This is a genomic window from Rathayibacter sp. KR2-224 (assembly GCF_049446075.1).
In the GTDB taxonomy this organism is placed as follows: Bacteria; Actinomycetota; Actinomycetes; order Actinomycetales; family Microbacteriaceae; genus Humibacter.
On record NZ_JBMSEB010000001.1, the window covers coordinates 1,827,535 to 1,883,878 of the forward strand.

Sequence of the window (56,344 nt, forward strand, 5' to 3'; positions counted from 1 at the left end):
GATCCACACGATGACGACCGCAAGCACGATCCACAGAATGGGGCCACGGAAGATCTTTTTCAGGTTCATGGTGCTGTCAGGCTACCGCCACGGCCCTGAGGGGCATCTGCATGTTCGCCGACGGCGTGCTATGCGCGCGTGGGCGAAGAAGCAGGCGCCCCGGGACTCACTCGTAGACGTGCGGCGCGAGGATGCCCACCGAGCGCAGGTTGCGATATCGCTCGGCGTAGTCGAGGCCGTACCCAACCACGAAGTCGTTCGGGATGTCGAAGCCCACGTACTTGACGTCGACCTGCACCTTCGCGGCATCCGGCTTGCGCAGCAGCGCACAGATCTCGACGGATGCCGGCCCGCGCGAGACGAGGTTCTCCCGCAGCCAGGAGAGCGTCACGCCCGAGTCGATGATGTCCTCGACGATGAGCACATGGCGGTCCGCCAGCTCTGAGTCGAGGTCTTTGAGGATGCGCACCACACCGCTCGACTTGGTGCTCGCTCCGTACGAGCTGACAGCCATCCAGTCCATGTTGATCGGAATGCTCAGCGCGCGTGCGAGGTCGGCCATCACCATCACCGCGCCCTTCAGCACACCGACGAGCAACACGTCTTTTCCTGCGTAGTCGACGTCGATCTGCTCGGCGAGCTCGTCGAGCCGTCTGTGGATCTGTTCCTCGGTGACGAGCACCTTCGTGAGGTCGCCCTCGATGTCTTCTGGCAGCATGCTCTCCCCTGATCCAGGTGCTCGACGTTCGGGTTCGTTCAGAGGTGGCGACGCTCCGCTCGGCTCTGCAAGGTCAGGCGCCGGACGAGGTGAACACGAGCATCCCACCGTCGCGTTTCACTTTAACGCCTGGCAGATCGAGCCGTTTCTGGCCGTGCCACTCGGTCACGAGGCGCGCCACGGCAAGCACGTGCACACGCTCGAGAGCGATGCCGAATTCGCTGAGAACGACGAAACGGATGATCCGGTTTCGCACCGCGGGCGGGTTCGCCTCGAGCGCGCCGACCGAGACCGCGATGCCTGCCTCGGCCGGCTCGCAGATGTCTTCGATGACCTCCTCGATCATCTCGTCGAACGCCCGGGCGTCTTCGCGCAGCTGCTCGGCCGTGCGGGCGAGCGCCTCGGCGACGCCCGGGCCGAGCTCGCGCTCGAGCACGGGAAGCACGTCGTGGCGCACACGAACGCGTGTGTACGAGCGGTCGAGATTGTGCGGGTCGTCCCACGGCTCCAGCCCGGCGTCGATGCACGCCTGCCGCGTCGCCTGCCGCCGAATGCCCAGCAAAGGCCGCAGCACGCTCCCCGACTCCGGCGCCATGCCCTGCAGGCTGGCGGCACCGGAGCCGCGCGCGAGCCCGAGGAGCACGGTCTCCGCTTGATCGTCCAGCGTGTGCGCGAGCAGCAGGTGGGATGCCCCGACGTCGGCGAGCACCTCGGCGAACGCCGCGTACCTGGCTTCGCGAGCAGCGTTCTCCGGACCTCCGGTTCCTGAGGGCGTCGCGACCTCGACGCGCTTGACGACGACGGGGTCCAGGCCGAGGGCGACCGCCTGCTCGCGGGCGCGGTCCGCCGTGGTGGCCGAGGCATCCTGCAGCCCGTGGTCGATGATCACGGCGCCGACACGGATGCCCGCGCGTAGCCCCTCGAAGGCGGCACCGGCCGCGAGCGCGAGCGAGTCCGCCCCGCCGGAGAGCCCAACGAGCACGAGGTCGCCGGCGCTCACGGCAGCGGATGCCAGGGCGTCACGCACTGCGCGGCGCACGTCTGCGATCGGCGGGGTGAGGCGCGGACGGCGCTGGGCATCGGTCACCCCTCAACGGTAGGCGCCCACCGCCGGTGCGCGGCGCTACTCAACCCACGGTGCGCGCCGCCACTCAACCCGCGGGGTGCGTGGGCGCCGGTAGATTGGCATGCGATCAGTCTTCCCAGGAATGGAGCACCGAATGGCCGAGTACGACGCCGTCATCGAGATTCCGCGCGGCAGCCGCAATAAGTACGAGGTGGACCACGAGTCCGGCCGGGTCTACCTCGACCGGGTTCTCTACACGAACTTCAGCTACCCCACGGACTATGGATTCTTCGAGAACACCCTCGGCGAAGACGGCGATCCGCTCGACGTGCTCGTGCTGCTCGACTACCCGCTGTTCCCTGGCGTGGGTGTGAAGGTGCGCCCCGTTGGCGTGCTCCACATGAGCGACGAGGCAGGCGGCGACGACAAGATCATCGCCGTGCAGTACAAGGACCCGCGCTGGACGCACATCCAAGACGTCGACGACATCCCGGAGTACACGAAGAAGGAGATCCAGCACTTCTTCGAGCACTACAAAGACCTCGAGCCCGGCAAGTGGGTCAAGGTCGATGCATGGGGTTCGGCGGAGGACGCCGACAGGCTCGTGCAGGAGGCCATCGCCCGGCTCGCCGAGCAGGGACACTGATCCGCTTCCGCTCGCCCCGCGTTCCGGCCGTTCACGGGCGCACGACGTGGGCGAAGACGGTTCTGGTGGTCGCCGCCCTTTCCGTGCTCGCCGGATGCTCCGCGCAGCCGGCCGCGCACGTCACCGTCGCCTCCACTCACGCTTCGATCGCCACGCAGACGACTCGGATCGTCGACGTCGCCGCCCTGAACTCGGCACTCGCGGCCCTGGAGAAGCAGTACGGCGCACGCGTGGGCATCCAGGCCGTCGACACAGGTGCGGGAACGACCTACGGCTATCGGGCGAGCGAACGCTTCGCGCTGGACTCCACCAGCAAGCTGTTCACCTCCGGCGCCGTGCTGCAGCACGCGACGGACGCCGACCTTGCCGCCGTCGTCCACTACGACGCATCGCAACTCCAGTCGTACTCTCCGGTGACGTCCCAGCACGTGAAGAGCGGAATGCCACTGTCCGACGTGATCACCGCAGCACTTCAGTACAGCGACAACACCGCCGCGAACCTGCTGTTCGAGCAACTAGGCGGCCCCGCCGCGGCGCAAACGCAGGTACGCACGTGGGGCGACCGGGTGACGAACCTCGATCGCACCGAACCGGACCTCAACACCGCGATCCCGGGCGACCCGCGCGACACATCCACTCCGCAGCAGGTCGCAGAGGACCTGAAGAGCCTGACGCTCGGGCACACGCTTCCGGCTGAACGGCGCCAGTTCCTCGTCGACACGATGCTCGGCAACACGACGGGAGGGCCGTACATTCGTGCTGGCGTCCCATCCTCGTGGCGCGTGGCGGACAAGACAGGCAGCGGAGGCTACGGCTCACGCAACGACGTCGCGGTGCTCTACCCGGCGGGGGCGAAGCCGATCGTGCTGGCCGTCTACACGACGCGGAGCACCCAGGATGCCGCGTCCGACGACGGCCTGATCGCCGCGGCCACGAAGCTGGTCGTCGCCGCGCTGAGCTGACAGCTGGCGTGATCTGCCACGTTGGCCCGGTGGCCGCGAGGCATCCGGCCCTCGAGTCCGCCGCGAGGTCAGCCAGTGGGGCGCGCCACGTAGGGATACGGCGTTCCCCACAGCGATTGCACCGCGAGCGGCTCCCCGTAGTCGCGCGCCGCGATGATCTGGTTGTTCCCCAGGTAGATGGCGTCGTGGTAGAAACCGCCGTCGTACCAGAAGATGATGTCGCCACGCTGCCGCTGGCTCAGCGGAACGATCTGACCCCGGCCTTGAGCCGTGTAGTACTGGTCGGAGACACTGTGCGAGCCGACGTAGATGCCGGCCGCCCGGTACGCCATCATCACGAGTCCGGAGCAGTCGTAATAGACAGGGCCTGCCCCGTCCAGGTCGTACGGTGCGCCGATGTGCTGGTACGCGTAGGCGATCGCGGTCTCGACCGCGCTCGTGTTCGGGGCGCTGACGCCGCCACCGGAGGATCCACCGCCAGCTGAGGGAGCGGTGGAGCCACCACTTGCAGATCCGCCGCCGGTGTTCGAGCCGCCACCTGCAGATCCGCCGCCCGCGTTCGAGCCACCCGATTGCCCGCCCTGCTGTACGGGAGGCGCGGGGGCCGCAGGAGGCACAGCGGCTTTCTGCTTTGCGAGCTGTCCGGCCGCATAGGACTGGGCGACCTCGACGGACGTGTTCTGCAGGGTCGCGAGCTGGGTGACCAGTTCGGTCTGCTTCGCCTGCTGGTCCGCGACGGCCGCTTGTGCGGCGGTCGCGGCATCCTTCGCCTTCTGCAACGCGCTTGAGGCGGCGTCAGTCAGACCTTTGCGCGTCTTCTCCGCGGCCGACGCCTGAGCTGCGAGCGACGTCGCGGCATTCTTGTCACGGATCGCCTGGTTGTAGATGGCGCTGGACTGCTCCGTGAGCTGGCTCATGGTGCCGAGCTGGTAGAGCAGGCGCTCCGAGGCATCCGCGTCGCCACCCGAGAGCAGGAGGTTGATCGAGGAGTCGCCGCCGGTCTTGGCGAGATGGGATGCCAGCAGCCCGGCACGCATGGCCGACGTCTTGGCGGTCTTCGCCGCCGTCTTCGCCTTCTCCTGCAGCTCGGCTGCCTTCGCCGTGGCGTCGTCGAGCTTGCCCTTGGTGATGAGGTAGGCCTCGGCCGCCTTGTCCGCGGCGATGCTCGCGGCATCGGCCTGGCTCTGCAGGTCGCCGATGAGTCCGGTGATCTTGTCGACCATCGCCTGCTCGTCGGCCACGTTCTGCTTGGCCTGCTGAACGTCATTGGCGCTCGGATAGTCGTCGGCGTGCGCCGGTGGGACGACGATGCCGATCGCGCCGGTCATGACGCCGACCACTGCCGCGCTCATCGACAGCGGAACGAGCGACGACGTGCGGTGCAAAGGATGCCTGCGCGGCTCGCTCTGCTCGGGGTCGGCGATCGGTCGCCCGGCCGGTCCCCACACGGAGGACCGCTCGCGCTTACGTCTCTCTGCGCGCAGCACTTCGGCGTCGCGTTGCATGAGTTCGTCGGCGCGCGTGGTCTCGTTCGGCGATTCCGTCGCCATGTCGCCCCCCGCGGTTTGTCAGCCGAGCGGGGCTCCCCGAGCGGCCATGAATGAAACGGGATCTCTTGCGCTCCCGTTGATCCGCACTTCGAAGTGCAGATGGCATCCTGTGGACTCTCCGGTCGAGCCGACCAAGGCAATCGGCTCCCCTGCTCCCACATGTTGGCCAGCGCCGACCAAGATGCCTCCGTTCACGATATGTCCGTATCGTGTGGAAATGCCACCCCCGTTGTCGACCATGACCAGGTTTCCGTAGCCGCCGTATGGCCCCGTGAAGGTCACGGTGCCATCGTGTGCGGCGTAAATCGTTGCGCGGCAGCCGGCTCCGATGTCGGCTCCCTCGTGATAACTGCTGCAGCCAGAACACGGCGCGACACGCGGCCCGAAGCCGTCGGTGATGGGCCCGTAGGCGGGAACCGCCCACCCCTGCGGGCCGACGTAACCGCCGGGCAGGCCTGCACCGGATTGCGCTGCAGCTGCAGCCGCAGCCTCTCTGGCAGCGACGCCCTGCTGGTATCCGGCGACGGTCTTCGCCGTCGTGTCCTGCAATGCAGCGAGCTGTGCCTGAAGTACAACGGACTGCGCCTGCTGTGCGGCGAGCGCGTCCTGCGCAGCCTGCGCGGCGGCGACCGCATTCTTGAGCGCGGCATCCGCGTCGGTGCGAAGCTGCTCGCGATCGGTGCGTGCGACGTTGGCCTGGTCGCTCGTCGCCTTGGCCGTGTTGCGCGCCTGCTCGGCCTGTTGGTAGATGCCGCTCGTGTTCTCGACCAGCTTCGAGGCCGATCCGAGGTGGTCGAGCAGCTTGTCGGCATCCTGCGAGTTCTTGCTGCCGCTCAGGAAGATGTTGGCCGTAAGGTTGCTACCGCCTGAGCGGTACAGCTCGGCCACGAGGCGCCCCGCCTGGGCAGTGGCGTCGTCGGCCTTCTTCTTCAGACCGGATGCCTGTTCCTCGAGCTTCTGCGCCCGCACGTCGGCGAGGTCGAACTTCTGCTGCGCCTCGGCGAGCTCGTTTCCGGCCTTCACCGACGCCGCCTGGGTCTGCTCCACCTGGGTCTGCAGGTTGGCGATGAGTCCCTGGATCCTCGTGACCTCGGCCTGCGCGGCAGCCTGATTGGCCTTGGCGTTCTGCACGTCCTGCCAGCTGGGGTAGTCGTCGGCGTGTGCCGGAGCGGCGATCCCACCCACGAGCGCGAGCGCGGCGATGGCGACAAGTGCTCGCAGGCCGATGCGGGCATCCCTGACGCGGAGCGCGCGCCAGAAGCGAACGCTTCGTCGCGTCCGGTGGTCTCGCGTCATGGCTCTCGTCCTCGTGTCCGGTCGCGGGGTCGCCGCCGGCGGGGTGTCTTGCGACTGTAACCCGGGTGTGGGTCGACACCCGGGTCATTCCGCGAGGGTTTCGGGAATCGGCCGATTGTCACTTCCTTTCGAGCGCTCGCTTCACTTCAGACCCGACTCTGCGATTCCTTGCACGAACTGCCGCTGGAAGATCAGGAACACGATGATCACCGGGATCATCGACAGCAACGTGACCGCCATGATCTGGTCCCAGGGATGCGAGTACGCGCCGTTCAACGAGTTCAGCCCGACAGACATCGTGAACTTGTCCGGCGTCTGCAGTGCCACGAGCGGCCAGATGAAGTCGTTCCACCGCCAGACGAACGTCAGGATGGTCAGCACGGCGATGAGCGGACCGCTCATGGGGAGCACGACGCGAAGGAAGATGCGGAACTCGCTCGCACCGTCCACTCGAGCAGCCTCGATCAGCTCGTCGGGAATCGCGATCAGGAACTGCCGGGCGATGAAGATGCAGATGCCCTGGGCGGCGCTGGGCAGGATGACCGACCAATAGGAGTTCACCAGCCCGAGCTTCGAGATGATCACGAACTCGGGTACGACGATGACCTGGATCGGAACCATGATCGTCAGCAGCATGAGCGCGAAGATCGCGTTCCGCCCGCGGAATCGATACTTCGCGAATGCGTACCCGGCGAGAAGGCTGATCGCCACAGAAAGAACCACGCTGGCGACCGACGTGATCGTGGAGTTGAGCATCCAGAGCCCTATGGGCTGGCTCTGAAACACCCGGGCGAAGACGCCAAAGTCGACGCGAGATGGCCACAGCGCGAACCCGGATCCTTCGGCCAGGCCGCCTGGGCTGATGGCGGTGACGAACACCCAATACACCGGGAAGAACATGATCAGCGCGCCTGCGACGAGCAGCGCCCACACGATCCATCGTCCGACCGCCCGCCGGGCCGTGCCCGGGCGGTTCGGGGTCTTCCCGATCCTCGTAGGGGCCGCTGTCTTCGATGCCGTGAACGACGTCATCACAGTTCCTCCGTTCGACGCGAGAGCCGGTTGCGCAGCAGCGTGAGAACGAGCAGGGCGACGACGAGGAAGACTCCGACCGCCGACGCGTATCCCATTCGTCCGTCTGTGAACGCGGACCGGAAGATGTACTGAATGAGAACGGTCGTGGAGAACCCGGGACCGCCGCCCGTCATCACGTAGATCACATCGAACGCCTGCAACGAGAACACGATGTTGAGCACGACGAGCATGTAGGTCGTCGGATTCAGCAGCGGCCACGTGATCGAGGTGAAACGGCGCCAGGTTCCGGCGCCATCGATCTGGGCCGCCTCGAGCAGCGAGGGGTTGATGCTCTGAAGCGCGGCCAGGTAGGTCACCATGCAGAACCCGATGCGTCCCCACACCACTGCCAGGATCACGGTCAGCATCGCCCAGCTGGGTGAGCTCAGCCACTCGATGCGCGGAAAACCCACCACCTCCAGGAACGCGTCGACTATGCCGTTGTCGCTGTTGAACATCCAGACCATCACGAGCGAGACCGCCACACCTGAAACGACCATCGGCAAGAAGTAGAGGCTTCGGATGATGCCCCTGCCCGGCAGCTTTCGGTTCAGCATCACGGCGAGCAGCAGGCCGATGGCCGTGCTGGTCGGCACCGTGCCCACCGTGAACACCACGGTGTTCCACACGCTGGTCCAGAACAACGGGGTGGTGAGCATGGTCTGGTAGTTCTGCGTGCCGACCCACGTTCCGTCGCCGAAGAGCTGAACGTCTTGAAAACTGAGCACCAGGGCCGCGACGATGGGCGCGAAGGCGAAGAGCGCGAACAGGATCAGGCTCGGACTGATGAACACCCACGGCGCGAGCCTCGCCTGACGTCGCCGATGGCCGCGATCGCTTGCTGAAGCGATCGTCCTGGCGCGCCCAGGCGGGGCAGGGCTGGCAGGGCGGGATAGCGCGCTGGTCATCACGCCGCGCTCTTGATTCCGTCTGAGATGTTCTTGGCCGTGTCCTTCGGCGTCTGGCTGCCGATGAAGCACAGGTCGAGCTGGTCGGCGAGCACCTGGTTGATCGAGGCGAAGTTCGGCAGCGTCTCCACCTTGGCCATGGCCGAAGGCACCGTCTTGGCCTGCTCGCTGAACAGGGACATCTGCTCGGAGTTCGATGCGAACTGGAGCTTCTCGTTCATCAGGGATGTGCGGACCGGCAGGAACAGATCGGTCTCGCAGAAGTACTTCATGTTCGCCTGATCGCACACGAACTGGATGAAGTCGGCTGCCACTGCCGGGTTCTTCGAGTTGCGCGAGACCGAGAGCAGGTTCCCGCCGAGGTCAGAGGCCGCGGAGACATCCTTCGGCATGTACGTGATGTTCCATTTGTCCTGCGGCAGGCCCTTTCCGATCTCGGTCATGATCCAGTCGCCGAAGATCATGAGCCCCACCTGGCCGCTCGTGAACGTGTTCTCGACGGCGGCTGTCGTGGATCCCTTGATGGTGTTCGACTTGGGGATGAGCCCCTCCGTGTACAGCTGCTGGAACCAGGCGATCGCCTCGACTCCCTCGGTGGAGTCGATCGCCGGCGTCTTGCCGTCGTCTTCCATCAGCTTTCCGCCGTGCATGTAGAGGAACGGAAGCCAGCGGTACGCCGTGTTCACGCCTTCGAAGCCGTACGCGACCGCGGCCTTGCCCGTCGCCTTCTTGACCTCGCGGGCGATGCTGAGGAACTCGTCCCAGCTCCACGCGGCATCCAGGCTGTCCGGGATCTTCGCGCCGATGGTCTGCAAGGTCTCGGTGCGGTAGTACGTGCCGAACGTGTCGGTGTGCTGCGGGATGCCGTGCACTTTTCCGTTCAGCTGCGCCGCGCTCCAGAACGTCTCGCCGAACCCCTTGCCGTAGTCCTTCTTCAGGTACTGGTCGAGGGGGATGAATCCGCCGTTCTTGGCCCAGCGACCGATCTGCTGCCAGGTGTTCCGGATGATGTCAGGAGCGTTGCCGCCCGCGAGCTGGGTGCTGAGGTACTGGTTGAAGTCGCCGTTGGGCGTCACCTGAACTTTGATGTTCACGCCGGGGTGCGTCTTCTTGTAGTCGGCAGCGAACTTCTTGTAGGCCACTATGTCGGCGGGGATGTTCCACGTCGTCATGACGAGGTCCGCCTTGGTGTCTGGGCCCACGTTGTTCGACCCGGATGAGGTGCCGGCCGAGGAGCACGAGGCGAGAGCGGGCACGAGCGCCATGCCGCCGAGTGCAGTGGCCGCGTACCGCAGGGCGGTGCGTCGCGAGATGAGGTTGCTGTCGTTCGATGCGAATTGCGATGGCATAACAAACTCCTTTGTTCATTGGTGGCACTTGGACGGACCGGATTAGCACTGGGCGGCCGAACTGCAGGGCAGGACGGCCGCCCCCTGCGCGGCACCGAACGGATCAGGCGGCTGTGTCGGCGGCGAGCGCGGATGCCTGCCGCGTGGCGCGCTCGGGCAGGCGTAGCGCCTCAGGGAGCAGTTCCTCGTGGGCGACCAGCAACTCGTCGGTCATTGCTCGGATCTCGTCGAGCGTCAGCAGAGCCGCCGTCAGCGGGTCGAGCGCCACCGCGTGATACACGTTCTCGCGGTCGCCCGTGAGGGCTGCTCTCACCGCGAGGTTCTGCACGCCGATGTTCGTGCGGTTCAGGGCGGCGAGCTGCGGAGGCAGGTCGCCGACCGAGGTCGGCTGCACGCCGTTCTTGTCGACGAGGCACGGGACCTCGACGCAGGCATCGTCGGGAAGGTTGCCGATCAGCGACTGGTTGGGCACGTTGCCGTAGATGACACTCGGTACACCGGTGACGAGCGAGTTGACGATCGTCGCTCCGTATTCGACCGACGGCGCAAGGTCATCCTTCAGCTTCTGAAGCTGCTGTTCGATGTCGCCTTCTTCGTCATGCGACGAACAGATCTCGAAGTAGTCCCACCTCTGCGGGATGAATTCGGAGACGAGGTCTGGATTCTTGCGGAAGTAGGGCAGGTACTCGGAGGCGTGGTGGCTGGACTCGGTCTGGAAGAAGCCGAAGGTGTCCATGATCGATGTGCGGACCTGTTCGTTGCCGCCCTCGTAGTTGCTTGCGGCTTCCGCCGCTTCGCTATGGTCACCGTCGTCTGCCAGCAGATCCTGCGCGCCGCGTCCACGAAGGTGCAGTCTCGTCATCGTTTCGCGCAGGCGCGGGTAGAGGTCCTCGCCGTTGTGCTCGAACTTCAAGATCCAGGCCTGGTGGTTGATGCCGGCCGAGACGAAGTTCACCTCCTCGTATGGCACCCCGAGCGTTCGTGCGAGCATGCGTGTCGTCCCTTGCACGCTGTGGCAGAGGCCGACCGTCCGAAGGCCCTTCGCGTTGAGGAAGCCCGTCGCCATGGCCATCGGGTTCGCGTAATTGATGAACTGGGCATCCGGGCAGAGCTCGAGGGCGTCTGCCGCGATGGCCTCGTATGCCCCGACCGACCTGAGGAATCGGAACACGCCCCCTGGGCCAACCGTGTCACCGACGGTCTGATCGACTCCGTACTTGCGGGGAATCTCGACATCGTGACGGTACGACTCGATGCCGCCCACCTGGAACGTGATGATGACGACGTCGGCGTCGCGGAGGGCTTCGCGACGATCGGTCGTCTCGTCGATCTGAATGTCGAAGCCATGGTGGGATGCCAGATCCCGCGCCGCACTCGCCACGCGCGACACGCGATCCGCATTGATGTCCATCAGACAGAGGTGACCCGACCGCAAGGCGGGAAAGCTCATCAGGTCGCCGATAAGGCGGAACGGGAACACGAAGCCGCCGGCTCCGATGATGGTGATCTTGGGCTTGGCTGCATTGTCAGGCATATCCGTACGGTATGAACCAACAGCACAGTGAAGCTTCCCGATTGCAAGGCAACCTTTCCAGGATCTTCAGGTGCGCCTATCGTGAGCACATGCGCCAACGACGGCCTCGAGCGGCTACCCCCGAGTCACAGGTGGTGGTGGAAGACCCGGCGATCTGGGCCCATCGCGGCTCCGCCCCGCACATGCGCATGTCGCACCGGCACGACGACCTCGAGCTGAACTACGTCGTGCACGGTCACCTGAAGTATCTGTTCGGCGGGGATCGGTTAGTCGTCGAAGCCGGACAGATCGCGATGTTCTGGGCCTCGACGCCGCACCGGCTGATCGACGACGAGAACCGGCCAGACGGGAAGAACTATTGGGTGCACATCCCGCTGTCGACGGTCTTCAGTTGGGGTTTGCCCGCCGAACACCTCCGCGAACTCCTCACCAGCCGGCCGATCGTGCTGCCCGTCGACGCCACAGGCAGACCCGTCGAACCGATGTTCGCCTCGTGGGTCACGGACCTGACCGGCGGGCCCACCGAGCAGTGCGCGCTCCTCGAGATCCAGGCCCTTGTGCAGCGGCTTCTGTTCTATTTCCTCGAGCACGGCAACGACGTGCCGGCAGAGGTCCGGCCGAGTCATCTGCATAACGACGGCATGCAGCACATCGTGGAGATGGCGCAGTTCACCGTGGCGAACTTCCGTTCCGACATCACCCCCGCCGACATCGCCAAGGCGACTCACCTCAACCCGAACTACGCGATGACGCTGTTTCGCGAGATCGTCGGCACGACTCTCGGCGGCTACCTCACGCGCTGCCGTATGGCGGAAGCACAGCGACTGCTGCTGACGACCACTATGACGACGAGCGAGATCGCGCACGCGGCCGGATTCGGATCGCAAAGCAGCTTCTACGCCCACTTCACCCGCTCCTGCAACGTGTCGCCAAGCGCGTACAGACACGGAGGTAGAGGCGACCAGGATGCCCGCGGTCTACGCAGCGAGACGCACCAGACCATCTGCATCCCCGACTCGATCCAGGCGGCGTCCTGACGACGGATGCGCAACAGCCAAGAGCGAGCCCAGCCGGTTTGGCAATCGGTCCGGCCTCCTCTAAGCTTGTCCATCGGTAGTCAACGCCGTGAGCGCGGACGGCCCCATCGTTTAGCGGCCTAGGACGCCGCCCTTTCACGGCGGTAGCACGGGTTCGAATCCCGTTGGGGTCACAGGCGATTGAGGTGAAACCGGAAGGCGTGCTTTCCGGTTTGACCGATTGAGCCTGGTGAGCGGCTCGGCCGCGAGTGCCACTACACTGATAACTGAAAATAACGAGGCCCTGTAGCGCAGTTGGTTAGCGTGCCGCCCTGTCACGGCGGAGGTCGCGGGTTCAAGTCCCGTCAGGGTCGCGCTGGAGAAGCCCTTCTTTATGGAGGGCTTCTTTTCCAGTAGGCGTCTTTCCTCGATGGATGCCTCGGCTCTGTAGCTCAGTTGGTAGAGCGTTCGACTGAAAATCGAAAGGTCACCGGATCGATGCCGGTCGGAGCCACCACCAAAACCCCCGGTCAACCGGGGGTTTTCTCGCTTCTAAGGAAGCTCCCGAATCCGGGAATGGCTACTTTGCCCACACTTTGCCCACATCTGCAGCGGCTGCTCCGGCATCGAGTGCGGTAGCCACTGATTCCAGGTCGTCATCGAACAGCTCAGCGTAGACATCCAGAGTCATGGCCGCTGACGCGTGGCCGAGCATCCGCTGCACGGCTTTCACGTTCGCGCCGGCCGAGATCGCCAAGCTCGCGGCGGTGTGCCGAAGGTCGTGAATGGTGAGCTGAGGGAACTCCGGATCCCGCTCACGACAGGCCTCAGCGGCGACCGCGAACTGACGGCGCCGGAAGTTTCCGCTGCGCAGCACGCCGCCGTCCGGCCCGACGAATAGCAGGTCATCGCGATTGCGTCCCTCGCACCTCTTCGCGATCGACGCGGCCAGGAAGCTTGGAAACGGCACGGAGCGACTGGCGTGGGACTTCGGCGTGCTCCATACGAGCTGCCCACGGGGCGAGCTGACGGCTTCGCTCACGTCGATGCGGCGTCGAAGCATGTCAACTCTCCCGACCTTCAATGCCGCCATCTCGCCCCACCGCAGCCCGGTGTAGGCGAGGAAGAGCACGATGTCCGAGTACTCAGGGCCGCATCCCATAGCGAGATCTCGAACCTGCTCATGGGTCAGATAGCCTCGAGCATGCCGTGTTACGCGCGGCAGGTGAACGCCCTCGCACGGGTTCCGTCCGAGCCGGCCATCGCGAATCGCATATTTCATCAGGCCGTTCAATACGAGATAGATCTGGCGGACGGTTGACGGGCTCAGCCTGGATGCGAGATCGCTGACCCAGGCCTGCACTTCGGCGTGACCTATCTCTTTAAGTTGGTACTTGCCCCACTTCGGCAGAACGTGCTTGTCGAGCCATTGCCGGTAACCCGACAGGGTCGTCTCCTTGAGCTGCAGCTGCGATGCGTACCAATGCGGCGCCCACTCGGCCACCGTCACCCGCGCGCGAGTTGGATCGACGAAGTCGCCGCGGATCTTCGACACTTCGATGGTTGCGAGGAACTCTTCCGCTGCGCGTTTGGTCTTGAACCCGCGCTTGTCCGTCTGTCGGTGGTCGGGCGTGCGGTACCGCACCCGATACCGTCGACCGCCGGCTGTCTCGTACGGCTCAATTGTCGCCATGATGTCCCCCTGCCCTATTGAACGCGCTACCCGCGACGGCCGCGATCAGATCACTTCGACTCGCGTGTGGTGGGAGCTGGCTAGCACACAGTTCGACATGGTCGGGATCCGCGAGGGTCCGGTAGGTGCCGGCCATCGCCTCTGCTGCTTTCCGAACAGCATTGGCCAAGGGTGAGGCTTCAGTCGTGGCCACGGTCCACCCCTCGTCGACCAGCCACACCGTCACCTCCATGGCTTTCAACCGCTCGTCCACGTCGGCCTCGGAGGTGATGAGCACCACCATGTCGTTCCGTGCCTGGTCACCAGGTTCACCAGTTCCGCCTTCATTACACCCTCTCCCCGTTGTCATGCCTGGCCAGATCGTTCTTCTGGCCGTTCCGGCGACAGAGATCAAGAGCGTGCGTAGGAGGCGAAGCGAGGGAAGGGAACGATTGCTAAGCGCAGGCCGCTCGCGGCCGGAGTCTGCAAATAGCGACTGCAGCGAGCGCGGCCGACGCAGCACGCTACGATCGAGCGCCGGATCGGAGAGAAGACACGGCAAACTCGGCACGCCGCGGGCGTCCCACACGACCGAGTGCAGCCCGCCCGGGGGCTTCGGGCAAATCATTCGAGCCGCCGACTGACTGTTGTTCTATCAAGACGTCGTCGTGACGCTCCTCGGTGGCGCCACGGGGAGCGTCAGTCCCGATGGCGACGCTTGCTCGGGCGTCCCTGAGTCACGCGGTCCACTATCAAATCCCAGTGAATGCATGGGCTTTGACTCCTAGACGACGGCTTTAGTCACGTTGATTTTCAGTCCATTCTGAGGCCCCGGAAATGCCGAGCATGAACCGCGAAAACCCCGTGATTTCGCGGATTTTGAGTGACAACGGGGTCGCTTGAAACCGTTGGGTTCGCATCGGTTGTAGTCAAAACGTACTCACGCCGCTCACTCGTTCACCTCGGGTAGCAGCCCACGGTCTACGGGTTGGATGCCGGTTCGCGCCGGACCGAGCAAGCTGCCCGTTTGCCACGGAGCCACGGTCGTGGCCGCCGGTGCGCGCTCACCGCGAAACCTGGCCGGCAGATGACCCGAACGGGTGATTCCCGGATAGACCTGAAACCGTGAATCGATACACGCGTTAGTTGCACGCTTCCCCCATTTCGCTGGCAGCCGAGGATACGGTCAGCGTGAAGGAGCGCGCAGTACCCAGTTCAAGTCACACCTGGCTGCTGGCTGAACTATCCCTTCGCGGGCGGCATTTGGCGGCTTGCCAACGCTTCGACTGGAACTCACCGGGGCACTGTGCGACTTCCTCGCCGCGCCTCCGCTCGCGAAGATCGGACAGACAACTCGGTTTCCGTCGCGTGAGCGCCGCGGCGCTGCTTCGGAAAGCGGCTTACGACGGATTCGCACCACCGTGACTACTCGCGCGACGCGCACTCGGCGCGGGGAGTGAGGCGACCGCGCCCGAGGTGCACGACTCCGGAGATGGGGATCCCCCGTGCTGACCAAGGACACTCTCCTTCTCTTGTCGGGTCAGGACAGCTAGGTGACTACGGCAAAGACCGTGGACCGGACTTCCGCGAGTATTCAGTCTGCGGGAGCGGACCTGCACGAAGGTGAAGGATCTCGCGCCATGACACCACGCGACGCGCACCTTTGGCCTCGCCGACGCGGCTGATGGCCCTAGGATCATCGCGTGACCAACCGGACGGCCGCGCTTCACATAGCTGCTTTAGTAACCAGAGTGAGCGACGACCGCAGGAAAGTGTCGTTTCGCGTCGACAACGGGACTACTACGACCTTGACGTCGGAGGATCCCACTGACTGGGAGGTCGGCGGATGGGCTCTCTGGTCGGTAGAAGATCAAGCGATATATCCATCTTCCATTGACCTTCAGTTTGATGCCATTCCTTTGCGCGTTGGTGTGGTGAAGAAGATCGAAGGTGGCCGGGCGGTCATAGCGGTTGGCGACCACAATTACACGACGCCAGCGCAGTCGAAGGTCAAGTTCAAGGTTGGAGCCCTGGTCGAGTTCAGGGCGGACGTAGCCGTAACTCGACGGCTTGCCAAGAAAGGGGGTTTACCCGGCCAGCTCGACGAGATCCTCAATGCGTCTGGGCTTGGAGTCAATGACGTGGCCGCCAGTAACGGATCCGGCGAGACGTTCGACGACTTTCTTGGGTACGAATCAGTGAAGCGACAGGTCATGGAAGTCGTTCAATCCGATGCCGCATTCCGGGGACGCCTGAGCACATTGAAGGAGCGGCCGCTGAATGGAATCCTCTTCACCGGTCCACCCGGCACGGGCAAGACGTTTATGGCGCGGATAGTCGCGCACGAATCCGGTGCCGCCTTCTACCCGCTTGCCGCAGCCGAGATCACCAGCCAGTGGGTGAACCGGAGCGAGGCGAATCTTCGGGAGCTGTTCGCGAAGGCCCGTTCGCAAGATCGCGCGATCATCTACTTTGACGAGATCGACAGCATCGCTTCAAAGCGAGGTCGAGACTCCGCTAATGATTCGCAAAAGCTCGTTGGCCAGCTCCTCGCAGAGATGGACGGCTTCGATCAGCGAGGGAACGTGACGGTCATAGCGGCCACAAACAATCCAGACGTCCTGGATCCCGCACTTCGGAGGGCTGGCAGGTTCGACTGGGAGATCGAGTTTCCGCTACCCGATCACGCGGACCGGTCCGCCATCTTGAACGGGCTAGCGGCCGTGCGTCCGCTGGCAGAACCAATCGACTTCGAGTCGATCGTCGATGCAACCGAAGGATGGACGCCAGCGCGTCTCCGCGCAATCTGGACGAATGCGGCCATGGTGGTGGCTGCGGAGGAGCGAGATGCCTACACGCGTGAGGACATCATGGAAGGCTTTGAAAGAGCGACAACGATGACCTGGAACGAGTCCGCTCAATGAGCTTCTTTCACCGAAAGGCGAAGCTTTCCGAATCTGCAGCCCTCTCGACTGAGCAAGCCGGTCCCGAGGGAGAACTGCGCGAATTCGTCTACTTGGACGAAGTGAGCGTACGAAGCCTTCGCGCCTCAAGGGTCGGCGCGTTGCCCTCCGAGCTCCGTGACATGCGATCGGCCGTACTCGCCGCCGAAATGAGCGGTACGGTAACCGCCACGGTGCCCGCCGTCGTTAAGGCCTCGATTCAGTCGACCCTGACGTCGACGAGGTCGGGCGGCGCTGAAATCCTCCGCAAGACAATCGTGCAGTCCGACTTCAAAGATCTTCGAGATGGTGAGTTGCATCGACTTCTCGTGGGGCCAGCGCGCCAAGCAGCTCCAGCGTTCGATGAACATCTTCTTGAAACTCACAACCAGTGGATCATGCGCGCAAAGGAGGTCGCGCGTTCTGGCTTGGTTGAGATGACGGTACGTCTAGGGGCGGCGGGGATCTTCAAAGTCGGCGCGGTCTTTGAGTCACTGACGACGCTGTTTTCGCAGTCAAGACTTGATCCGGCCACGGCCCGAACGCTGCAGGACATGGGTCCGATGAACGAGATGGTTCAAGAACTCCTGGCTGGTTTGGTCCCAATTGAGTGCATTGCCGTTGACTACCAGGTCGGCGAAATCGACGGCGAAGACTGGCTGGTTCATAACTCCATGATCAGTCACTTGCCTTCGCTCGTGAATATTCGTCCGCTCGTCCTAGTCGCGACGACGACGAGTTCGCTCTACTGGCAAGACCTTCGCCAAATACTCTTCTCGGATCTAGAGTTCGACGTCCTCGCTAGAGTCACGAGGCCCGGTGTGGCCAATGCTTGGTCACCGGTCAAACTCGCGGACGTTTTCCGAACGTTTTCACCAGCGACCGCGGATGCTGTCGATAATCTAGACTCCCTGGCTCGTCAACTTATGGCTGAACACGCCTCGAAAGAGTCACTCGCGCCCACCCCGATCGCGCTTGCTCCCATGACTGAACGGAAGTTGCTTGCGTTCGCAATCGCCGCAATCGGAAGTGCTGAGGCGGAAATCCCGGAGGGCGTCATCGAGGGCATTCGAGCAGTAGCGGTCAGATACCCGAATGCAGCCAAGGTGTCCGAAATGCACGCTGCGTACGACGAGGTCTGCGACCTGCTCTTCGAAACCGTTCAACTACAGGTTCCGCTTGTTGACCGTGCCCGTCTGAGGGCTGGGGCAAACGCGATCGCGAGCGATTCTACGGCGGCCGCGACTGCGACTAACGCTGCGCCCGACGTCGCGCGAGCCACGATCGAGGCAGAAGTCGTGGCGATCTACTGGTGACGACGAGTCGCGGGCGATGAGCAGCAAGCTTGCGCGCGGCGAGTCGCACCCACCAGCATCGGGCCGCCCGGCCAGGTTCGCATGAGGGTCGTCACGCGTGCACGACCTTCCCTAAGGTGAAGCTCGTAGAGGGCCGTTCGGGGCGGGAGACCGCCGCTATCGGAGGCGAACGATTAAGCAGGAGCACAGGTGAACGACCAAAGCACGAGGCTCGAACTCACGTGGCCGAACAAGAACAAGTTTCTTCTCCTCCCACGCGATGCCGACGGTAAGCCCGTTTGGGTCGAACGCGGCCACCCGGCCGCATCCGAGGTTCGCCTAACAGACTTCATCGGCGCCGTCGGCGAAGTGAACGACGAAGACCCATACGCTGACAACCTCCTCTTCATTGGAGACAGCCTTGACATGCTTCGCGTTCTCGCCGAAGTTCCCGAGTATCGCCGCGAGTACCGAGGAAAGGTCAAACTGGTCTACATAGACCCGCCTTTCAATACTGGGCAGGCCTTCGACCACTACGACGACTGGATGGAACACTCCACGTGGTTGTCCTTCATGCGCGATCGGCTACTGCTAATTGAGCAGTTGCTCGCGCCGGATGGGTCCATCTGGGTCCACCTCGACGACGCCGAGCAACATCGCATGCGGGCACTTATGGACGAGGTGTTCGGTGCCGGCAAATTCGTCGCGACCGTGGTCTGGCAGAAGAAGTATTCGCGAGACAACCGACCGGCCATCGGAACGGTCCACGACTACATCATCGTTTACGCGCAGTCCGGTGCATCCGAATGGAAGCTCGCCCGCAATCGCGTTCCGCGAATCGATTCAACTGCCTACCGCAACCCGAATCACGACCCGCGCGGTCCGTGGCGACCAATCCCTCTCGATGTTCAGGGCGGACACGCTACAGCCAGCCAGTTCTACGACGTGTTGACACCATCGGGCCGCACCGTACGCCCATCCAACGGCCGCGCCTGGAGTGTGTCAAAGCCCATCATGGACGCGATGATCGAACGCGGTGAGGTCTACTTTGGCGTGAAGGGCGACGGTATGCCCAACACGATTAGGTACCTCGCCGATGACGAGGGTCTGGTGCCTTGGACATGGTGGCCCCACGATGAAGTTGGCAACAACGATGACGCCAAGAAGGAGATCATCAGCCTCTTCGGGGAGGATGCCGTATTCGATACCCCAAAGCCCGAGCGCCTCATCGAGCGGATAATCCATATCGGTTCAAACCCCGGCGACATCGTTCTCGACGCATTCGCGGGATCCGGAACTACTGCGGCCGTTGCCCACAAGATGGGTCGCCGGTGGGTGACAAGCGACATCAGCGCATACAACGTCGAAACCTTTGTTGGTCCCCGACTGCAGGGAATTGTCGATGGAACCGACCGTGTCGGGATCAGCGTTCGCGAATCGACCTCGTTCGTGGACGACGCTCTCGATGGCTACGTCAAGCCCACTGACGCCAAGATCGCGCTTCGCGTCCTCCGTGCTGTCTTCGAGCATGTCGACCTCAACAGCTTGGCGCGGAGTGCAGCCGCGGACGTTCTCGAGGAACTCAAGCAGAAACTGAGGCCGAAGGACGAAAACACGGCTGTCGAGAGCGGCGGTGGCTTCCGCGTCGTAGTCCTCGCGCCGTCAATGTACGAGGTGACCGCGTTTGGAATGATGCTTGCCGAGTGGGCAACCAACGGCCGGTTCGCGCGAGCGGTTGCCGCGCAGCTGGGGTTCGAGTGGCAGCCTGACGCGTCCCCGTTCTGCGGCATCAGAGGCCGCATGCGTCTCGCTGTCTTCGATGGTGCTGTTGGCGCAGAGGAAGTACAGCTGGTAACTGCCGCACTCGGCGAGAAGGAACGCGCCACGATCGTTGCGAAGTCGGTTCTGCCAGAAGCTGAGCAAGTGCTGACGCAGCTCGCCAAAGGCTCCCATATTCGCAAGGCGCCGCGTGACCTGCTCACAGCTGCCGCGCAGCGGGCTCGGCGCATCACACATTCAGTTCAGGAGACAGCGTGACAAGCAATGCACCGCGCGTCCGGTTAGAGCTGAACTGGCCCGGCAAGGACCAATTCCTCCTCACGCCAGCCGACGAGACCGGCGCTCCCGTCTGGGTGAGCCGTGAGCACCCGGCCGCGCACGAGGTACGCCTCGCCGAACTGGGCAGCAGCCATGGCGAAGTCAACGAGCTACGGCCCTACCAAGACAACTTGCTCTTCACCGGCGACAGCCGCGACGTATTGCGAATCCTCGGACAAGTTCCGGAATTCCGGCGCGAATACCGAGGCAAGGTCCGACTCGTCTACATCGACCCACCATTCAACACCGGGCAGGCCTTCGACCACTATGACGACTGGATGGAACACTCGACATGGCTGTCGTTCATGTACGACCGGCTCACGGCCATCCTCGACCTGCTCACCGACGACGGGTCAGTCTGGGTGCACCTCGACGACGCTGAGGCCCACAGAATGCGGTCCTTGATGGACGAGGTGTTCGGCGCGGGAAACTTTATCGCGGACTTGACCGTCGAAATGAACCCCAAAGGCAGACAGCTCGACAAGTTCTTTGCCGGATCCAACGACCGGCTGCTCGTCTACGCCAAGGACCGCGCTAAGGTCAGACTCCAATGCGGCTCTAAGGACGACGTGAACATCGGGGACTTCCCGAAGATCGCCGACGACGGTCGCCGTTACCGCTACCTGCCATTGCGGAACACGAACAAGAAGTTCAATCCGACCACCGCTCGCACGATGTACTTTTCCATCCACGGAAACCCGCGAACTGGCAAGGTCGCGATGGAGCCGTTTGAGGACTCGGAACCCATCTGGCCAGTCTTCGGCGACCTCACACCGGCCGTTTGGCGGTGGTCGCCCCCGAAAGTGGTTGCCCAGGCCGAGGAACTGGAATGCCGCGACGTTCGCGGCGGCCAGGGAGTACGGGCCGACATCTTCCAGCGCGACTTCCTCCACGACGACCGCACGAAGAAGTTGAAGACCGTCTGGATGTCCCAGGACACAGGGTCTAGCGACGAAGGCAAGCGGGAGCTCAAGGCCCTCGGCCTGAATGGGTTCGACACTCCCAAGCCAGAGCGTCTCCTCAAGCGCATCATCGAGATCGCCACCGTACGTGGCGACATCGTGGTGGACGTCTTCGGTGGTTCCGGCAGTACCGCGGCCGTCGCACACAAGATCGGTCGGAGGTGGGTCACTGCCGAGATCAAGCGATCCATCGTCGACCAATTCATGCGACCGCGACTGACGAAGGTCGTTGATGGCATTGACGACGGCGGAGTAACTAAGATGGCTGGCTGGACCGGTGGCGGCGGATTCCGGACTGTATCGGTGGCCCCGTCAATGTACGCCGTCACTCCGATCGGGATCCTCTTGGACGACTGGGCGGTGAGCACCCGATTCGCCCGCGCGGTAGCCGGGCAGCTTGGCTTCGATTGGGATCCACATGAGCCGTTCTGCGGCCGAAGGGGCAGGATGCGGCTCGCCGTGTTCGATGGCACGGTCGGCCCCGAAGAGATCCAACAGACCGTCGGTAGGCTCGCCGATAACGAACGCGTGACTGTCGTCGCCCGAGCCGTACTCCCCGGTACTAACGAGTCGCTCGCCGGCCTCGCAAAGGGATCGCGTCTCCTGAAGGCTCCACGCGACCTCCTGACCCCCTCGACCCGACGAAGCACTCGAAACGCGAATCGTCACATGACGACCCGCCCGTACGATCTGAACTCCAATGAGCCTCGAGGAGCCCTCACGTGAGCATCCCCTACGATGAAGCCCTCGTCGAGCGGATCGGTCACACGCTCGACCTCCGCGAGCCCAATCAGAAGGCCCTTGACCGACTTGCCCAGGCGCTCGATGATGCGGGGCACGGCGAAGAGTTTGTGGCTGACCTCGCCACCGGTGTCGGCAAGACCTACATTGCCGGTGGCCTCCTCGACTACCTGTATGAGTCGGGAATTCGCAACGTCGTGATTGTGACCCCTGGGTCCACCATCCAGACCAAGACGATCAACAACCTCACACCCGGACACCGCAAGTATCTGCGAGGCCTGCAGTGCAATCCGCTGGTCATCACTCTTGACACCGTCGAGCGTGGTGAGGTCGCAGCCGCGCTGGCCGACGAAAACCGCTTCAAGGTCTTCGTCTTCACTGTTCAGTCCCTACTCGGTTCTGGTAAGGGCGGAAAGGACGCCATCCGGCGCGCCCACAAGGCCCACGAGACTCTTGGGCAGGCGCTCTACGAGTACCTTGCCAACTCCGACGACCTCGTAATCATCGCCGACGAGCACCACGTCTACTATTCGACAACGGCGAAGAAGTTCCAGTCCGCGATCGATGACCTGCACCCGTCGGCACTCATTGGGCTCACTGCGACCCCGCATCCGTCCACGAAAGACCGGGTCGTTTACGAGTACAAGTTGTCCGAAGCTATTGCCGACGGTTACGTAAAGATCCCTGTTCTCGTGTCGCGACGGGATGGAATCAAGGACAAGGCCACCCAATTGGCCGACGGGCTCACCCTGCTCGACGCCAAGCGTGCCACCATGCGTGCGTACTGCGAGCAGACCAAGAAGCCGTACGTCGAACCGATCATGTTTCTCGTTGCCTCGACCATCGACGAGGCGAACGAGTATAAAGACCTGCTCGCCGGACCCAACATGCTCGGCGACCCTGATCAGATCCTCTTGGTCACCTCTGAGGAGCCCGACACAACTTTGGCCCTGCTCGACACACTTGAGAGCCCCGGATCGAAAATCCGTGCCGTCGTTTCGGTCTCGATGCTTAAGGAAGGCTGGGACGTTCGCAACATCTACGTCATCGCTTCCGTGCGATCTATGGAGTCGCAACTCCTCACCGAGCAGATCCTCGGTCGCGGCCTACGGCTCCCATTCGGGGAACGCACCGGCAACCCGATGCTGGACACCGTCGAAGTCCTCTCCCATGACTCCTTCGCAACCTTGCTCAAGCAGGCACGTGTGCTGCTCGAAGAGACGCTCGGAGAGCGCGCTGACGCCGCCACCGCCGTCATCAATCCCGCGACCGGCCGGAACGTCCCAGGCGTCGCACTCGCGCCAAGCGGCGCCGTTCCGGCCGCCGTCGCGCCGGCAACCGGCGTAGTTGAGTTCCATCTACCCGGAGTCGCGGCCGCCGACCCGGATCAATTGACCCTCTTCGAGGCTGACGATGAAGCGCTCGGCTCGGGAGAGCCGGCACCGACACACGTAGGATTCGGGATGGCGACCGTCGACGCGCGACTCAAGGCCGCCGCCGAAGACCAGCAGATCCTTACCCGAACCTTCGAGCCACGCACGCCCGACGGCATCAAGATCCCGCTGTATCTACCCAGCGTCGCCACCAAGTGGGTTCGCGATCCGTTCTCGCTGACTTCCATCAACAACACCGACGTGGAGGCATTGGGGCGACAGTTCGCCAAGGACAACGCACCCACGCTTGTGCGTAAGGCACTCGACTCAAAGCGTGACGAGAGCGGAGAGGCACACGTCGTCATCAGCGACCTCTCCGACTCGGTGATCGCCTCGCAGGTAGCCATTCCTTACGGCAACATCGAAACCGATCTCGTCGCACGGCTCATGGCGACCAACGGAATCACCGCCACTGTCGGAGAGGCGAACGCCGCCCTTGAGATCGCCAAGGCGTTCCTTACTGGCGCCGACGTAACTATCGACACACCATGGCGTGCGGAGCACGGCAGACTCGCCACCGCCCGTCTCGCCGAGTGGATTAACACGAAGCAGACGTCTTCCCCGGTTCGCGAGGTCAAGGAGGTCCACTACGTCAGGTGGCCCGAGCCGCCTATCCGTAATGAGTCCAGGCCTCCCGCAAACCGGCACGTCATAGCGCGGGCCAGCGAGTTCACACGAGGGTACCCGTACGAGGGCTGGAACAAGTCGATCTACGAGATCAACGCCTTTGACGCGTACTCGACCGAGTTCTGCCTCGCGGCGCTGTTCGAGTCCTCGCCGGATGTAGCTGCATGGGTCCGGATCAACGAGACTGTCCCGCTGCGCGTTGCTTACCTTCTTGGCGCGGTGCAGAAGCAGTACGAACCAGACTTCATCGTCATCGACACTGCGGGCACTTACTGGATCGTCGAAGGCAAAGCGGACTCAGAGATGACCTCGCCAATCGTTACCGCCAAGCGCGACGCTGCTTTCGCATGGGTAAGCACTGTTAATACAAGCGATGCCGTCCACGGCAAGTGGGGGTATCTCCTTGCTTCTGAATCAGTGGTCGCCGCAGCGTCCAGCTGGACTGGGCTAAAGGCAGGTGGGCAGATGTACCAATGACCGGGAACCAAGACGCCCTCCAGCCAGTGGCTTCGCGGCCAGGGTCAGCTCCAGCCAAATCGCGAGGAGATGTAGCGCGGTGTCTAGGCTCGGGAGGATTCTCGAGGTGTGTCTGATCTTGCACAGCGCCCGAGGCCACGTCCTGTTGGCTCATCTCACTGGGCGGCGGTTGAGTTCTGCCGCGAGTGGATGGTCTATCTCGGCGAGGAGGACACTGTCGTCGCTCAGGGTGCAACGGGAGCGATCTGCGAGCTCTACAGCTCCCGATATGTCGCGCTGGTCGAGAACCGGACCGGGAACATCGAAGTTCCGCTTGTACAGCGAGCGGTCGTGCTCGCCACGTCCGACGGACGTCGAGCCGTGGTGTTCCATTCCGGGGGCTGCTTTGGTGACGCTGCGGAGCTCGCCGACGCTTACGGTATTGCCTTGATCACGTACATGGCACGGGCTGGCGATATTGCCGCCGCCAATCGGGTGGCGGTTCCGATCTGCCGTTCTTATCGTCTGCCGTAAAGGCCCGGCCCCCGTGCGGCGGTTCTGACCGTCTCCGGTTTCTCGGTGGGGCTCGGGACGGCGGCCCGGTTCAGTTCTTCGCGTGCGGCATCCCGCGAAGACCGGATGGTGGGCTCAATAGTGCCGCGTTGCATCATCTCTCTCAGCTCGACTGCGGCTCCTCGCGGGGTGGGTACGGTGAGGATGATGTTGTTGCTGAGTCGTCCGCGGGTGAGTCCGACGTAGAGGCCGGCGGCATCGACGCCCGGGCCGACGATCGACCGGTCGGTGGTCTCGCCTTGCGCCCCGTACGCGGTGCTGGCATATCCCAGGTGCATGTGGCAGGCGGCGTATTCGTGGCTGACTTTCCGGAACTGTGTTGAGTCGCTCACGCTAGTCAGCACGAGATCATCGTCCGTGATCTGGTGAAGGATCCAGTTCTGCCGGTTCTCGACTCCTGAGCGACCGTTGTTGCGACGGGTCTGAACGATGTCGCCTTCCAGCAGTCTCTGGCCGCCCTGCCCGAGAGCAACGCGGCGGGTGGAGAGTGCGCCGGTTTGGATGCGTCGGGCTTGGATCGACTCGCTCACGGCCTGGGCCTCAGTGTGGGTTGCGGTGACGAGGGAGATCGTTTCTCGCCGGTTCGTCGCTTCGAACCACGCATCCGTCATCGCCGATTCGACTCCGCTTGTGTCGTTGGCGAGCTCGACGTGCCCGGTCTCAACGAGTCGTCTCGCCAGGATGCGCCGGTCATCGGCCGTCTCAGCGCGCCTCAGCTCGAGCGTGAAGCGTCCCCACTCCGGATCCTTGAACCGATGAACATCCACTAACTCGACCTTCTCCGCGCTGCTACGCCAGATGAGCTCCATAGCACCGGAGTGACCGACTGGGAGCGACTGGTTGGGATCACCGACGGCCGCGATCCCAGCTCCGGTTTCGAGGGCGAGTTGTAGGAGAGCGTTTGCGGCATCGAGGTCGAGCATGCCGGCTTCGTCGACCACGATCCGGTCACCCGGGCGCAGCGGCTGACCGTTAACTCCTTCGAACGGGTGCTGCGTGGTGGGGTCGATCTCGCCGACGGTGAGGCGTGACCAGACGGTGCGTCCCCTTGCGTCTTCATGCCATCGCCATCCGAATGCGTGAAGAAGCTGATGGAGGGAGGACGAATCACTGCCGATCTCCCGGCCGGCTACGTTGGCTGCCTTCTTCGTCGGCGCGACGACGATCATCCGATGGTGCTGTACCTTCAGCGCTGCGGCGGCCACCTTCAGCATCGTCGTCTTGCCCGTGCCGGCCGCACCGATGACCGTCACAAGCTTGGCGGTGCCAGCAATCACACCCGCGCCATTCACCTGCCCGTTGTCCAATGTGCGGTCCGGTTCAATCGCCGCCGCGATCTGCACGATCACCGCATCCGGCACGCGAACACAGCCCTCGGGGAGGAGTTCAAGTTTGTTGGCCAGCGAATACTTTGCCACGACCGTTTCAGTGGCCACGAGGTGCTTCACGTGATCAGGCACGACGTCCCTGTCGAGGAGATGTACCGTGTGCGCCGCCACAGCCTTGACCACCAGTTCGTCGACCAGCGATGTTAGGTTGTCGCGTTCGGTGAGCAGGCCCGTGGCGGACAAGGCACGGAGGATTCCGGCGCGGACATCGAACACCGAGAAGCGGCCACCAGTTCCGGCGGAGCGGCCATCCGCATCCACCACGGCCCTGGCGGCCACCAAGTCCAGGTCAACGTCCGTAAGCGTGGCTCCGGTTGCCGCTGCCACTGGCCGTGCGGTCACCGTCGGGTCGGCGGTGCGGATCTCGTCCCGGATAACGGCCGCCCAGGTGTCTCCGTCTAGACTCTTCGGCTTGTCGGGCCGGCCGGCGGCCCACGCCCACCTGTCGATCTGGTTCAGCACGTTTCGGGACGGTTCCTCACCTGGATGCTGGCCTCGCCACCACTCCAACCGGGCCGACCGGTTGGTCTGGATCTGCGCTGATCGCTTCGACAACGGCCGCACCAAATGCTGCAGCTGCTCAATCTCGCCATCCGCGTTGAGCGTGAAACCCTTGGCCGCAAGTGCGTGGATCCAGTCCGGGTCGGTGCGGGCGGCGAGGTCGCCTTCGGCGTTCACCACGTTCTGGAACCGCAACGCCACCCGGGTGTCCAAGTTCGACCACTTGCCGTCCTGACCTTGGACTTTGACGTTCAGCCAGAGGTGGCGATGCTTGTGCGGGTCCAATGACCGGGACCGTTCGTGCTTCAGCTCGACCACTTCAACCCGGGCCAGGTCTTCCCGGATGAGACCGCCGGCACCACGGCGGGCGTTGAGTTCGGTCTGCCAGAGGTGGATGATCCGGTCCCGCAACCGGTCCTGCAGATCCTCATACGCCGCATTCAACTCAGGATCCAGGAGCGCGGCGATCGAGAACGACTTAGGTGCGTTCACCGTCGCATCAAGAACCAGATCCGCCACCGGCGACTCCAGATCACGGCCACGCCGCTCCCCGGTGAGCGGGTCGAACCCGTCCACCCACGCCCGCAACTGATTCCGGCTGAGGAGGTCGTCACGGATGACACCGTCTTCGCAGATGTACCGGGTCATCACCGCATCCGCGTAATCCGCGGCAGCGATCACCCCAGCAGCATCTTTCGCCGTCAGGGTGGCATCACAGACCCCGCCGAAGGCGTACGCGACCGCTTGCTTCACTCCTTGCGAAGCTTTGCCTCGCTTCCATCGCGCGATTCCTGTCGACGACGCTCGAAAAGTAGGCCATAGCGACGGTTGAAAAGTAGGCCACCCAGACAGATTGGATGGGTGATCTCCTTGGAGGATTGGGCGTTGATCAGGCGGCTGGTCGCGGAAGGGATTCCGCAGCGCCAGGTCGCGAGGGAGCTGGGCGTCGCACGCAAAACGGTCGCGGCCGCGGTGGCGTCTGAGCGGCCGCCGAAGTACGAGCGGAAAACGGGGCCGACGTCGTTCACGCCGTTCGAGTCGCGGGTGCGGGCGCTGCTTGAGGAGCACCCGGATATGCCGGCCACGGTGATCGCCGAGCGGGTCGAGTGGACGGGGTCGATCAGCTGGTTTCGTCAAAACGTGCAACGGCTGCGCCCTGAGCATCGCCTGGTCGATCCGGCGGATCGGCTTTCGTGGGCGCCGGGCGATGCGGCGCAGTGCGATCTGTGGTTCCCGCCGGGGCGCATCCCGCTCGAGGACGGCACGAGTGCGCTGCTGCCGGTGCTGGTGATCGTGGCCGCCCACTCCCGGTTCCTCACCGCCCGGATGATCCCGACGCGGAAGACCGAGGACCTGCTGCTGGGCTCGTGGGAGTTGATCCGCCAGCTCGGGGCGGTGCCGCGCCGGCTGATCTGGGACAACGAGTCCGGCATCGGGCAGCGGGGCCGTCTGGCAGAGGGCGTCTCCTCGTTCGCCGGAACGCTCGCGACGAAGATCGTGCAGCTGAAACCGTACGATCCGGAGTCCAAAGGGATCGTGGAGCGGCACAACGGGTTCTTCGAGACCTCGTTCATGCCCGGCCGCTCCTTCTCCTCGCCGCAGGACTTCAACACCCAGCTGGCCGAATGGCTCCAGCGGGCGAACACCCGCATGGTGCGCACCATCAGGGCGCGCCCGGCGGATCTGATCGAGCATGACCGCTCCCGGATGCTGCCGCTGCCGCCGATCCCGCTGCAGCTCGGCTGGAGGCAACGAGTGCGGCTGGGACGCGACTACTACGTGCGCCTGGACGCGAGTGACTACTCCGTTGATCCGCACGCGATCGGGCGGATGGTCGATGTGGCTGCCGATCTCGACCGGGTGCGAGTGCGCTTGGATGGGCGGATCATCGCCGACCACGCAAGGGCCTGGGCGCGCGGGGCCACGATCACAGACCCGGCCCACGTGGCCGCAGCAAAGGGTCTGAGGCAGCAGTTCCAACAGCCGAAGCCGGCGGCCGACGATGGCCTCGCCCGCGACCTGGCCGACTACGACCGGGCCTTCGGGCTCACCGGAGAGGTGGCCTGATGAGCGGCAAGCCGACCGAAGCGGTCAAGCAGATCACCTACCTCTCCGCGGCGCTGAAAGCGCCCAGGATCACCGAGGCCGCAGGTCGTCTGGCCGAGCAGGCCCGTGATGCCGGCTGGTCGTTTGAGGACTACCTGGCCGCCGTTCTCGAGCGGGAAGTGAGCGCCCGCAACGCCTCCGGCGCCGAGCTGCGCATCCGCGGCGCCGGATTCCCCGCCCGCAAGACCCTCGAGGACTTCGACTGGGACGCCCAACCGGCCAGTCGGCAGCAAGTCGCGGCTCTCGCCTCCGGCGGGTTCCTCACCGAAGCGCGCAACGTCGTGCTCCTCGGACCGCCCGGCACCGGGAAGACCCATCTGGCCACCGCCCTCGGGATCATCGCCGCCCGGCACGGGCACCGGGTCCTGTTCGCCACCGCGACCGACTGGGTCACACGCCTGACCGATGCGCATCGACAGGGCCGGCTCCCGCAAGAACTCGCCCGGCTGAAGCGCTACGGGCTGATCATCGTGGACGAAGTCGGCTACCTGCCCTTCGAGCAGGACGCCGCGAACCTGTTCTTCCAGCTCGTCTCATCCCGCTACGAGCACGCCTCGCTGATCCTCACCTCGAACCTGCCGTTCTCCGGCTGGGGCGGCGTGTTCGGCGACCAAGCCGTAGCCGCCGCGATGATCGACCGCATCGTGCACCACGCCGACGTCCTCACCCTCAAAGGCGCCAGCTACCGCCTCCGCGGACGCGGCATCGACAGCCTCCCCAGCATCAAAACCCAAGACGCGGCAGACTAAGCAAACAATGAACCGGTGGCCTACTTTTCGGCCGTCGCATTGGCCCACAATTCAAGCGTCGTCGACACGATTCCACCCCTCACACTTGTTCTTCGTCGAAACCGCCGATTTTGGCGCGCACATCACAGAAAGTGCCTGCGTGCATTGCCAATTTTCGACCCTCCAGTTTTCGATAATCCCTGCCATCACTCGTAGCCATAGGTCTCCCTCCCTCGAACTCGTCTCACTTTGTCTGCCTCTCCCGTTTCGGTCCCTCGTCCCTCCTTCGAGAAGCACTTCACCGACCGAGCCCCGAGCAACATCTCGAGCCGAGAGAAGGCACTGCATTTGACACACCGTGCGGGCATCGTCAACGGGCGGGCTAAACGGGCATCCCCGCACAACGCGCGGCACGCCACAAAGCGACGACAGCGGTCAGGTGCGGTGGAGGACCGACCGGCTTGCGTGCAGGCATCGAATCCTGAGCAGCGGCGGAGTCGCGGCCTTGAAGGTGCTAGCGTTCGGCGATTGACCTTTCGCACTGACGAGTCCGACTTCGAGGGTGACCGGCTGCGACGCCCGGCGCCACTCGGCAACCACGGACTCTTCCTTGATGCCGCGATCCTGTTTTTCTTCCCCGGGTTGCGTCCGCATGGTGAGTCACACGCGCGATCACTGCGTGTGTGGCCGGGGCGATTGACTCAAGGTTCGGGAAGGGCCGTGCGGGTGCTGTCTATCCGGAGATCGGCCGTGGGTCGGCAACTTGTGGTGAAGTACAGATATGGCTCTCAGGACTGACCTCACCGTGGACCTCGCATCGAGTCACGTTCCGCCCGATGAAGCGGATATTCGTCACTGGGCGTCTCAGCAATCGGTCTTCGTGTCGAGTCTCATTGGCGACATGCGGGATGAGCGTGCGGCGGTTCGTGCGGTGATCACATCCTTCGGTGCGCGTCCCGTGATGTTCGAGCATGACCTCGGCGGGCAGGAGGTGCCCCCGGACCGCGCGTACCTCGACGGTCTCGTTGGATCAACCATCTACCTTGGCATCTACGGCCCCCGCTACGGTCAGCCGCTGGGCAACGGCTACTCTGCAACTCACGACGAGTATCGGAACGCCGACATCGCGAACATGCGAATGGCGCTTTTCGTCCGGGACCCGTTCGGCGGGGCCGATGGTCCGCAGCAGGACTTCGTCGGCGGGATCCGGGCGCGATACACGACAGCTTCATACGCAGATGCTGCCCAGCTTGGTCGGCGCGTCGAGGAGCGGTTGAGGGTTATGGCGGCAGAATCTCTCACGCCGTGGGTGGTTCTGGGAGATACGGCATTCCGAGCGAGTTCTACCCGGACCTCGGGCGAGATGGTCGTCGTACGAGCCACCATCCGCAGTAGTAGAGTCGCAGAACTCGTCAAGGGCTTTCCGGACGCACGCGGTGATCTCGCATACGCCGGTGCTCACGATTCCGCTGTGGTGCAGGTGACAGACGTGTCGAGCGAAGCGACGTCTGCTGGCAGTCAGACTCTCGAGATCACCATGAGGAGGACCCGTCAGCAGCAGCACCCGTCTCCGATGTCTATCAACGGCATGAGCGCGGACGATGTCTTCGAGACGGCCCTGCGCGGCGCCCTGTTCGGCGAGCCCGTCCAGAACTCGTTCTGGGGCATCGCAAACATGGAGGACCCTCTCGAGATCCTTAGAGGGCGCAATCTCCCCGATCCGGTTGTGCGCTCGCTTGCCCACGTACTGACGGATGAAGCGCTCCGGCACCAGGAGATCAAAGGCGGCACTTCGAAGTTCACGCTGGGGCCGCCAAAGGCGGAAGGCAGGTTGCTCGAGGTGTCGTGGTTCCCTCCGCGCCGCTACGTCAACGAGCCGACACCGGCCGAGCGCACAGTCACCGGCACTGTCGCCCCGATCTGAGGACGGGTTCAACAGTGACCGAAAACGCGGGAGATGCTAGGACTCTCCAGGGACGGCAGCGTGCTCGTGCCGACTGGCTTGCGGAGAAGTGGGACGAGATTAGACCGCAATACCGGGACGACCCCGACTGGTTGCGCCAGCTCGCGACTCAGCTGGAACTATGGGTCGGCGACGAGCTCGGCGAGCCGTTGTATCTGGAGGTCAGTTACGGCCCTGTGCCCGACGAGGCGGCGGGCGAGTCGGGCGCCTCCGTGCCGTGGAATGCGCTCAACTCAGACACTCTCTATCTGCGGGCGCTGACCAAGACTCAGTTCGTGGCCGTCGATGTTCGAAAGGCCAGCGGCCAGGTGGCCGTTGCTTCGGTGTCGTTGGTCGTCGTCCCGAGGTCTCATCTTGAATCGCTTCAAGCAGAAGACATGACTTCGATGGGACCACGGCCCGACACGATACGGCGGGGGTGCCTCAATCGTTCCTGATTCCGCACGCGGATGACCACGGCGACAGTGATAAGTGGCGCACCGGCAACGACTTTCGAGTGTTCAGCGCGTTACGCGACGATCTCAGGACTCCGCCCGCGATCACTGGCCAGCCTGTCATCGCCATAGCCTGAGGGCATCGTCGATCCATGCTTTGATGCTGGCCTCGTGCCAGCGACTGAGAGATTCCGCGTCCTCACGTGGATCGTCGTACGTACCACGGCCATCCTCTTTAGCAGGGGCATTATCGGGTGCGCTTACTGCGGTGCGGCCGTGCCGCCCTTGTCGGCATCGTCGGCGCGGCTCACGCTCTCCTCGAACGGGGAGATCGCCTCGAGGACGTGCTTCACGCCCACTGTCTCCTCGTCGTCGTTGGTTAGCGGCGTGTCGATCCGGATCCGTGCCGTGACGAAGCTCTCGCTTCCCACCGTGAAGCCGTTCGCCTCGGCCGTCGCCTCGTCGGTCATTGCACCGTTGTACCGGTCGCCCGTGGCGGCGTCGACGATCTCAAAGTGCTGCGTTCGTAGCACGAGGCCTGTCAGCACACCGCGACGCACATCGGCGTACCTCGTCTCCGGCGGCATCATCTCGATCAGGTCGACCGCCGCACGCACGAAGACGGGCGGCGCCGAGACTGCCTGAACCTCGTGCGTGTGAGCGATCGACGTTGAGAGCGTGATGCCGCTACCGACCGCAGCGAGCGGGCGAAGCATGTCGAGGAGACGATTGCGCGTCTTCGACGAGTGGCGCTTCAGCTCGGAGAGAACTGTGGGCCCCTCGCCGGTCGCGACCGCCTCGACGAACGACGAGAGCCGGGAGAACACGTCGGACGTGAGTTCGGTCGCCTCGACCATGCCCACCGAGTCGATAGCCATCACTATGACGAACGACGCCGCCTGCAACTCGACAACGGACACGCTCAGCTCGCGCGCGACGGGCGACTGACTCTTGCCGACATACTCACGGGCAAGAGAAACGATCGCGCCGTCGATCGCCACCTGGAGTTCACCGGCGTTCCGCGCCGGGAACTCGGTGCTGTGCTTTCCCTCGTGCTCGATCTCCACAGCGAACAGCGTCCGCGACTGTGCATGAGACAGCGCGACGAGCTTCGACGGCTCGTACGCCTCAACGGTAGCCGTCGGCAGCGACAGGCGCGCGCTCTCGGTTGGCAACCAACTCGGCGGGAGGTCAGCGCCGCTCGTCGGCGTGATCGTCGGCACGGCCTCGTCGTCGTCGTTCCACGTCCAGTCGATACGGAACAGCGAACCACGCGGTGCGCCCGCGAAAACCTCGCGGAATGGCACGATTCCCGAGCGCATCGCCCTGAAGCGAGCGCCGTTGAGAGCGACGCCGAGCGTCACGAGGTCGCCCGTCTCTTCGTCCTCGTTCACCGTGTTCACGACGTAGTACAGGTCGGGCCAATCGATGGAACGCATGGCGAACGTACGGCGGCCGTCGTAGTAGACGTACGTTTCGACATGCTCGAAGGGGGTGCCGACGAGATCAAGCGACTCGAAGTCCATCAGGCCGCCTCCTCCCGCGCTTCGAGGATGACGACGCCTACCGGCGCGAGGTCGTAGGGGTTCGTCCACCAGTCGTGGTGGCTCTTGCCGATCTCGACCGGAGTGTGAAGCAGGTCGCCGTCGGATTCGCCGATCGTAATCTCGGCCACCGACTTCGAGCGCACCCAGGAGGAGAACTCAGCGGCGGCGTGCACGTCGTCGAGGTTCGCGAACATCGACAGGCCGTGTGCCTCGGGCAGTTCGAGCCTTCTGTAAAGCGGGCCGCCACGCGTCTCGTAAGGACGCATCCACGACGCCGCGGTCGTCTCGTCGCCCGACCTAAGGGTGCGCTGAGCAAGCCGATAATACGTCCCCGGCTTTGGGGCGGCTTCGACTGGCGGGCACTTTGGCGGGAACTCAACCGGCATCCCGTGAAGTAAACCACGCGGGCGAAGTCATCCGGGAGGTTTGCGAGCCAGGCGAGTTCCTCAACGTCGTTGTGCCACCGGTTCGACACCGGCCGCAGGATTCCCTCACTACTCGACGGGGCCGGGCGATCCCGTCGTGCCGGCACGCGGCCGAGGTCGTTCGCGCATTGCCCGATTGTGGAGTCCAGTCGCGTACGCCTTAACGCTCGCAGGCGACCCGCCTCTCGCCAGTAGTGCCCGGATATGGGTCCGCTTGCGCGCCGCGCCGATGTCGGCTATTCCGAGTGGTGGTCGGGGTGTGCGCACCAAACAGTTGCCGGACCGTCTTGTGAGGATGGAGTGTCAGTGCGTGCTGCTGGAATAGTCTGTTTCGTCGTCGGACCCGTGATCTTCGTCGTCGGATCGTTGGCCTACGCACTCGAAGGTTCGCGCCCCAACTCGTTCCTGCTCGCAGCGATCTCAGTTCCGGTCGTCATGCTTGGATCCTTCTTGACCCTGAGGGCTGCCAGCATTCGCCATGGCACGGATTCTCGTGATCCGAGAGATGGGAGCTGAGATAATTCCTTGGGCGGCACGGACGGCAATCTCGAATGCGCATGCAGCGGGATCGGCTTCCCCGACTCAGCCTTCTCCTGATCCCATGAGGGACCGGCATTCGGTCCACGATCCGGCCCCTGATGCTCACGCCATGTGGATATCGCAAACCTTAGACTTGGCGCCGGAGGGTGACGGTGACTGCAGGTGTGACTAGTGGGCTGACCGTGACCGTTATCGCGGTCATGGTGCTCATCATTCTGGACGTCTGGGTCTACCTCGACGCGCGTTCGCATACTCGCCAGAATGAGCCGGTTGCTGTGCAGCTCGGGGGCTTCACGATTGACGCACCGCGAGTCTGGGTCGCGTTCTGCGTTGTTCTGTTCGTGATCTTCTTTCCGCTGTACTTGGTGGCTCGCCGCGCATCACAATGACGCCCGCGAGCGGATCCTCAATTGAAGCGTTTGTCGCGCCAGCACGGGCACGACAAGGTGCGACCGTGCAAACGGCGGGCGTCTCGCCTTACACTCGTGGCATGACTGCGAAGCTTGCCGAGTACATCGAGGCGGGGAAGTCGCTCGACACCACCGAGCGCCTCGAAGCTGCTCGCCAGCTTCTGCTCAGCGTAGATTTCGACGACGCCGAACAAGGTGAGATGGACCAGGCATGGGACGAGGTCATCGACCGACGGGTGAGCGAAGTCGTGAGTGGAACGGCGAGGCTGGTCGACGGACGCACGGCACACGCGCAGATCCGCGCTGAGATCGCAGCACGTCGCAAGTGACGCGCGGCTGGCGCGAACACGCCGAAGCGTTCGACGAGTACCGGGCAGCCGCGCTTTGTATGACGATCGCAACGAAGGCCTGGGCGACGCTTTCATGGATGCCGCCGATGCTGCAGTAGAGAGCATCCTCGATCCCGCCATCAAGTGGGGCTTCTATAGAGGTCGGAAATACTCACCGCAGATCTACTCGCGCAGCGTCGCCGGGTTCCCCTTCGACGTGATCTACGTCGATCTCGGTGAAGAGATAGTCATCATCGCCTACGCCCATGAGAAGCGCCGACCGGGCTATTGGACCGGGCGCCTCAAGGACTGACGCACGCCGCCCGGCGGTCACGCCGTGTCGCGTTTGCCCACATTTTGCCCACACTCCAGCGAAAACGAACGCGATCGCAGTGATAGCACGACATTCAAAATCCGCGTAATTCCGCGGAAGTTGGCCCAATTGCGCGACCCGGTAGGGCCACTGGAGCCGACTGAAAATCGAAAGGTCAGCGGATTGATGCCGTCGAACCCACCATCAAGACTCCCGACCCCACTGGCGGGTTATCAGTGAGACGTTAGTTGCTCCCCGCGCCGGTGATAAGGCAGTGCCTCATACGAGCGTCTAGATAGGATCGACGCGTACCTCGAGGGGAAGACAATCGCATGGGCAGACGACCTTGGGCCGCAGGTGGGGCCAATCCCGGGGTAGGAATCACCCGAGTCGACCAGTTCACCCGTATCCGGTGAGCCCAGCTGCCGGCCGGCGGGCGGTCGTCATTGAAGACGACGACGATCTCCGCGACATGATCTCCACGGTGCTCGAACGCGCCGGTCTCTCCGTGGTGACAGCACCAAACGGGCTCGACGGCCTCGCGGCGGTGCGCGCCACCGATCCGGTAGTCATCACCGTCGACCTTAAGATGCCCGGCATCAGCGGGCTCGAGACCATCACACGGATTCGCGACATCAGTGATGCGCTGATTGTGGTGCTGTCCGCGATGACGGCCCAGAACGACGAGGACGAGAGCCTGCAAGCCGGAGCCGACGTCTTCATCCTCAAGCCATTCCACACGCGGCAGCTCCAGGAACGCGTCGACCAACGACTCAGCGACCTGGACCAGGACTGACCCGGAACCCGTAAGGATCGGGCTCGAATATCCCGCTACGCCCTGCCGCTCTTGGCCGCACTCAAGCGGGCTAGGCTCGCCCACACCATGGGTACGTATAGGTTCGCCGGCCGCGACGGCGTGGAATTGGCGTGGACCGAGATCGGCGCCGGCCGAACGCTCGTTTTCCTGCCCGGCTTCGGCGGGGCAGGCTCGCGTCTGCTTGAGTACGACCCGGTTCTCACCCTTGCCGAGCATGGGTACCGCGTCGTTGTTCCGGACTCGCGTGGCTGCGGAAGCAGCGGCAAACCGGATGGTCCTTCCGGGTATCCGTCAGACGTGCTTGCCGACGATGGCTTCGCCCTCATCGAACATCTCGGACTCGGCGATCGAGACTATGACCTCGCCGGATATTCACTCGGTGCACGCATCGTCGTCAGGATGCTCGCACGGGGCGCGCAGCCCGGGCACGCCATCGTGGCTGGACAGGGATTGGCGAAGGTGACCGGCCCGCAACAGAGTGGGACGAATCACCGAGTCCTCACCGCCCTTGCCAGGGGAGTCGCGATCGAGCCCGGGTCGACGGATGCGCGGATAGCCGAGGCGCTCTCGCGCGGCGGCACGGAGCCCCGGACGCTGCTGTACCTGTTGAATTCACTGGTCTCGACCCCTGAGGCCGCCCTGGCACAGATTGCTGTCCCGACGCGTGTCGCGATCGGTGATCGGGACGAACGCTCCGAAGCCGATCAGCTGGCGTCGCTCTTGCAGAACGGGCGGTACGTCTCCGTTCCGGGCGATCACGGCAGCGCTCTGGTATCGCCCGAACTGGCCAACGCAATCGTCGAGTTCCTCGCCGCGCGCTGACATCCGGGTGCCAAAACCGCACGTGAACCGATCCGATTACGTCCCTAGCGCTGACGGAAACCGCCGCCCTCACACCACGGGCGTGTCACCTACGGCTGTTGCCTGCTGCGCCAGAACATCGGCGAGTACCCGTGCGTGGATCTCTTCGGTGAGGGTGTGGATCAGCCGAGTGAGCTCGGTGTTCTCCTTGAGCAGCGATCCCTGCTCCTGATAATCGCGGTCGGCCTTTGCCTGTTGGAAGGCCGCCTGACGGTTTTGTCCGATCATCACGAACGTTGATAGGAAGATCGCCTCCAGCGAGACGATGAGGGTCAACGTGGGCCACGGCGACTTCTCGAGCACGAGCATCCATACCGCGAACAACAGAATGTGCAGATAGACGAACCACATCGAGCCGGCGAAGGCCGTGATCGCGTCGGCGACGCGCAGCTGGATGCTTGCGGCGCGACGTTCCGCCTCGGCCCGCACAGTCGGATGGAGTGACCCGAGATCGGACTTCTTCAGCAGGATCCTTGGGCGCAAGTGCGGCACCGGATGCTTGGGGGCGACAGTGGTGGCGTCGGCAGCGTTGGTCATGTGATTTCTCCGAGGTTAGAGGCCGGCCGATCCAGCCGGATTAGGACTGAGACTAGAGTCCGCCCTCAAGCGCGACGATCAAACTGAGATGGTGCTCAGACTCCCCGGGCGGCTCCTGCCCGACCGCCAGACTCGCCACGGTCGACTCGACGATGAACGCCGGACCGCTGGTCCACGTTGAGCGTGAGGAGTCTTAGAAGTCGACTGGCGTATGTGTCCACGGTCTTGAGCCGTGGTTGGCATTTGCCAGCGTTTCAAGGGTCACGTTCACGTCGTGATCACCGGCGCGTTGGCGCCACTCTTGAACGAGGTCCGAAAGGATCTCGCCGGACATGGCGAGCATTCGAAGTCCCTTTGCGGATGGTGTGACGATTTGTTCACGACGATCGTTCGGGTTCCGGATTCGCTTGGCGAAGTCGGCTGCTTCAAGGCCCTGGATGGTTCTGGCTGCCGCCTGTTTGGACACGCCGAGGCGCTGAGCGAGCTCTATGCCGGTACATCCTTCACCCATCGCCTGCATCGCCAGCCCCTGCGCGGCTGTGACGTTGGAAAAGCCGACCGCGGCCAGACGGCGGTGTAGTTCATCAACCATTCCACGAAAGGTCGCGAGCAGGAGGAACGGAGCCGCATTGTCTGGAACACTGCTCGCCACGTCACCCAGACTACCAAACAGTCAACATGATTGACCGAGGTCGGTATCGTCTCCTATAGTCAACATCGTTGACCGATAGGAGATCTCATGATCCGAACGTCCGCGGAATCCGCCGATTCATTCACCGCGCACGACGTGGTTTTCCACTCGCACGTGCGCTCACAGCTGGGCTCGCGTCAGCTCGCCGCATGGCGCGCGGACTTCGTTCCCAACACGGCAGGGCGACCGCACCGCATGTCAGCAGAGGAGGTCTTCCACGTTCTCGCGGGAGAAATCACCACAGAGGTCGATGGGTACACGGCGCTACTCAGGGCAGGCGAGACAATCGCAGTACCGGCAGGATCGCTCTTCTGCGCGAGCAATCTATCGGGCAGGCCGGCTTCTGCATGGGTGGTGACTCCTGTGGGAATGACGGTGACGATGGAAGACGACTCGTCCTTCATGGCTCCACCGTGGGCCCAGTAGAAGCCACGACTCGGGACGAGCGAAAGCGACGATCGGTCTCAGGTCTATCTGTCCTGGAGGTGCAGCCGGCCCCTGTCGCTGGCGACGCTTACCATGCCGGTGTGGCGGAACCGGTGGATCAGTGGTGGGCGAGGCGCCAGTTCTCGCGCGGCACCGACGTGCCCTATCCGGTCGGAACGTATCGGGAGGCGTGGGCTTCGTTTCCTGCGTTGATCAGGCAGTATCATCCTGACCTGAACCAGGGGTTCACTCTCTCGCAGATCCCGCCCGCGGCAGAGGTTCTGCTGCAGTGGCAGTGCGAGGCTGGCCACATCTTCGTGGCGACGCCTGCGGAGCAGCGCGAGCGGCCCGGGCAGCGGCGCAGGCGTTCGGCGTGGTGTCCCGAATGCACACGGCTGGCGCTCTCGCGCCCCAATCCACGGCTGAGCGTGGTTGAGGATGGGCCACGACCTGCGCGACCACCCCGGCCGGCGCGGAGGATCTGCGACAAGACGCCGGCGCTGCCCGTCGGAACCGCGTTCCTAAGTGTGTGCGCTCCGAAGCCGGCATCCGCGGTCGAGGCGGAGCTGCGTGCGGGGCTCGAATCGCGACTCGCCTTCACGGCGGGGCTGAACGCCATCCGCATCGGCCGCCCGTTCTTCGACCACCTCGAGGTGTGGCCCGACATCTTGCTGCCCGAACTGCAGGTCGCGGTGGAATACGACAGCACCGGACGGCACGGGCTCGAGCATGTCGGCAAACGACAGAGGGTCGACGAGCGCAAGGACCGCGCAGTGCGCTCGACCGGCTGGGAGGTGGTGCGCATCCGAACCGGCCGACTTCCTGCCCTTGGACCGCATGACATCGTCGCGTCGGGTCTGACGAAGAAGACGTACGAGCGGATCATCGACGAACTCCGCGAGATCCGCGGCCAGCTGTTCGTCGACGCCTACCTGCGTTGACGCGACGGTCACTCGTGTTCTGGCAGCAGCGGCGCGGACAAGCCAGGATCACGACCGAGTTGCGCGGCCCGGGACACCGAGGCCGCGCCGAAACGGTCCCGCACAGCGTCGACCGCCGCGTCGAGTCGAGATCCCTCACCCCAGTCGATCGGCAGCTCGGGCTGGATGCTGTCCGTGCGGCCCAGCTGCGACAAGGAGATCCCGATGAGGGTGATGCCGTGTTCCGCGATCTTCGGCTCAGCGACGGCGAGCAGGCCTTGCGCGATGGCGAGCAGCACCGCCGTGCGGTCGGTCGGGCACCGGAGCGTGCGCGAACGGGTGGCTTTCGTGTAATCGCCGTAGCGGAGGCGCAGCACGACGGTGCGGCACGTGCGGTCCTTGTCGCGAAGCCTACGAGCGAGACGATCGATGATCTGGGTGAGGATGAGGTCGAGTTCCTCGACCGTTCTCGGGCGCGAGCCGAGCGCGCGCTGGGACCCGATGGATCCGCGCCGCCGCGTGGTGTCTACGGGCCGGGGATCCCGCAACCTGGCCAACGCGTGCACATGCGCACCGACCGCCTTGCCCAGGGCCTTTTGCGCCGTCCCCTCTTCCAGCTCGGCCAGCTGCCCGACGGTACGGATGCCCAACCGATGCAGCTTCTCGGCCGTCACGGCACCGACTCCCCACAATCGCTCCACCGGGAGCGGGAGCAGGAACTCCTCTTCCCGTGCGGGTTCGACGACAAGGAGTCCGTCGGGCTTGCTCACCGCGCTGGCCACCTTGGCGAGGAACTTGGTACGCGCAACCCCGACCGAGATCGCGAGACCCACTTCCGCGCGCACCCGCGCCCGCAACCGCACCGCGATCTCTTCGGGTGTGCCCGCGATGCGTCGAAGACCGCCAACTTCGAGGAACGCCTCATCGATGGAAAGCCCCTCGACCAGAGGCGTCGTGTCGCGGAAGATCGCGAACACGTCCTTGCTCGCCGCGGAGTAGGCATCCATGCGCGGGGGAACGACGACGGCATCCGGGCACAGCTCGCGTGCCTGATGCCCGCCCATCGCGGTGCGGACGCCTCGAGCCTTCGCCTCGTAGCTCGCCGCCAGCACGACGCCACCGCCCACGATGACGGGCCTGCCCCGCAACTGCGGAGCGTCGCGCTGCTCGACCGAGGCGTAGAAGGCGTCGAGATCGGCGTGCAGCACCGTTGCTTCGCCACGCATGCCAGCCTCCGCGATTCGAACCTATGTACGAATGATGGCACGGGCGGCTGACATCAAGCGAGTATCAACCGACCTTTTCTGCCACCCTGTCGGGCTCAACTGCATGCGACTCCGAAGCATCCTGCTCGAAGCGCTTCCCTCGCGAGCGGTAGTAGTCCCGCCACACGAGCCGATGCACCGGGATCCACTTCGGAATGGTCCGCAACCCGGGGATGAACGGGATGAGCGCCAGCAGAACCGTGAGGATACCCATGATGAGCACGACCAGCAGGTCGGCGTTCGGCGCCGATGCGAAAGGCTCCACCTGGTAGAAGAACGAGAACAGCCACAGCCACGACTGGCCCGGATAGTTGCCGGTCTCGTTCATCATTCCCCACTGGTCGCCGGTCAGATGCTGAGCCGTAGCCAGGTTCTGGAAGTAGGCACCGTCGCCGAGGAACAGGATCGCCTTGGTGTAGTCCTGGTTGTAGAAGCCGTTCTGTCCGGCGAGTGCGCCGTCGAGCGCACCGCTTCGCGCCATCCCGGTGAGCGAAGTGATAAGAGCCGGGACCGGTCCGTAGGCGGTGCGAGCAGTCGGAAGCGCGGACGACTTGTTGGCGGCGAGCGCCTTGCCGTAGTTCGTCGTCCATCGTGCCTGATCGGCCGCTGACGCCCCTGTCCATGTGTCGACGGCCGCCGGCATGTGCGGCAAGGTCTTCAACGGCGCGATCACGAACGCGTTCGCCGTATCGATCGGGATGCGGACGCCGGACATGCTCTGCAGGTCTAGTGGCCCGATGGTCTGGGTCGCGTCCGGCGTGTGGTCATAAGGAGGACCGTAAGTGGCGGTGTCGCTCGTTCTGCCGAGCTCGGCCGTCGCCGTGGTCGCGAAGTCGATGGGCTGCGCTTTCGACCAGGCTGCGAACGTCACGCTCGGCTCGTCGGGGGATCCGAGAATGGCGACGAGCCCGAGTGTGAGCAGGGAGACGACCACGAATCCGACGGCGACCTCTTTGACCAGGTCGTAATCACGGACGCGTCCACGCCAGGGCCGGCTGACCAGGTCGTCGCCCGAACGCCAGGACATGCGCGGTTTCGAACTCATCGTCCTACCTCCGACTCATTGCCCGGCCTGACGACCTGGTCGTCTGTTTCGTCCGCGTCGATCGGCGGCACGACCCCGTGCATCCGAACGAGGAGAACGTGAAGAACCACGATCGCGGCAACCGCGATCGGGAGCAGAACGATGTGCCAGGTGAACATCTGCCCGAGATTGGCAACATTGAACCAGGCGCCTACCCCGACCGCGTTCAGTGCGTCCTTGCCCTCGAAGGCGATCCATTGCGAGTCGAAGTTCGTTTGCAAGAGGTAACCGGTGAACCCGGCGACGATCGACACGGCAAACGCGATCACGCCGGTGATCCAAGTCAGCACGCGTCCGCCCCGCCACGCGGCCATCCAGTACTTGCCCCAGAGGTGCACCACCATGAAGAGGAAGAACAGTTCGACGCTCCACAGGTGCACACCGTTGGTGAAGTGCCCGACCGACGACACGTGGTACCAGGCGGGACCGTTCAGGCTGAGCACCAGGCCCGAGATGACGACGACGGCGAGCGCAGCGAGCGCGGCCATGCCGAACACGTAAATCCAGGATGCAACATAGCTGGGCTGATCCTGCGGCAGCAGCTTGTCCGGTGGGAGGCGTTTCAGAAGCCACCGGCGGATCCGACCCGTCCAGGTATAGACCTCGTCGTCGCTCATTTCCGGCGCCGCGCTCTCGGGAACGGCACGATCAGCGCCAGAACGAAGAGGGCGAGCATGATCGCGATGACGATCAGGTTGCCCAGCTGAACGACGAAAGCACCGAAGCCGATGTAGATCCCAGGTGTCGCACTTTCGATGATCCCCATCACGTGCTCCCTTATTTCCGACTTCTGCGTATTGCTCTGAGCGTGCGGCGCACGGCTACGAGGGCATAGGGCCGAAGGTCCTTCAGGTGTTCTCTTACGCCTGGCCGGCGTTGGCGTCTGGAATGCGCGCGTTCATGGCCCGAGCCCGATCGCCAACAGCTCCCTTCGAAGGGACCGAGGGCCCTTTCAGATGCACCGCCGATGTCGCGGGACTTTCTGCCCTGCCGCTGCGCGCACGACATGGCTTGGCTCGTACTGCGCCGACCGGTATCCGACGGCGCACCGCATACGACCGGAGGACTGTGAAATGAAGGCTCTCGTGTACAACGGCCCGGGCGAGAAGAGCTGGACCGAGGTGCCGGACCGCGTGATCCAGCGTCCGACCGACATCATCGTGAAGATGGTGGCCACGACCATCTGCGGCACCGACTTGCACATCCTCAAGGGCGATGTGCCAGAAGTGGCGAAAGGCCGCATTCTGGGGCACGAGGGCATCGGTGTTATCACCGAGATCGGATCGGGGATCACCCAACTCGCCATCGGCGACCGTGTGATCCTTGCCTGCATCAGTTCGTGCGGAGTGTGCTCGAACTGTCGCAAGGGCCTGTACAGCCACTGTCTGAGCCCAGAGGGGACGCCCGGGATCGGGTGGATCTTCGGGTACATGATCGACGGCACGCAAGCGGAATACGTCCGCGTCCCGTTCGCTGAGAACTCCGTGTACAAGGTGCCGGATGGAGTGACCGACGCCGAAGGCATCCTGCTCTCGGACATCCTCCCGACCGGTTTCGAGATCGGGGTGCAGTACGGGCACGTCCAGCCCGGCGACGTTGTCGCAGTCGTCGGCTCAGGGCCGGTCGGACTCGCGGCGGTGATGACGGCACGGTTGTACGGCCCGTCGAAAGTCATCGCCATCGACCTCGACGACGCTCGACTCGCTCGTGCACGAGACTTCGGCGCCACGGACATCGTCAACTCAGGGCAGACGGACTGGAAGGACCAGGTTCTGGCCCTCACCGACGGCGACGGCGTCGACGTGGCGATCGAGGCAGTCGGCGTGCCTCAAACGTTCACGATGGCCGTGGATATCGTGCGGCCAGGCGGGCACGTCGCCAACATCGGAGTGCACGGCAAGCCCGTCGAGCTGGCGCTCAACAAACTCTGGATCCGCAACATCGACATCTCCACAGGGCTGGTGAACACCAACACCCTTGGCATGCTGCTGAAGCTGGTGAGCCAGCACCGCCTCCCAGCGGACAGGTTCGTGACGCACCGTTTCAACTTCGATCAGCTGATGGATGCCTACGAAGTCTTCGGGAACGCAGCCGAATACAACGCGCTCAAAGTCCTGATCCAGGCCTGAGGCCTCGTGCTTGGGCCCGGCCTTCCTGCCCCGCTGCAGTGTGGACGGGACGCTTGAGGTCAGAGAGCCGCCGCGCCCAGCTCGGCTTCAAGACGTTCGACGTCAGCCCTGTGGCACAATTCGGTCGCGGGGGTCGTCACAGCAGCCGCGCCTGCGGCCACGGCCGCGCGGAATGCATCCTCGACGGAGCGTTCCTGCGCAAGCCTCAGCACGAACGCCGCGAGGAAGCAGTCACCTGCACCTACGGTGCTCACTACGTCTACGGACGGTGCGCGCAATCGCACGACTCCCGCCTTCGACGCCAGAACAGCACCGGCGTCTCCCAGCGTCAGTGCGACGTACTCCGCCGATCCATCTGCGATCAGGGCGGACGCGGCTTCCAGCTGACTGCGCTCGCTGTCCAGCGTCACGCCGAAATGTGCTCCTAGTTCGCGGCGGCTTGGCGTAACCAGAAACACTCCCTCGGCGAGCGCCTCGGTCAGCGCAGGCCCGGTGGAGTCGACCACGCAACGAGCCCCGCTGTCGCGAGCGAGGCGGACCACTCGTGCGTAGAAGTCGTCGGGAACCCCGGGTGGCAGGCTCCCGCTCGCCACCAGGTACCCTCCGGGCTCGATCGCCTGGCTCACGAAGTCCAGACAGGCACCCCACTCCTCCTCGCTCAGCGTCGGGCCTTCGAGGACGAAGCGGTACTGAGCACCGCTGGAGTTCTCATCCACAGTGAAGCTTTCGCGCGTGCTGCCTTCAATGGGAACTACCACGCTCGGCAGGCGTTCGGTTTCGATGAGGCGGCGATAGGCCTCCCCGACAGGTCCCCCTGCCGTATACACCGCAAGCGTGCGGCCCCCTAACCGCCTCACGACCCTCGACACGTTGACCCCGCCACCACCTGGATCCAAGCGGCTCGTGGTGCACCGCAGCTTGTGGTTGCCGACCACCTGCTCAGTGGACGTACTGATGTCCAGGGCCGGGTTGACCGTCAGAGTCAGGATCGGTCCGCCCCGGAGCTGTGTGGCTTCCACGCGGCCAAGCATAGGCCGGGAGGGCGCTGTGGCTCGTGACGTGGGTGCCCCCGCACGGGGCCGAGTGCAGAGCGATGATATGTAGAACGGATGCTCGTTGGCGTAGTTCTCTTAGGCCACCGGCACATCCAGCCCAATGGCGTCAGATGAGGCGCTAGCCGGCTGCCTCCTGAACCGTTCGCAGCAGGAGACAGAACTCGTTGCCCTCTGGATCGGCGAGCACCACCCAGGTCGCGTCGGCTGGCTGTCCGACATCGATCTTGGTCGCCCCCAGCGCCAGCAGTCGCTGCAATTCCTCACTCTGACTGGTGCCGTCGGCCCGGAGGTCTAGGTGGATGCGGTTCTTCACGGTCTTTCCATCGAGAACCCGTCCGATCTCGATTCGCGGCCCCGACCCATCGGCCGGGCCGATGTCGGCTCCCGTGGCATCGGACAGCAGAAGTTCCCACCCGAGCACGGATCGCCAGAACTCGGCGACCCGCTGGGGATCGAGAGCAACCATCGAGATAGCGGCGATGCGACTGGTCATTCGGGAAGCCTACGAGCGGCTGCGAGAAGAGAACAAGGCATAGCGCGCGGAATCTGTGCTGCCGTCTCTCCCGGCTTGCTGGATGCCGCCCGTGAGTAATTGCAACTCACCGCCGCGTGCAGACAACAGGCATAGCGTTGACCGCTATTGCCGACGAACAGAGGCCTCATGCAGATCAACAAAGTTCGCGTCGATGGGCAGATGTTCATCCTGCAGCCTGAACAAGACGTCGACGCACTCCAAAGCGAGATCGTCGATGCTGCTCGTGCCGGCGGTGATTTCGTAAGCTTCAACACCGTTGGCCGATACAGCATGTCGGTGCTCATCACCGCGGGTGTCGTTGTGCGGTTCGAAGTGATCGACATGCCGGAGGAACAAGTCAACGAGTGGGAAGAGCGACCCCCGAACATTGAGCCGAACGAGGAGCAGTATGACGAACTCCTCACCTGGGAGTATTAGTTCCGCGTCGCACGGCGCCAGCTTGCATCCTCACGCCTCGCGACGGTGCCGGAGTGCTCGACTTGGAAGACAGGCGGGAGCTAGAGCATGGCGATGAAGCTGGTCATCGAGACAGACATCTTCGACGACGTCGACGACGTGGGAGCACTGGCGTTGGCACATGCGCTGGCCGATGAGGGCCGCGCCGAGATCACCGCGGTCTTCGTGAACACGCCGAGCCGCTGGGGACACCTCGCAGTCAAGGTGGTCAACCGCGCTTTCGGGCGGCCCGAGATCCCCGTGGGCCTGCGCCTTCCAGTGGACGACAACATCGCCGAGAACGACTACGCGAAGCAACTCGTCGCCCGCTTTGGGTCACCCGCCGACTCTGAGGACGTGCATGACGCGGTGGCATTGTGGCGCGACGTTCTCGACTCGGCGGACGAACAATCTCTGGTTCTCGTCTCACTCGGGTTCTACGACAATCTCGTCGCACTGCTCGACACCGTCGATGGTGAATTGATTCGTCGAAAGATCAGCCACGGCGCTGTCATGGGCGGCCGCTTTCCGAACGGCGTGGAATTCAACTTTGCAAAGGCGCCCGCACTTACGCAGCGCTTCCTCCGCGAGTGGCCGACGCCACTGGACTTCCTCGGATGGGAAATGGGCACCGACGTCGAGAGCGGGCGCAGCCTGACGGCTTCGAGCCGGCTCGACCCGGTCTCGTCCGCCTATCGACTCTTCTGCGGCCCCGATGGCGGACGCCCCAGCTGGGATCCGATGGCCGTCGCTCTGGCCGTCGACGCTGAGGACTGGGGCCTCACGCTCAGCGAACCCGGGAGCGTGTCGGTTGACGACGATGGACACAACGTCTGGCGCCCCGACCGCAATGGGACGATGCGCTACGTATCAGCAACCCCACCGGCCGCCGTCGTCGGAAACCGCATCGACACTCTGGTGGTATCCGCCGTCGACAAGCGCGTCGTCAGCGCGCCACCGCCCGGGTGAGAGACTGAACTCCTGGAGGACGCCATGGCAGATGCAGCAGCAACTGAGGGCAACGTTCAAAGCTGATGGACCTGGCCGAAAATCCGAGCGTGGCGTTCGAGGGGTCGGCGTTTCGCGAGACCGAAGCATCGGAAGAAGTCTGACGACTGACGCTGATCTCGTCCTTGGGGTCGCTTTGGGCTGATCACGGCGAGGTCCGGCGCAGGTTGCTGTCGTCCGGAGTGCGCCGCCGTGGTCACCGGCATCCGCTAGCTTTGCCGTCATGCTGATACCCGTTGCCGGCCTCCCTGAGCTGTCCTGGACCCACAAGCCGGGCGCGGCGTCGTACGACGCCTCCGCGGGCGAGCTCACACTCACGGCGGCTGGCGGGGTGGACTGGTCGAACGATGCGCTCGGCGGCCCTTCGCAACACGAGGCGACGAGCCTTGGGTTCGATGCGCCCGGGGACGACTTCACCCTCTCGGCCCGTACTCGCGTCACCAGCGCACGCACAACATTCGACGCAGCGGTGCTGGCCCTGCACAGCGACGACGATCATTGGGCGAAGCTCTGCTTCGAGTACTCGCCGGCCGGCCAGGCGATGGTTGTCACCGTGGTCACCGACCGCTTCTCCGATGACTGCAACAGCGCCGTCGTTACCGGCACCGATGTTCATCTGCGAATCGCACGCCTCGGGGATGCCTGGGCCTTCCACTCCTCGACGGACGGCGTTCGCTGGGATTTCGGCAGACTGTTCCACCTGGTCCCCGGTGGCGCTCGATGGAAGGTCGGATTCATGGCTCAGGCGCCGATGGGCGACTCGTGCACCGCGGTATTCGACCGGATCGCGCTGCGCCACGAGCGCCTCAGCGATCTCAGGAACGGCGCCTGATCCCTACGCGACTGGAATGAGCATCCGAGGCGGATGCCGCATGCGAGCGGCCGCAGCATCTCGAGACCGAGAGCTGCGGCCGCTTTCACGCGCCTTGGATCAGGCGGCCGCCGGTTCCCGCAGCTGCGCGAGACCCTCCGCCAGGGTGGTCGTCGGACGGCCGATAAGCTCGCCGAGCGTCGGCGACGCTTGGCCAAGCGCACCGTCGCGGATGTTGCCGTCAAGCGCGGCGACGAATACGGCCGTTCCCTCGTCGAGGCCCGCGTCGGTGAGGATGCGAACGTGCTCCTCGGGTGCGACGGAGCGGTAGACGACATCGCGCCCAAGGAGCGTGCTCGCCTCGCGGGCGAACTCCTCGAAGGTCCAGGCGCGGTCTCCACTCAGCTCGTAGATTGCGCCGTCGTGACCCGGTGTGGTGAGGACGACGGCGGTCGCTTCCGCATACTCCGCACGCGTCGCGCTCGCCACTCGACCGTCGCCAGCGCTTCCGACGATCTCACCGGTCGCGGCGGCCACGTCGAGGGTTCCCGCGTAGTTCTCGGTGTACCAGTTGTTTCGCAGAACTGTCACGGTGAGGCCGGAGTCGGCGAGAAGCCGCTCAGTCTCGGCGTGCTCGGGCGCGAGCACCAACTCGGAGGTGGTCGCGTAGGGCGCACTCGTGTAGACGACGCGCCCGACGCCTGTTCGCACGGCCGCATCGATCGCGTTGCGGTGCTGCGGCACGCGCTTCCCCGTCTCGGATCCCGAAACGAGCAGCAACACGTCTGCGCCGTCGAAGGCGCCGTCGAGCGTCTCAGGCTGCTCGAAATCGATGACGGCGGTCTCGACTCCGCGCTCGGCGAGAGGTGCGAGGCGCTCCGCGCTGCGTCCGAGGGCACGAATGGTGCCGGCAGGTACGCCGCGCTCCAGGAGGGACTCGACGACGAGACGGCCGAGCTGGCCGGTGGCACCGGTGACGACGATGGTCATGGGGGATCCTTTCGATGGGTTCGTCATGGTCAACCCGCGGAAGGTAACCAAACTTCCCAAACGGCGGTACCCACCTTTTGGTAAGTTACTTACGTGGATACCGGAATTGAGTCGTTGAACGGCTTCGGCTTCACCGATGGCGTTCTTCCATCGGAATGCCCGAGCCGCATCGTGCTGAATCACATCACGAGTACGTGGGGTGTGCTCATCCTGGTCGCCCTATCGCGGAGCGACCTGCGATGGGGCGAGTTGCGCCGAACGGTGCAGGGCATCAGCGAGAAGATGCTTGCGCAGACGTTGCGCATCCTCGAGAAGGACGGGTTCGTGCTGCGTACCGCCCAGCCGACCGTGCCGCCGCGCGTTGACTACAGCCTGACGCCGCGCGGTCGTGAGGTGACGGAGCGACTGCTGCCCCTGATGGGTTGGATCGCCGAGAATGCCGACGAGATCGTCGCCTGAACCTCGCGGGCAGACGGCGGAAGCCCGGACGCGCTAGTCGAACAGCACCACGACCTTGTCCGCGGCTCCCGGTGTGGTCGCGTTTGCGACGAGGCGGTCAGGCGACGCTGACCCCGAGCTGATCGGCGACTTCACGCACGCGCTGATGGCCGTCGCGACCCGGGCCACCGAGGATCGGGCGCGGGACCCCAGCGCGCGACAGGACCTCGACAAACACGTCGCCGACCGACTACGCCCCTTCGTCGCTGCGCTCCGGGATGCCCTTCCCCGGTAACGCGGCAGCATACGCGTCCGCCGCGGCATCCGGTCTTGTGCTCGCCAACCTACCGGTCGTTAGGTAGACTAGTGCCATGAGCTCGGACACCGACACCCGCGTTCGACGTCGTAGTGGCGCCCAGACACGTCGATTGGCACAGCGGGTCGCACTCGAGCTGTTCACCAGGTACGGGTACGAGCGAACGTCGTTACGGCAAATCGCGGAAGCGCTGGGGATCAACAAGGCGTCGCTCTACTACCACTTCGCTTCGAAAGAGGCGATCCTTCAATCCCTCATGGATGAACGTGGGAGCGAGGCAGAGCAGCTGATCGAATGGCTACACCAGCAGCCCCGCACTGCGGATCTGCTCGAGCAGGCGGTATTGCGCTGGGTTTTGTCCTTCTCGGCGGACAAGCTCCGCGCCATCCGTTTCATGGCAGCCAACCCGCTGGTCATCCGAGACCTCGCAAAGGGCGGCGGTGACCGAGTCGGCTCGCTGCTCAGCGCTCTCATCGACGACCTGAGCGAACTGCTTCCCGAGCGCACCGACGAGAACGTGCTGCTGCTGCGGATGTCGGTCCTGAGCATCAACTCGGCAGCGCAAGCAGTTGCCCCTGGCGTTGACAATGCCGTCATCGTCAACGCTGCACAGCGCGCGGCTCGAGCCCTCCTCCGGGAGATCAGCCGCGCGAGCTGACCCGGCCTGCGCAATTGCTCGAGCGACAAGGGCGAGCCAGAACCGCGCAACCAGAAAGAAGAGAGCCATGACGATTCTGCTCATCGTCCAGTTGGTACTGGCTGGTCTGTTGGCCGGGGAAGAATTCATTGTTCGCTGGGGAATTCAACCGGCGATCGCCTCACTGCCCGACGACGCGCACGTGCGTACGCGGATTGCTCTGGTGAAACGCTTGAAGGTAGTCGTCCCGATCCTTATGGTGGCGGCGGTGCTCGCCTCGGTCGCGGTGTTGATCGGCGAAGGTCTCGCGCAAGGATTTGGATTCCGAATCGCCGGAATGGTGGCTCTCATCATCTTCGTTCTCGCGTCGTTTCTCGGCACGGTCCCGATCAACATGGGGGTCAACGACTGGAATCCCGACGATCTACCGGCTGACTGGGCTTCCGTGGTGACACGTTGGCAGCGGATCGACGTTCTCCGCTCAACTGCTGCCGGGCTGGCATTCGTACTGTTCATCGTCGCACTCGTGACGCGGACTGCATTGTGAGCCGCCGCCCCTATTCGGGTAGCAGCACCCGCACGTGGTCCCGGATCTCTTGCACCACCTCGTTCACCGGGGCGGCGATGTTGTTGGTCGCTGCCATGGCGATGAACATGGCGGCGGAGACGAGGTGCGCCCTTGTCGCGGCATCCTTCTCGCCGATGCGCCCGTCGCGTAGCAGCACGGCCCTGATCGCCTCTTCGGTCTGCACGGTCAGCTCCAGCGCAGCACGATGGTTGGGTTCCGCGGGGTCGCCGAAGACGATCTCGCGCAGATAGGTTCGTCCGTTGTCGATCTGCTTGCGGTTGCACTCCACGACCGGTCGCACGATCGCCATCAGCGCGTCGAGGGGGTCGCGGATGCCTTGCGCCGCCGACTTGCCCTGCTCGAGCGCCTCGGCGTAGGTCGAGTTCTGCACGAGGAGCAGCAACTCGGCCTTGCTCTTGGCATAGAGGAACAGCGTTCCTGCGCCGATGTCTGCCCGGTCGGCGATCTCCTGGGTGGTGACGTCGTCGACGCCGCGCTCGGCGAAGAGCTCTTTGGCTCCAGCCATGATGCGGTCTAGCTTCTCCTGCTTGTTCCGCTCACGTCGGCCGGGCGACTTGGATGCCAGGGGCATGGCTGTCCTTCGTTGCTGAATGGGCTGGGACCTGCGGCCACTCATTCTTTCACGTGGCCCGGGAAGGCCTCCGTTCCGGTCACGGGCGTCACGGGAAATCGACGGCGGCGGGTCACGACGTGGCGCCCGACCCGAGGAACTCGACGGCGACGGGAGCGAACCGGTCGTGGAACTGGAAGACCCCGCCGTGTCCCGAGTCCGGGTAGATGATCAGGTCGGAGCCCTTGATGCGCCGGTGCAGGTCCTCGGAAAGAACCGACGGCACCATGCGATCGTTGTCGCCGTTGGCGATCAGGGTGGGTTGGCTCACGCGTGACAGGTCGGCGGAGGCCGAGCGTCCGAAGTTCTTGATCGCCTTAAGCTGTGTCGGCAGTCCCGGAGTCCTGAATGCCGTATCGCGGTCGGTGGTGCGTTCCTTCAAGCGTTCGACAAAGGCACGCCCGGCACGCTTGCCTGTGACGTTGCGGTTGAAGAACAAGAACTCCTTCGGATCCGACCGCGTGAGCGCAGCTCGGAGAACATCCCAATACGTGACGCGGGCCACCTTGTCCATGTCCTTGCCGCCCCTGGGGCCGGTGCCGGTGAGGATGAGCTGGCGCACGAGGTCGGGATGCTTCAGCACGAGGTCCTGCGCGATCATCCCGCCCATCGAGAAGGAGAAGACGTCGATCTTCTCGTATCCGAGTGCCTTGACGAAGGAGTAGGCGCCATCCGCCATCGCCTCGATGCTGTCTCGAACGCGGCCGGTGGAGCTTCCGACGCCGGACTGGTCGAAGGTGATGACGTGGCGATTCTTTGCGATGGGATCGACGATGCGCGGGTCCCAGTTGTCCATGTTTCCGGCGAGGTGCACGAAGAACACCACAGGGATCCCGCTCTTCGGTCCCAGCTCTCGGTACGCGTAGGTCACGCCGCCGGCCTCGACCGTGCGGGTCGGCGCCTGAGCGTATGACGTGATGACGGCTTCGTTCGATAAGTCTTCGGTGTTCATGATGTTCTCCTGTTTCGGTGTGGGTGTGATGGATGAAGCTGCTCAGGCGTGGCTGACCACGGCCTTGCCTCGGATGCCGCCCGAGGACAGTGATCGCACCGCTTCGGCCGTCTGGTCGAAGCGGAAGACGCGTCCGACGACGGGACGGATCGCGCCGTTGTCTACGAGGGCGCTGACCTGACGTAGCTGGTCGCCGCTTGCGCGAACGAAGAGGAACTCGTACCGCACGCCGAGCCGCCGAGCCCGTCGGCGAATGCGGGCGCTGAGCGCGGACATCGCCAAGCGCAGCACCGGGTTGGCCCCGGTCTCGCGGGCGAACGCGGCGTCCGGCGGCCCGGCTATGCCGATGGCCTTTCCACCGGCCCGCAGCACGCTCAACGACCTCTCCAGGTTGGGGCCCCCGACGCTGTCGAGCACGAGGTCGTAGCCGTCGATGAGTTCTTCGAACCGCTGATTGCGGTAATCGATGACGATGTCCGCACCGAGCTCGCGGACGAAGCCGAAGTTGCCCGCGCTGACGGTAGTAGCGACGGATGCCCCGAGCTGCTTTGCGAGCTGGATCGCGATGGTCCCGACGCCGCCCGCACCGCCGTGGATGAGCACGCGTTGCCCCGCTCGCACGCGCCCCTTCTCGACGAGCGCCTGCCAAGCGGTCAGCGCAACGAGCGGGAGCGAGGCCGCTTCCTCGAACGTCACAGTCGCCGGCTTCAGAGCCAGGTCTTGTTCCGCAACCGCGATCCGCTCGGCGAACGTTCCGATCCGGTCCTTGTTCGGACGGGCGTACACCTCGTCTCCCGGGGCGAAGCCGCGCACCTCGGCGCCGACGGCAGCGACCGTTCCCGCGACGTCGTTGCCCAGAACCTGCGGCAACCGGTACGGGAGTATCTGCTTGAACTCGCCGGCACGGATCCTCTCGTCCAACGCATTGACGCCTGCTGCTCGCACCTGAACGAGCACATCGCTAAGGCCCAGAACAGGCTCGGGCACATCCGCTTCATACAGCGGACCCTTGTACTCGCTGACGACGAAAGCGCGCATGTCCATTCCTTCTCGGTTCGAGGCGCTCTTTCGGCTACGTGTGATGACCGAGGTCTCGACCTCCTGTCACCCGGAAAGTCGAGCGCGCTCAATTATGAGCACACTCATGTTTCGATGTCAACGCCACCTGGCATCGCCCGAGAACGACTTCGAGCCCGGTCAGTGAGGAGACTGACCGGGCTCGAAGGGCTTTTGTGCGTTCCAGCTCTGGCGCTGATTCACTTCCGCGCGCAGGTGGGTTGCCAGTCGCGTGTCAGGGATGGACGGGCAGCCCTTGCCGGCTGGACGGTTATCTCCATATCGATTTCAGGTGCCAGGCCTGCACGGAGTCGACCGTGGCCGTGCCGCCGGCGGCGAAGGCGGTGACTCCCGTACTCGAGGCATCTGGCAAGATCTGCTCGGTCAGCACACGCGTTCCGTCGGCAGCGAAAACCTCGACAGAAGAGGCGTCGACGAGGATGTGCAGGCTGATCCCACCTTGGGCATCCAGCGTGAGCGGGGCTGTTGCTCGTCCCGAGAACGACGGATTGAAGCTGGTGTTTCCCGACTGGGTGCGATCGATGTACAGCTCTCCGCTGCCGGTGTCGTATCCGATCTGAGTGGACTGTCCGTTGCCGACGCGAACGTTGAGGCCGAACGTCGATGCTGTCCCGGCGGTGAGACGAGCGTTCAGCTCCAGTTCCGCCCCGTTAATGGGAAGCGCTGTGGTGCCCGAGACCTTCGTCTTCCGGACGTTCGCGGCCGGTCCGCTTCGCAAGGTGTTCAACCCCTTCACTGGGTCTTGGACCAGTTGCACGCTGCCGTCCACGGTTCGCAGGGACTCTGTCCGAGGGAACGATTCCGCGCCTTGCCACGGTGAGGTGGGCACGTTGGCCGCGTACGCCCAGTTGTTCATCCATGCGATGTTGATCCGCTGACCGTTCGGTGCGTCGTTCCAGGTGTTCTCGGCGTAGAAGTCGGATCCGTAGTCGATCCAGTGTGCACGCTGGATCTGGTTCAGCGCCGGCTTGGATGCCAGGGTGAAGTCGTCTGCGAGGATGTGTCCCCAGCCGCCCGTCGCGTTGTCAACGATCTGCAGTTGCGCTTGCTTGCCCTGCAGGTCGGCGAGGTTCCAGGATGCCCAGTCGAGGCTCTCGCTGTTCTTGCCGGTAGCCGAGCGCACAACTTTTCCGTCTACGAGGAGGTTCACCGAGGTCTGGTTGTCCCACACGGGCGCCTTCTCGTTGGCGAAGACGATATCGCCCACCATCAGATGCCCCCAGCCGGTGGAGCCGTCGTTCTGATCGACGACCTGGATCTGTGCTTGCTTCCCCTGATAGCCGGATGTATCCCAGGTAGCCCACTGCAGGTTCCCGGTGTTGTTCCCGGTGGCAGTCTCGACAACCTTCCCGTCGATGATGAGGTTCACGGCTGTCGGATTCGCTTGACTCATCGGGTGCGTACCGCCGGCGATCTGCAGATCGATGTACGGACTGTTGACGGCGAAGGTGGACGACGTGATGGTCCCCTGGCCGGGGTCGCCATCTGGTCCCCAGGTGTCCAGCACGCCGGTGCTGACCTGGTTTCCGAGCTGCTCATGGCTGGGTCCGGTGCCGACGAACGCTCCCGTGGTCGTCCAGCCTGGGTCATATGCGGATCCAGAGAAGTCGGTGAAAACGGTCCCGCTCGGGAGAGTGCCGAATGGGACGGCGCCCGCGGTGAACGGGTTCTGACCTCCACCCACCAGGAAGTTGAGGTACTGCTTGTCAATAGTGAAATCGGGTGAGGTCAGGCTTCCAGTGGAGGCGTCTCCGCCGTTGTAGCTGTTCACCAGGTAGGTGCCGGAGTAGCCGGTAACTGTCTGCTGATCGGGCAGTGCGCCAGCCGCGGGTGCGCTGCCGAAGGCGCTTCCTGTCGTTGTCCAGTCGCCGTAGCTTCCTGACTCGAAGCCGTCCAGCGCCGTTCCGGCCGGTGGGGTGTAGGTGGCCGGACCGTCGGGTACGAACGTGGATCCGTTGAATTGCCCTACGAAGTACTGCACACCAGTGCTGCCGACGCTCACGCTCAGCACCCACTTCTGGTTGCGCGTGTTCCCGTCGACCGGCAAGGGGTAGAGGTCGGGCATCTCCCACACTCCGGTGGTCGCCCCGGCAGGTCCGAAGGTGCCGGCTTGCGTCCACTGTTTCAGGTCGGGCGAGGTGTAGAACGCGACTTTGTACTGGTCGCTCAGCGTGACCGCCATCATCCATTCGTGACCAGGCGCGTACCAGAACACTTTGGGATCACGGAAGTTGACCGACCCCATGTCGATCACGGGGTTGCCCGCATAGCGCGTCCAGGTGTGGCCATCGTCCGTGCTGTATGCAACGCTCTGCGACTGCACGTTGGTCCCTGCCTGCACGCTGGTGTAGATCGCCACCATTGCGGGGTTCTTGGCCGTTCCGAACCCGCTGGTGTTCTGACTGTCGACCACGGCACTGCCCGAGAAGAACGCACTGCTGCCCGGATCTGGCGCGGGCCCCGTCACATCAATGTTCGTCCAGTGCGTGAGGTCCTTGCTGACGGCCCCCTTCCATGTCCCGAAACTGAACAAGTAGTAGAGCCCGTTCTTGTAGACCAG

54 protein-coding genes and 3 tRNA genes (2 of these 57 running past the window's edge) are annotated in these 56,344 nt (G+C 64.1%); 30 read left to right on the top strand and 27 right to left on the bottom strand.

Going from position 1 to position 56,344, the window contains the following annotated elements; all coding sequences use genetic code 11:
• From ftsH to tilS, 3 genes are all read right to left on the bottom strand, one after another.
• Positions 1-69: the 5' portion of an ATP-dependent zinc metalloprotease FtsH gene (gene ftsH / locus ACO2Q7_RS08270; protein WP_423355127.1), read on the bottom strand. Its footprint begins 1,944 nt before the window's first position; 69 of the gene's 2,013 nt are visible here — the first part of the coding sequence; its start codon is at positions 67-69; the stop codon falls past the left edge of the window.
• Positions 70-166: 97 nt separating this feature from the next.
• Positions 167-718 (bottom strand): hypoxanthine phosphoribosyltransferase, encoded by a 552-nt coding sequence (gene hpt / locus ACO2Q7_RS08275; RefSeq protein WP_423355128.1) that lies wholly within the window; start codon positions 716-718, stop codon positions 167-169.
• Positions 719-791: 73 nt separating this feature from the next.
• On the bottom strand, positions 792-1,805 hold the full coding sequence (gene tilS, locus ACO2Q7_RS08280; RefSeq protein WP_423355129.1) for a tRNA lysidine(34) synthetase TilS: 1,014 nt from the start codon (positions 1,803-1,805) through the stop codon (positions 792-794).
• A 133-nt stretch (positions 1,806-1,938) separates the two neighbouring features.
• Between tilS and ppa the strand changes: the two genes are divergently transcribed.
• Together ppa and bla are read left to right on the top strand one after the other, a co-directional pair.
• Positions 1,939-2,430 (top strand): inorganic diphosphatase, encoded by a 492-nt coding sequence (ppa, locus tag ACO2Q7_RS08285; RefSeq protein ID WP_423355130.1) that lies wholly within the window; start codon positions 1,939-1,941, stop codon positions 2,428-2,430.
• A 65-nt stretch (positions 2,431-2,495) separates the two neighbouring features.
• Positions 2,496-3,392 carry a class A beta-lactamase gene (gene bla / locus ACO2Q7_RS08290; protein WP_423355131.1) on the top strand — a complete coding sequence of 299 codons (897 nt, stop codon included), beginning with the start codon at positions 2,496-2,498 and terminating at the stop codon, positions 3,390-3,392.
• A 68-nt stretch (positions 3,393-3,460) separates the two neighbouring features.
• Here the strand turns inward: bla and ACO2Q7_RS08295 are convergent, their stop codons facing one another.
• From ACO2Q7_RS08295 to ACO2Q7_RS08320, 6 genes are all read right to left on the bottom strand, one after another.
• On the bottom strand, positions 3,461-4,942 hold the full coding sequence (locus ACO2Q7_RS08295; protein WP_423355132.1) for a C40 family peptidase: 1,482 nt from the start codon (positions 4,940-4,942) through the stop codon (positions 3,461-3,463).
• Between the two features lie 18 nt (positions 4,943-4,960).
• Positions 4,961-6,238, bottom strand: coding sequence for a peptidoglycan DD-metalloendopeptidase family protein (locus ACO2Q7_RS08300; protein WP_423355133.1), 1,278 nt, complete (start codon positions 6,236-6,238; stop codon positions 4,961-4,963).
• A gap of 141 nt (positions 6,239-6,379) precedes the next feature.
• Positions 6,380-7,270, bottom strand: a complete 891-nt coding sequence (locus ACO2Q7_RS08305; protein ID WP_423355134.1) for a carbohydrate ABC transporter permease — start codon at positions 7,268-7,270, stop codon at positions 6,380-6,382.
• Complete coding sequence (locus ACO2Q7_RS08310) at positions 7,270-8,106, bottom strand: carbohydrate ABC transporter permease (protein ID WP_423355135.1); 837 nt, start codon at positions 8,104-8,106, stop codon at positions 7,270-7,272. Before ACO2Q7_RS08310 ends, ACO2Q7_RS08305 begins: the two co-directional genes overlap by 1 nt.
• A 113-nt stretch (positions 8,107-8,219) precedes the next feature.
• Positions 8,220-9,569, bottom strand: a complete 1,350-nt coding sequence (locus ACO2Q7_RS08315; RefSeq protein WP_423355136.1) for an ABC transporter substrate-binding protein — start codon at positions 9,567-9,569, stop codon at positions 8,220-8,222.
• A 103-nt stretch (positions 9,570-9,672) separates the two neighbouring features.
• Positions 9,673-11,103: an alpha-glucosidase/alpha-galactosidase gene (locus ACO2Q7_RS08320; RefSeq protein WP_423355137.1), complete on the bottom strand. Its 1,431-nt coding sequence runs from the start codon at positions 11,101-11,103 to the stop codon at positions 9,673-9,675.
• Positions 11,104-11,192: 89 nt separating this feature from the next.
• Here ACO2Q7_RS08320 and ACO2Q7_RS08325 point away from each other — a divergent pair, with 89 nt between their 5' ends.
• The 4 genes from ACO2Q7_RS08325 to ACO2Q7_RS08340 all read left to right on the top strand — a co-directional run bounded on the left by ACO2Q7_RS08325 (position 11,193) and on the right by ACO2Q7_RS08340 (position 12,636).
• Positions 11,193-12,140, top strand: coding sequence for a helix-turn-helix domain-containing protein (locus ACO2Q7_RS08325; protein ID WP_423355138.1), 948 nt, complete (start codon positions 11,193-11,195; stop codon positions 12,138-12,140).
• A gap of 100 nt (positions 12,141-12,240) precedes the next feature.
• A tRNA-Glu gene (locus ACO2Q7_RS08330) sits at positions 12,241-12,313 on the top strand.
• A 106-nt stretch (positions 12,314-12,419) separates the two neighbouring features.
• A tRNA-Asp gene (locus ACO2Q7_RS08335) sits at positions 12,420-12,493 on the top strand.
• Between the two features lie 67 nt (positions 12,494-12,560).
• A tRNA-Phe gene (locus ACO2Q7_RS08340) sits at positions 12,561-12,636 on the top strand.
• Positions 12,637-12,699: 63 nt separating this feature from the next.
• Here the strand turns inward: ACO2Q7_RS08340 and ACO2Q7_RS08345 are convergent.
• Together ACO2Q7_RS08345 and ACO2Q7_RS08350 are read right to left on the bottom strand one after the other, a co-directional pair.
• Positions 12,700-13,812 (bottom strand): tyrosine-type recombinase/integrase, encoded by a 1,113-nt coding sequence (locus tag ACO2Q7_RS08345; RefSeq protein ID WP_423355139.1) that lies wholly within the window; start codon positions 13,810-13,812, stop codon positions 12,700-12,702.
• Positions 13,799-14,095 carry a hypothetical protein gene (locus ACO2Q7_RS08350; RefSeq protein WP_423355140.1) on the bottom strand — a complete coding sequence of 99 codons (297 nt, stop codon included), beginning with the start codon at positions 14,093-14,095 and terminating at the stop codon, positions 13,799-13,801. The genes ACO2Q7_RS08345 and ACO2Q7_RS08350 overlap by 14 nt, the downstream gene beginning before the upstream one ends.
• Positions 14,096-15,494: 1,399 nt before the next feature.
• On the opposite strand from ACO2Q7_RS08350, the gene ACO2Q7_RS08355 reads away from it, so the two are divergent.
• From ACO2Q7_RS08355 to ACO2Q7_RS08380, 6 genes are all read left to right on the top strand, one after another.
• A complete protein-coding gene (locus ACO2Q7_RS08355) occupies positions 15,495-16,715 on the top strand; it encodes an ATP-binding protein (protein ID WP_423355141.1) in 1,221 nt (406 codons plus the stop codon).
• Positions 16,712-18,049 (top strand): DUF6414 family protein, encoded by a 1,338-nt coding sequence (locus ACO2Q7_RS08360; RefSeq protein ID WP_423355142.1) that lies wholly within the window; start codon positions 16,712-16,714, stop codon positions 18,047-18,049. The genes ACO2Q7_RS08355 and ACO2Q7_RS08360 overlap by 4 nt, the downstream gene beginning before the upstream one ends.
• 189 nt (positions 18,050-18,238) lie before the next feature.
• Positions 18,239-20,065, top strand: coding sequence for a site-specific DNA-methyltransferase (locus ACO2Q7_RS08365; RefSeq protein WP_423355143.1), 1,827 nt, complete (start codon positions 18,239-18,241; stop codon positions 20,063-20,065).
• Positions 20,062-21,813: a site-specific DNA-methyltransferase gene (locus tag ACO2Q7_RS08370; RefSeq protein WP_423355144.1), complete on the top strand. Its 1,752-nt coding sequence runs from the start codon at positions 20,062-20,064 to the stop codon at positions 21,811-21,813. The genes ACO2Q7_RS08365 and ACO2Q7_RS08370 overlap by 4 nt, the downstream gene beginning before the upstream one ends.
• Entirely contained in the window at positions 21,810-24,365 is a 2,556-nt protein-coding gene (locus ACO2Q7_RS08375) for a DEAD/DEAH box helicase family protein (protein WP_423355145.1), read from the top strand. Before ACO2Q7_RS08370 ends, ACO2Q7_RS08375 begins: the two co-directional genes overlap by 4 nt.
• A 108-nt stretch (positions 24,366-24,473) precedes the next feature.
• Complete coding sequence (locus ACO2Q7_RS08380) at positions 24,474-24,878, top strand: hypothetical protein (RefSeq protein WP_423355146.1); 405 nt, start codon at positions 24,474-24,476, stop codon at positions 24,876-24,878.
• Here ACO2Q7_RS08380 and ACO2Q7_RS08385 read toward each other — a convergent pair.
• Complete coding sequence (locus ACO2Q7_RS08385) at positions 24,863-27,559, bottom strand: AAA family ATPase (protein WP_423355147.1); 2,697 nt, start codon at positions 27,557-27,559, stop codon at positions 24,863-24,865. The genes ACO2Q7_RS08380 and ACO2Q7_RS08385 overlap by 16 nt on opposite strands.
• A gap of 108 nt (positions 27,560-27,667) precedes the next feature.
• Here ACO2Q7_RS08385 and istA point away from each other — a divergent pair, with 108 nt between their 5' ends.
• The 4 genes from istA (at position 27,668) to ACO2Q7_RS08405 (ending at position 32,040) form a co-directional block, all read left to right on the top strand.
• Positions 27,668-28,873 (top strand): IS21 family transposase, encoded by a 1,206-nt coding sequence (gene istA / locus ACO2Q7_RS08390; protein WP_423355148.1) that lies wholly within the window; start codon positions 27,668-27,670, stop codon positions 28,871-28,873.
• The gene (gene istB, locus ACO2Q7_RS08395; RefSeq protein ID WP_423355149.1) at positions 28,873-29,661 is read left to right on the top strand and encodes an IS21-like element helper ATPase IstB; all 789 of its coding nucleotides are present in this window, start codon (positions 28,873-28,875) and stop codon (positions 29,659-29,661) included. The genes istA and istB overlap by 1 nt, the downstream gene beginning before the upstream one ends.
• Positions 29,662-30,421: 760 nt before the next feature.
• On the top strand, positions 30,422-31,564 hold the full coding sequence (locus ACO2Q7_RS08400; protein WP_423355150.1) for a DUF4062 domain-containing protein: 1,143 nt from the start codon (positions 30,422-30,424) through the stop codon (positions 31,562-31,564).
• 14 nt (positions 31,565-31,578) lie between these two features.
• Positions 31,579-32,040 (top strand): hypothetical protein, encoded by a 462-nt coding sequence (locus ACO2Q7_RS08405; RefSeq protein ID WP_423355151.1) that lies wholly within the window; start codon positions 31,579-31,581, stop codon positions 32,038-32,040.
• A gap of 257 nt (positions 32,041-32,297) precedes the next feature.
• Here the strand turns inward: ACO2Q7_RS08405 and ACO2Q7_RS08410 are convergent, their stop codons facing one another.
• Together ACO2Q7_RS08410 and ACO2Q7_RS08415 are read right to left on the bottom strand one after the other, a co-directional pair.
• Positions 32,298-33,563 (bottom strand): hypothetical protein, encoded by a 1,266-nt coding sequence (locus ACO2Q7_RS08410; protein ID WP_423355152.1) that lies wholly within the window; start codon positions 33,561-33,563, stop codon positions 32,298-32,300.
• Positions 33,563-33,850 carry a hypothetical protein gene (locus tag ACO2Q7_RS08415; protein WP_423355153.1) on the bottom strand — a complete coding sequence of 96 codons (288 nt, stop codon included), beginning with the start codon at positions 33,848-33,850 and terminating at the stop codon, positions 33,563-33,565. The genes ACO2Q7_RS08410 and ACO2Q7_RS08415 overlap by 1 nt, the downstream gene beginning before the upstream one ends.
• Positions 33,851-34,695: 845 nt before the next feature.
• Between ACO2Q7_RS08415 and ACO2Q7_RS08420 the strand changes: the two genes are divergently transcribed.
• From ACO2Q7_RS08420 to ACO2Q7_RS08440, 5 genes are all read left to right on the top strand, one after another.
• Positions 34,696-34,938, top strand: a complete 243-nt coding sequence (locus tag ACO2Q7_RS08420) for a hypothetical protein (protein WP_423355154.1) — start codon at positions 34,696-34,698, stop codon at positions 34,936-34,938.
• 101 nt (positions 34,939-35,039) lie between these two features.
• Positions 35,040-35,288: an addiction module protein gene (locus ACO2Q7_RS08425; protein ID WP_423355155.1), complete on the top strand. Its 249-nt coding sequence runs from the start codon at positions 35,040-35,042 to the stop codon at positions 35,286-35,288.
• Positions 35,289-35,382: 94 nt separating this feature from the next.
• Complete coding sequence (locus ACO2Q7_RS08430) at positions 35,383-35,601, top strand: hypothetical protein (RefSeq protein ID WP_423355156.1); 219 nt, start codon at positions 35,383-35,385, stop codon at positions 35,599-35,601.
• Positions 35,602-36,013: 412 nt separating this feature from the next.
• Positions 36,014-36,397: a response regulator transcription factor gene (locus ACO2Q7_RS08435; RefSeq protein WP_423355157.1), complete on the top strand. Its 384-nt coding sequence runs from the start codon at positions 36,014-36,016 to the stop codon at positions 36,395-36,397.
• An 87-nt stretch (positions 36,398-36,484) separates the two neighbouring features.
• Positions 36,485-37,240: an alpha/beta fold hydrolase gene (locus ACO2Q7_RS08440; protein ID WP_423355158.1), complete on the top strand. Its 756-nt coding sequence runs from the start codon at positions 36,485-36,487 to the stop codon at positions 37,238-37,240.
• 69 nt (positions 37,241-37,309) lie between these two features.
• On the opposite strand, the gene ACO2Q7_RS08445 is transcribed toward ACO2Q7_RS08440, so the two are convergent.
• Positions 37,310-37,816 (bottom strand): DUF1003 domain-containing protein, encoded by a 507-nt coding sequence (locus ACO2Q7_RS08445; RefSeq protein ID WP_423355159.1) that lies wholly within the window; start codon positions 37,814-37,816, stop codon positions 37,310-37,312.
• A 193-nt stretch (positions 37,817-38,009) separates the two neighbouring features.
• The gene (locus tag ACO2Q7_RS08450) at positions 38,010-38,468 is read right to left on the bottom strand and encodes a MarR family winged helix-turn-helix transcriptional regulator (protein ID WP_423355160.1); all 459 of its coding nucleotides are present in this window, start codon (positions 38,466-38,468) and stop codon (positions 38,010-38,012) included.
• A gap of 87 nt (positions 38,469-38,555) precedes the next feature.
• Between ACO2Q7_RS08450 and ACO2Q7_RS08455 the strand changes: the two genes are divergently transcribed.
• Positions 38,556-38,933 carry a cupin domain-containing protein gene (locus ACO2Q7_RS08455; RefSeq protein ID WP_423355161.1) on the top strand — a complete coding sequence of 126 codons (378 nt, stop codon included), beginning with the start codon at positions 38,556-38,558 and terminating at the stop codon, positions 38,931-38,933.
• 101 nt (positions 38,934-39,034) lie between these two features.
• Entirely contained in the window at positions 39,035-39,874 is an 840-nt protein-coding gene (locus tag ACO2Q7_RS08460; RefSeq protein WP_423355162.1) for a zinc-ribbon domain-containing protein, read from the top strand.
• An 8-nt stretch (positions 39,875-39,882) separates the two neighbouring features.
• Here ACO2Q7_RS08460 and dinB read toward each other — a convergent pair whose 3' ends face one another.
• The 4 genes from dinB to ACO2Q7_RS08480 all read right to left on the bottom strand — a co-directional run bounded on the left by dinB (position 39,883) and on the right by ACO2Q7_RS08480 (position 42,968).
• Complete coding sequence (dinB, locus tag ACO2Q7_RS08465) at positions 39,883-41,079, bottom strand: DNA polymerase IV (protein ID WP_423355163.1); 1,197 nt, start codon at positions 41,077-41,079, stop codon at positions 39,883-39,885.
• A gap of 64 nt (positions 41,080-41,143) precedes the next feature.
• Positions 41,144-42,145, bottom strand: coding sequence for a hypothetical protein (locus tag ACO2Q7_RS08470; protein WP_423355164.1), 1,002 nt, complete (start codon positions 42,143-42,145; stop codon positions 41,144-41,146).
• A 14-nt stretch (positions 42,146-42,159) separates the two neighbouring features.
• The gene (locus tag ACO2Q7_RS08475; protein ID WP_423355165.1) at positions 42,160-42,819 is read right to left on the bottom strand and encodes a cytochrome b N-terminal domain-containing protein; all 660 of its coding nucleotides are present in this window, start codon (positions 42,817-42,819) and stop codon (positions 42,160-42,162) included.
• A complete protein-coding gene (locus ACO2Q7_RS08480; RefSeq protein WP_423355166.1) occupies positions 42,816-42,968 on the bottom strand; it encodes a hypothetical protein in 153 nt (50 codons plus the stop codon). The genes ACO2Q7_RS08475 and ACO2Q7_RS08480 overlap by 4 nt, the downstream gene beginning before the upstream one ends.
• Positions 42,969-43,275: 307 nt before the next feature.
• On the opposite strand from ACO2Q7_RS08480, the gene ACO2Q7_RS08485 reads away from it, so the two are divergent.
• Entirely contained in the window at positions 43,276-44,331 is a 1,056-nt protein-coding gene (locus ACO2Q7_RS08485) for a zinc-dependent alcohol dehydrogenase family protein (protein ID WP_423355167.1), read from the top strand.
• 59 nt (positions 44,332-44,390) lie between these two features.
• Here the strand turns inward: ACO2Q7_RS08485 and ACO2Q7_RS08490 are convergent, their stop codons facing one another.
• Both ACO2Q7_RS08490 and ACO2Q7_RS08495 read right to left on the bottom strand, forming a co-directional pair.
• Positions 44,391-45,350, bottom strand: a complete 960-nt coding sequence (locus ACO2Q7_RS08490; RefSeq protein ID WP_423355168.1) for a 1-phosphofructokinase family hexose kinase — start codon at positions 45,348-45,350, stop codon at positions 44,391-44,393.
• Between the two features lie 154 nt (positions 45,351-45,504).
• A complete protein-coding gene (locus ACO2Q7_RS08495; protein WP_423355169.1) occupies positions 45,505-45,879 on the bottom strand; it encodes a VOC family protein in 375 nt (124 codons plus the stop codon).
• A gap of 168 nt (positions 45,880-46,047) precedes the next feature.
• On the opposite strand from ACO2Q7_RS08495, the gene ACO2Q7_RS08500 reads away from it, so the two are divergent.
• The 3 genes from ACO2Q7_RS08500 to ACO2Q7_RS08510 all read left to right on the top strand — a co-directional run bounded on the left by ACO2Q7_RS08500 (position 46,048) and on the right by ACO2Q7_RS08510 (position 48,196).
• The gene (locus tag ACO2Q7_RS08500) at positions 46,048-46,338 is read left to right on the top strand and encodes a hypothetical protein (protein WP_423355170.1); all 291 of its coding nucleotides are present in this window, start codon (positions 46,048-46,050) and stop codon (positions 46,336-46,338) included.
• 87 nt (positions 46,339-46,425) lie between these two features.
• On the top strand, positions 46,426-47,325 hold the full coding sequence (locus tag ACO2Q7_RS08505; protein ID WP_423355171.1) for a nucleoside hydrolase: 900 nt from the start codon (positions 46,426-46,428) through the stop codon (positions 47,323-47,325).
• A gap of 262 nt (positions 47,326-47,587) precedes the next feature.
• Positions 47,588-48,196 carry a DUF1349 domain-containing protein gene (locus tag ACO2Q7_RS08510; protein ID WP_423355172.1) on the top strand — a complete coding sequence of 203 codons (609 nt, stop codon included), beginning with the start codon at positions 47,588-47,590 and terminating at the stop codon, positions 48,194-48,196.
• Positions 48,197-48,295: 99 nt separating this feature from the next.
• On the opposite strand, the gene ACO2Q7_RS08515 is transcribed toward ACO2Q7_RS08510, so the two are convergent.
• Positions 48,296-49,165: an SDR family oxidoreductase gene (locus tag ACO2Q7_RS08515; protein WP_423355173.1), complete on the bottom strand. Its 870-nt coding sequence runs from the start codon at positions 49,163-49,165 to the stop codon at positions 48,296-48,298.
• Positions 49,166-49,258: 93 nt separating this feature from the next.
• On the opposite strand from ACO2Q7_RS08515, the gene ACO2Q7_RS08520 reads away from it, so the two are divergent.
• The 3 genes from ACO2Q7_RS08520 to ACO2Q7_RS08530 all read left to right on the top strand — a co-directional run bounded on the left by ACO2Q7_RS08520 (position 49,259) and on the right by ACO2Q7_RS08530 (position 51,103).
• Positions 49,259-49,624, top strand: a complete 366-nt coding sequence (locus ACO2Q7_RS08520; RefSeq protein WP_423355174.1) for a winged helix-turn-helix transcriptional regulator — start codon at positions 49,259-49,261, stop codon at positions 49,622-49,624.
• 350 nt (positions 49,625-49,974) lie between these two features.
• Positions 49,975-50,577 carry a TetR/AcrR family transcriptional regulator gene (locus ACO2Q7_RS08525; protein ID WP_423355175.1) on the top strand — a complete coding sequence of 201 codons (603 nt, stop codon included), beginning with the start codon at positions 49,975-49,977 and terminating at the stop codon, positions 50,575-50,577.
• Between the two features lie 67 nt (positions 50,578-50,644).
• Positions 50,645-51,103, top strand: coding sequence for an anthrone oxygenase family protein (locus ACO2Q7_RS08530; RefSeq protein WP_423355176.1), 459 nt, complete (start codon positions 50,645-50,647; stop codon positions 51,101-51,103).
• A gap of 10 nt (positions 51,104-51,113) precedes the next feature.
• Here the strand turns inward: ACO2Q7_RS08530 and ACO2Q7_RS08535 are convergent, their stop codons facing one another.
• The 4 genes from ACO2Q7_RS08535 to ACO2Q7_RS08550 all read right to left on the bottom strand — a co-directional run.
• The gene (locus tag ACO2Q7_RS08535) at positions 51,114-51,716 is read right to left on the bottom strand and encodes a TetR/AcrR family transcriptional regulator (protein ID WP_423355177.1); all 603 of its coding nucleotides are present in this window, start codon (positions 51,714-51,716) and stop codon (positions 51,114-51,116) included.
• A 112-nt stretch (positions 51,717-51,828) separates the two neighbouring features.
• Positions 51,829-52,707 (bottom strand): alpha/beta fold hydrolase, encoded by an 879-nt coding sequence (locus ACO2Q7_RS08540; RefSeq protein WP_423355178.1) that lies wholly within the window; start codon positions 52,705-52,707, stop codon positions 51,829-51,831.
• A 42-nt stretch (positions 52,708-52,749) separates the two neighbouring features.
• On the bottom strand, positions 52,750-53,745 hold the full coding sequence (locus ACO2Q7_RS08545) for an NADP-dependent oxidoreductase (protein ID WP_423355179.1): 996 nt from the start codon (positions 53,743-53,745) through the stop codon (positions 52,750-52,752).
• Between the two features lie 289 nt (positions 53,746-54,034).
• Positions 54,035-56,344: the 3' portion of a GH32 C-terminal domain-containing protein gene (locus tag ACO2Q7_RS08550; RefSeq protein WP_423355180.1), read on the bottom strand. It continues 246 nt past the right edge of the window; 2,310 of the gene's 2,556 nt are visible here — the last part of the coding sequence; the start codon falls outside the window, past its right edge; its stop codon occupies positions 54,035-54,037.

Excerpts from the sequence above, each read along its gene's own strand:
- hpt (WP_423355128.1), bottom strand. The coding sequence starts at position 718 with ATGCTGCCAGAAGACATCGAGGGCGACCTCACGAAGGTGCTCGTCACC.
- ppa (WP_423355130.1), top strand. The coding sequence starts at position 1,939 with ATGGCCGAGTACGACGCCGTCATCGAGATTCCGCGCGGCAGCCGCAAT.
- ACO2Q7_RS08295 (WP_423355132.1), bottom strand. The coding sequence starts at position 4,942 with ATGGCGACGGAATCGCCGAACGAGACCACGCGCGCCGACGAACTCATG.
- ACO2Q7_RS08300 (WP_423355133.1), bottom strand. The coding sequence starts at position 6,238 with ATGACGCGAGACCACCGGACGCGACGAAGCGTTCGCTTCTGGCGCGCG.
- ACO2Q7_RS08305 (WP_423355134.1), bottom strand. The coding sequence starts at position 7,270 with ATGACGTCGTTCACGGCATCGAAGACAGCGGCCCCTACGAGGATCGGG.
- ACO2Q7_RS08315 (WP_423355136.1), bottom strand. The coding sequence starts at position 9,569 with ATGCCATCGCAATTCGCATCGAACGACAGCAACCTCATCTCGCGACGC.
- ACO2Q7_RS08320 (WP_423355137.1), bottom strand. The coding sequence starts at position 11,103 with ATGCCTGACAATGCAGCCAAGCCCAAGATCACCATCATCGGAGCCGGC.
- ACO2Q7_RS08325 (WP_423355138.1), top strand. The coding sequence starts at position 11,193 with ATGCGCCAACGACGGCCTCGAGCGGCTACCCCCGAGTCACAGGTGGTG.
- ACO2Q7_RS08345 (WP_423355139.1), bottom strand. The coding sequence starts at position 13,812 with ATGGCGACAATTGAGCCGTACGAGACAGCCGGCGGTCGACGGTATCGG.
- ACO2Q7_RS08350 (WP_423355140.1), bottom strand. The coding sequence starts at position 14,095 with ATGGTGGTGCTCATCACCTCCGAGGCCGACGTGGACGAGCGGTTGAAA.
- ACO2Q7_RS08360 (WP_423355142.1), top strand. The coding sequence starts at position 16,712 with ATGAGCTTCTTTCACCGAAAGGCGAAGCTTTCCGAATCTGCAGCCCTC.
- istB (WP_423355149.1), top strand. The coding sequence starts at position 28,873 with ATGAGCGGCAAGCCGACCGAAGCGGTCAAGCAGATCACCTACCTCTCC.
- ACO2Q7_RS08400 (WP_423355150.1), top strand. The coding sequence starts at position 30,422 with ATGGCTCTCAGGACTGACCTCACCGTGGACCTCGCATCGAGTCACGTT.
- ACO2Q7_RS08410 (WP_423355152.1), bottom strand. The coding sequence starts at position 33,563 with ATGGACTTCGAGTCGCTTGATCTCGTCGGCACCCCCTTCGAGCATGTC.
- ACO2Q7_RS08415 (WP_423355153.1), bottom strand. The coding sequence starts at position 33,850 with ATGCGTCCTTACGAGACGCGTGGCGGCCCGCTTTACAGAAGGCTCGAA.
- ACO2Q7_RS08425 (WP_423355155.1), top strand. The coding sequence starts at position 35,040 with ATGACTGCGAAGCTTGCCGAGTACATCGAGGCGGGGAAGTCGCTCGAC.
- ACO2Q7_RS08430 (WP_423355156.1), top strand. The coding sequence starts at position 35,383 with ATGGATGCCGCCGATGCTGCAGTAGAGAGCATCCTCGATCCCGCCATC.
- ACO2Q7_RS08440 (WP_423355158.1), top strand. The coding sequence starts at position 36,485 with ATGGGTACGTATAGGTTCGCCGGCCGCGACGGCGTGGAATTGGCGTGG.
- ACO2Q7_RS08445 (WP_423355159.1), bottom strand. The coding sequence starts at position 37,816 with ATGACCAACGCTGCCGACGCCACCACTGTCGCCCCCAAGCATCCGGTG.
- ACO2Q7_RS08455 (WP_423355161.1), top strand. The coding sequence starts at position 38,556 with ATGATCCGAACGTCCGCGGAATCCGCCGATTCATTCACCGCGCACGAC.
- dinB (WP_423355163.1), bottom strand. The coding sequence starts at position 41,079 with ATGCGTGGCGAAGCAACGGTGCTGCACGCCGATCTCGACGCCTTCTAC.
- ACO2Q7_RS08470 (WP_423355164.1), bottom strand. The coding sequence starts at position 42,145 with ATGTCCTGGCGTTCGGGCGACGACCTGGTCAGCCGGCCCTGGCGTGGA.
- ACO2Q7_RS08475 (WP_423355165.1), bottom strand. The coding sequence starts at position 42,819 with ATGAGCGACGACGAGGTCTATACCTGGACGGGTCGGATCCGCCGGTGG.
- ACO2Q7_RS08480 (WP_423355166.1), bottom strand. The coding sequence starts at position 42,968 with ATGGGGATCATCGAAAGTGCGACACCTGGGATCTACATCGGCTTCGGT.
- ACO2Q7_RS08485 (WP_423355167.1), top strand. The coding sequence starts at position 43,276 with ATGAAGGCTCTCGTGTACAACGGCCCGGGCGAGAAGAGCTGGACCGAG.
- ACO2Q7_RS08495 (WP_423355169.1), bottom strand. The coding sequence starts at position 45,879 with ATGACCAGTCGCATCGCCGCTATCTCGATGGTTGCTCTCGATCCCCAG.
- ACO2Q7_RS08500 (WP_423355170.1), top strand. The coding sequence starts at position 46,048 with ATGCAGATCAACAAAGTTCGCGTCGATGGGCAGATGTTCATCCTGCAG.
- ACO2Q7_RS08505 (WP_423355171.1), top strand. The coding sequence starts at position 46,426 with ATGGCGATGAAGCTGGTCATCGAGACAGACATCTTCGACGACGTCGAC.
- ACO2Q7_RS08510 (WP_423355172.1), top strand. The coding sequence starts at position 47,588 with ATGCTGATACCCGTTGCCGGCCTCCCTGAGCTGTCCTGGACCCACAAG.
- ACO2Q7_RS08515 (WP_423355173.1), bottom strand. The coding sequence starts at position 49,165 with ATGACCATCGTCGTCACCGGTGCCACCGGCCAGCTCGGCCGTCTCGTC.
- ACO2Q7_RS08525 (WP_423355175.1), top strand. The coding sequence starts at position 49,975 with ATGAGCTCGGACACCGACACCCGCGTTCGACGTCGTAGTGGCGCCCAG.
- ACO2Q7_RS08530 (WP_423355176.1), top strand. The coding sequence starts at position 50,645 with ATGACGATTCTGCTCATCGTCCAGTTGGTACTGGCTGGTCTGTTGGCC.
- ACO2Q7_RS08535 (WP_423355177.1), bottom strand. The coding sequence starts at position 51,716 with ATGCCCCTGGCATCCAAGTCGCCCGGCCGACGTGAGCGGAACAAGCAG.
- ACO2Q7_RS08540 (WP_423355178.1), bottom strand. The coding sequence starts at position 52,707 with ATGAACACCGAAGACTTATCGAACGAAGCCGTCATCACGTCATACGCT.
- ACO2Q7_RS08545 (WP_423355179.1), bottom strand. The coding sequence starts at position 53,745 with ATGCGCGCTTTCGTCGTCAGCGAGTACAAGGGTCCGCTGTATGAAGCG.